The following is a 53,959-nucleotide window of genomic DNA, read 5'->3' as shown; positions in this document are numbered from 1 at the left end:
GGCCTTGCCGTGACGTTTCGGCTTGGCCTTGCGCCGCCGGCCCCGGGCGGCGGCCCGGCCACCGGGCTCGGGGGCCGCGGCGGCGAGGGGCGTGACGGACGCGAGGGGCTCGACCGGTGCGGGCTGGTCGTAGACCGGCTGCTCGTAGACCGGCTCCTGGTAGGCCGGTTCCTGGTAGGCCGGTTCCTGGTACGCCGTCTCCTGGTAGACCGACGGCTCGTGGAACACCGGCTCCTGGTGGGCGGGCGCCTGGTACCCGGGCTCCGGCTCGACGACGTACGGCTGGAAGGGCTGGAACGACTGCTCGTACGTCCCGGAGTACCCGTCAGCCGTCTGCCGGTACTCGCCGTAGTACTCCTGCGCGACAGGCTGCTGGTACGGCTCGTACGCGGCGTACGGCGCCTCGTGCGACTGCTGCGGCACCCCGTACACCGGCTCCTGCATCGGCTCGTACGGTGGGTACTCGGTGGCGCGATGAGAACCGGACATGCCGTCGATCCTGCCAAACGCCCTACCCGTTGGTAAACCCGGGTCGCGTGCGGGAGCCGTGAAGACGCCGCCGCCCGGAGCGCGGGTGCGGTCCGGGCGGCGGGAAAAGCGCAGGTCAGAGGCGCATTGCCTGCGGGGTCTCGCGACGCGTCAGGTCAGGGCCGTCGTACTCGCGGATGACCTCGTAGCGGGTGTTGCGCTCCACCGGGCGGAAGCCGGCGTCCCGGATCAGGCCGAGCAGGTCCTCACGGCCGAGCTTGTTCGGGGTGCCAAAGTTGTCCGCGTCGTGGGTGATCTTGTACTCGACCACCGAGCCGTCCATGTCGTCCGCGCCGTGGCTGAGCGCCAGCTGGGCGGTGGTGACGCCGTGCATCACCCAGAAGACCTTGACGTGCGGGACGTTGTCGAACAGCAGCCGGGAGACCGCGAAGGTCTTCAGCGCCTCGGCGCCGGTGGCCATCTCGGTACGGGCCATCAGCTTGTTGCGCACGACGCCGTCCTTGGAGTCGTGGAAGTCGTGCTGGTAGCGCAGCGGGATGAAGACCTGGAAGCCGCCGGTCTCGTCCTGCAGCTCACGCAGCCGCAGCACGTGGTCGACCCGGTGGCGGGGCTCCTCGATGTGGCCGTACAGCATGGTGGCCGGCGTCTTGAGGCCCTTGGCGTGCGCGAGGCGGTGGATCCGCGACCAGTCCTCCCAGTGGGTGTCGTGGTCGACGATGTGCTGGCGGACCTCCCAGTCGAAGATCTCCGCGCCGCCGCCGGTCAGCGACTCCAGGCCGGCGTCGATCAGCTCGTCCAGGATCTCGTCGGCGGGCAGGCCGCTGATCTTCTCGAACCAGTGGATCTCGGTGGCGGTGAAGGCCTTCAGCGAGACGTTCGGCAGCGCCGCCTTGAGCTCCCGCAGCGAGCGCGGGTAGTAGCGCCACGGCAGGGTCGGGTGCAGCCCGTTGACGATGTGCAGCTCGGTGAGGGAGTCGACCTCCATCGCCTTGGCGAGGCGGACGGCCTCCTCGATGCGCATCGTGTAGGCGTCCTTCTCGCCCGGCTTGCGCTGGAACGAGCAGTACGCGCAGGACGCGCTGCAGACGTTCGTCATGTTGAGGTGGCGGTTGACGTTGAAGTGGACGACGTCGCCGTTCTTGCGCGTCCGCACGTGGTGGGCCAGACCGCCCAGCCAGGCCAGGTCGTCGCTCCCGTAGAGCGCGATCCCGTCCTCGCGGGTCAGCCGCTCACCCGCGTAGACCTTCGCCTCCAGCTCGCGCTTCAGCCCTGCGTCCATGCGGTGCCCCGCCTCCTCAGACATTCGATTCCTTGCCGGAGACGAGGTTACGCCTATGCCGCGAGCAGCTCCGCGAGCAGACCCGGGTCGATGTTGCCGCCGCTGACCACGGCGGCGACCGACCGGCCCCCGGTCTCGGCGGCACGGTGGAAGTACGCGGCCGGGGCGACCGCGCCGGAGGGCTCGGCGACCAGCCGGCCGCGGCGGGCCAGCAGGGCGACGGTGGCGCGGATCTCGTCCTCCGTGACGGTGACGATGTCGTCCACGTAGGCGGTGATGTGCTCGTACGGCAGCACGCCGACCGAGGGGGTGCGCAGCCCGTCCGCGACGGTCCGGTAGGTGTCGGCGACCGGCCACTCCACCCGGCGGCCGGAGCGCAGGCTCGCCTGGGCGTCGGCGGCCAGCTCCGGCTCCACCCCGATCACCCGGATGCCCGGGCGGGTGAGCTTGAGCGCGGCCGCCGTCCCGCCGATCAGCCCGCCGCCGCTGACCGGCACCAGGACGGTGTCCAGTCCGTCCGGGGCGTCCTCGGCGATCTCCAGGCCGACCGTGCCCTGGCCCGCGATGATGAACGGGTCGTCGTACGGCGGCACCCAGACGTAGCCGTGCCGCTCGGCCAGCTCGGCGGGCAGGGTGTCCCGCTCCCCCGGTGGGACGAGGATCACCTCGGCGCCGTACGAGCGGGTGGCCTCCACCTTCACCGCGGGCGAGGTGTCCGGCATCACGATCACGGCCTTGAGCCCGAGCAGCTGCGCCGCGTAGGCCACCGCCTGGGCGTGGTTGCCGCTGGACTGGGCGACCACGCCGCGGGCGCGCTCGTCCGCGGTCAGCGCGGCCAGCCGGTTGTAGGCGCCGCGGGTCTTGAAGGCCCCGGTCGGCTGGAGGTTCTCGGGCTTGAGCCAGAGCCGCCGCTCGCCCTCGGACGCCCAGGGGGCGGGGACCAGCGGGGTGCGCACGGCGACTCCCGCGATCCGCTGCCGGGCGGCGTGCAGCTCCTCCAGACCGACCAGGACCATCTCGTCACTCTCCTACGGGGGGTAGCTCACTGACCCGGTTCTCCCACTTCGTGGAGAGTACGACGGTGGTGCGGGTACGGGCTACGCCCTTCGTGCCCGAGATCCGCTTGACCACCGACTCCAGGCCGGCCACGTCGGCCACCCGGACCTTGAGCATGTAGGAGTCGTCACCCGCGATGAACCAGCAGTCCTCGACCTCGTTGAGGTCCTTCAGCCGGAACGCGACGTCCTCGTGGTCGGCGGCGTCCGTGAGCTGGAGGCCGATCAGGGCCGTGACGCCGAAGCCGAGCGAGGCCGGGTTGACCGTCGCGCGGTAGCCGGTGATCACACCGGCCTGCTCCAGGCGGTTGATGCGGTCCGTGACGCTCGGGCCGGAGAGTCCGACCAACCGGCCCAGCTCGGCGTAGGACGCACGGCCGTTCTCCCGGAGCGCCTGGATGAGCTGTCTGTCCACCGTGTCCATATACCGTCCGCGTCCTTCCGAACCTCGCCAGACCCACAGATCATTATCCGGATTCAAAGGCGCCGTGCGCTGACCGACCCGGATATCGCAGAGAAGATACTCTCCCGCCCTCGGTCGCCTTACTCCCCCTCAGCCCGAGCGGCCTCCCCGTCGCCCGGTTTGCGGGCCGCCGCGCCCAACTCGCCCTCCCAGCGCAGGTACAGGGAATGCGGCACGCCGACCGCGTCCAGCACCCGGCCGGCCACGAAATCCACGAGTTCGCGCACGGTGGAGCCGCCGGCGTAGAAACCGGGCGAGGCGGGCAGCACCACCGCGCCCTGCGCGTCGAGTTCCACCAGGTGCTTCAACGTCACCCCGTTGAGTGGTGCCTCGCGCACGCAGACGACGAGCGGGCGGCGCTCCTTGAGGGTGACGCTGGCCACCCGCTGCAGCAGGTCCTTGCTCAGGCCGAGGGCGATCCCGGCCACCGCGCCGGTGGTCGCGGGGACCACCAGCATGCCCTTGGCCGGGTACGAGCCGCTGGACGGGCCGGCCGCGAAGTCCCCGGCGGGCCAGTACCGGACGTCGTCCAGGCCCTCCGCCGTCCCCAGCCACTCGGCGAGGTCGGTGCGCCAGTGGGCGTCCCGGAAGGAGATGCCGGTCTCGTCCAGGATGGTGAGCCGGGCGGCCCGGCTGACGATCAGGTCCACCGCCTCACCGGCGGCGAGCAGCGCCCGGAGCACCGAGGCCGCGTACGGCGTCCCCGACGCTCCCGAGACCCCGACCACCCACGGCTGACGCTTCGCAGTTCCCATGGAGGCAATTCTGTCTCGCCCTCACCTGCGGCTTCGCCCCGGGCACGACGGAGCGGGCCCGCGCGGGCGCGCCCCCTGGGAGGATGGGCGCATGGCAGCGACCCTCGTCGACCTCACCCATCAGGTGACCACCGCGATGCCGGTCTACCCCGGCGACCCGGCCGTCCTGCTGGAGCCCGCGCTCACCACCGCCACCGCCGGGGTGAACGTGCTGGCCCTGCACCTCGGCTCGCAGTCCGGGACGCACGTGGACGCGCCGTACCACGTGGACGTCACCTGGCCGACCCTGGACGGGCTGCCGCTGGAGCGGTTCACCGGCCCGGCCGTGGTCGCCGACCTGCGCGGACTGGAACCCCGGACGGCCGTCACCCCCGAACTGCTGGCGCCCGCACTGGCCCGCTGCGGCGAGGGCTCCGTCCTGCTGCTGGCCACCGGCTGGGCCCGGCACTGGGGCACCGACGCCTACCTGGCCCACCCCAGCCTGACCGCGGCCGCCGCCGAGGCGATCGTGGCCGCCGGGGTGCGGACGGTCGGCGTGGACGCGCTGAGCGTGGACCCCACCCCCGACCCGGGGCCGGAGGACCCGGCGGTGGCCGCGCTGCTCGCCGACCTCACCGACGAGCACGACGGGCCCGACCCGGTGGAGGAGCCGACGCTGGCCGCCCACCGGGTGCTGCTGGGGGCGAGCGGCGGCGGGGTGATCGCCGAGAACCTGACCGACCTGCGGGCGCTGCTGGCGGCCCAGGAGGCCGGTCGGCCGGTGGAGGTGTCGCTGTTCCCGCTGCGGCTGGTGGCCGCGGACGGGGCGCCGGTGCGGGCGGTGGCGCGGCTGGGCTGACCGGGCGCGGCGCGGCCGGGCCGCGCTGGCACCGACGGGGCACCGACGGGGGCGCCGACCCGGCACCGATTGGGCACCGACGGGGTCCGCACTTGGTCTAGACCAACTCTGGTGGCGCCACTAGGCTTTCCCGCCATGGCTGAGATCATCGGAGTGGTCGAGCGACTCTGGCGCTACCCCGTGAAGTCCACCGGCGGTGAGCGGCTCGACTCCGTCGACGTGGACGTGCGCGGCCTGGCCGGGGACCGCCTCTACGCCGTCCGCGACGCCTCCGGGAAGCTCGGCTCGGGCAAGAACACCCGCCGCTTCCGCCGGATGGACGGCCTGCTCCGGCTCTCCGCCCGCCTCGGCCGCCGGATCGACGGCCCCGAACTGTTCGACCCGCTCGGCCGCCCGGTCGACCACCCGACCGCCTTCCTGCGCGCCTACCTCCAGCGCGCGGACGTCGAACTCGCCCGCGAGGACGCCGTCTCGCACTTCGACCGGCTGCCCGTCAGCGTGCTCACCACCGCCACCCTGGACTGGGTCCGCGAGGCCGTCCCGTTCGCCGTGGTCGACGAACGCCGCTTCCGCCCCAACATCGTGCTGCGCACGCCACCGGGCACCCCGCCCTTCGTCGAGGACGCCTGGTTCGGCCGGCACGTCCACGGCGAGGCCCCGGACAGCGCCCGGCTCGCCCTCGTCACCTCCAGCGAGCGCTGCGCGATGACCGGCGCCCCGCAGCCCGGCCTGCCACACGCGCCGGAGATCCTCAAGGCGATCGTGCACGCCCACGACGGCCGGCTCGACGCCCTCGCCGAGGTCGCCGCGCCCGGGCGGCTGCGGCTGGGCGACCGGCTGGTGCTGGACTGAACCCCGGCCCGGGTCCGACGGTTCTCCCGGTCTCTCGGTCTCTCGGTGCTCGCGGTTCTCGCGGTTCTCGCGGTTCTCGCGGTTCTCGCGGTTCTCGAAAAAAGTTCGGCCGGGACCGCAACCCCGACGGCGTTCGAACGTCTCTCTAGGAGAACGGCGGGTTCGCCCCCGCCGTGGCGGACCGCGACTGACGCCGGGGGTACGGCCCCTGACCTCCGGTCCGCCCCACCCGAACTGATCGACCGGCGCCAGAACGCCGCCGGTGCAACACCCTGAGGGGTACCCAGAATGTCTGCTGCGCGGGAAACCCGTTCCCGCTCGACCATCGTCACGGCCGCCACCCTGGGCGTGCTGCTGGCCACCGGCGTGGTGATGGCCTCCCCGGCCGCCTACGCCGCCGACCTGACCGCCGCCAAGCCCCGGGCCGCCGCCTCCTCGACCGCCGCCCGCACCTCAAGCCCGGCCGCTGCCAAGACCTTTGCCCCGCCGGCCGCCGCCCCCGCCGCCGTCAAGCCGACGCTGTCGGTGCGGCCGCCGGCCTCGGTCGGCAGCGGGGGCCGCCCGGTCGAGTTCACCGAGACCGTCACCAACTCCGGTACCAGCGAAGCCTCGTACACGCTCAAGCTCGACGTGCGCAGCGGCCTCGCCCGGTCAAAGGAGCACATCACCCTCGAGTCCCGTGCTGCCGACGGCAGTTGGCAGCCGGTCGAGCTGGCCTTCGAGCAGGGTGCGGACGGCTTCCACTTCACCGGCGAGATTCCGGGCGTGACCGTCGCCGCCGGCGCCGGCCGGACGCTCCACCTGCGCCTGGCCGCCCGCGTCGACAACGACCGGGCCGGCCAGGACACCGGCATCACGCTGTCCTCCGCCATCCTGGACCCGGCGACCGGGACCGTCCTGGCCGAGAACACCGGGGAGATCGCGGTCGAGTCGCTGTCGGTGCGGGTCGAGGGCGCACCCACGAGCGCCGTGATCGGCGGCGCCCCGGCCGAGTTCGACGTCACCCTGGCCAACTCCAGCGCCTCGGGCTACGACAACGCGGCCTTCGTGCTGCAGGCCGACCGGCACAGCACCCTCCAGGTGCGGACGGCCGACGGCGGCTGGCAGGACGTCACCGGCACGCCGACCCAGGGCCCGGGCGGCAAGGTGCTGTACCGCCTCACCGAGGACCGGACCCTCGCGGCGGGCGCCTCCGTCACCCGGCACGTCCGGCTGGCCTTCACCGCCGGGGCCGTGGCGGGCAAGACCCACGTCACCCCCGGGGCCGTCCTCGACGAAGGCGAGCAGCACCCGACGTACGTGGGCCCGCGGGGCTTCCCGGTCGACCTCACCGCCGCCACCCCGGCGGCAGCGGCCGAGGGCACCACCAGCACTCGTACCGATACCGGCCGCACCGTCCGGGCCGGCTACACCGTCACCTCGGGCAGCGACTCCGGCAGCACGGCCCTGGCCGCCGGCGAGCTCGCCCGCACCGGCTCGCGCGGCATGCGGCAGGCCGCGCTGGGCGCCGCCGCGCTGCTCGCCGTCGGCATCGGCGCGGTGTTCCTCGCGCGCCGCCGCCGCGCCTGACCCCTCCCCGAACCACCCGAGCCCCGACCCCCGGAACCGTCCGGGGGCCGGGGCTCGGCGTTTGTGCGAGGCCGGGTGCGGGTGCGGTTCGGGTGCGGTTACGGGCCCTAGCCGCGCACCAGGCAGAAGGGGTGGCCCGCCGGGTCGGCGTAGATCCGCCACCCGCCGGCGTCGTGCAGCCGCACCGCGCCGAGGGCCAGGACGGCGGGCTCGACGGCGTCGAGGTCGGGCACGTCGATGTCCAGGTGTGCCTGCTGGGGGTGTTCGGGATCCCCCCACTCGGGCGGGCGGTGGTCGGCGACGCCTTGGAAGCAGAGCACCGTGCCGCCGTCCAGGTGCAGGGTGGACCAGCCGGGGCCGAGAGCCCAGCGCCGGTCCGGGCGGTCGACTTCGCCGCCGAGCAGCCCGGCGTAGAACCGGGCGAGCAGGGCCGGGTCCGGGCAGTCGAGCACGAGGCACTGCAGGGTGCCGATCACGGGCGGTCTCCTCCGGTGGGCTTCGCTTCCGGGGCCGATCCTCCTCCAGCACCGAGGAGTTCAGCCGGTCGGGGCTCCGTCCGGCTGGGCTCCGTCCGGCTGGGCTCCGTCCGGCCGGACAGGCCCGGCGGCCGCGGGCGCCCCCGGCGGCAGGACCACCGCCCGCAGGTAGGCCTCGACGAACAGGTCCAGCATCTCCTCCAGCGGGGGCAGGGCGGCGCCGAGGGCGGGCTCCAGCACCGGTCTCAGCAGCACGTGGTTGACCAGCGGGCTGATCATCAGCTGGGCCAGCACCGGGAGCGGCAGCGGGCGCAGCCGGCCCGCCTCGACGTGCGGCAGCAGCAGCCGGGCGAAGCCGTCGAACATCCGCGGGAGGTGGGCCGCCATCATCCGGGCGGCGGGGCCGTCCGGTCGGCCGAAGAGGTCGGCGAAGACCGCCGGGATGACCCGGGGCTCGCCGGTCCAGGCCGTGGCGAAGGCGCCGTGGATCGCCCGGACGGTGTCCTCCACGCTCTCCGGCGGGTCCGCGACCAGCGCCTCCAGGTCCGGCAGCGGGCCGTACTGGAGGAAGACGGCGGCGAACAGGCCGTCCCGCCCCTCGAAGACGGCGTGCAGGCTGGGCAGCGAGCACTCGGCCCGATCGGCCACGGCGTCCAGGGTCACCCCGGCCAGGCCGCGTTCGGCCACCAGCCGGGCCGCCGCCTCGATCGCCCGCTCCCGTACCGGCGGCCGTCCGCCCGGGTCGACGCCGGTCCGCCGGACGGCCTCGTCCAGCGGGGCCCGGGAGCCGCCGAGGCGCCGCAGCAGCGTGCTGCGCGACATGCCGGCCGCCGAGGCGATCGCCGTCAGCGGGACGTCCGCGACGTCCTGTCCCCGCGCCTTCGCCGCCGCCAGGGCGGCCGCCACCAGATCGTTCATGTGAGACATCGTACTACTTGACACCTGAGACGGTTCCAGAGACGCTCTATATGCACGTTCCATCCAGGAACGACAAGGGATCCAAGGGGAGAGAGCCATGAGCGTCGTCATCTCCGGGGGCGGACCGGCCGGAATGGTGTTAGGTCTGATGCTGGCCCGCGCGGGCGTCGAGGTGACCGTGCTGGAGAAGCACGGGGACTTCCTGCGCGACTTCCGCGGCGACACCGTCCACGCGTCCACCGTGCGCCTGATGGACGAACTCGGCCTCGGCCGCAAGTTCGCCACCCTGCCGCAGAGCCGGCTCGGCAACCTCGTGATGCCGGTGCCCGGCGGCGGCCAGTTCGAACTGAGCGCCTACGACCAACTGCCCGCGCCGTACAACTACATCGCCATGATGCCGCAGTGGGACCTGCTCAACTTCCTGGTCGAGGAGGCGCAGCGGGAACCCACCTTCACCGTGCGGATGGACACCGAGGCCACCGGACTGCTCCGGGAGGACGGCCGGGTGGTCGGGGTCCGCTACCGCACCCGGGACGGCGAGGAGGGCGAAATCCGCGCCGAGCTCACCGTCGCCGCCGACGGCCGGCACTCCACCCTGCGCCGGGAGGCCGGCCTGGTGCCCGAGGAGTACCCCGTGCCCTTCGACACCTGGTGGTTCCGGCTCCCCCGGCACGCCCACGAGCAGGCCGGGCAGCCCAGCCTCATCCCCGCCTTCGGCGACCGCGAGATGATCCTCAGCCTCCCCCGCGACGACTACTTCCAGATCGCCTACTTCAAGTCCAAGGGCTCCGACCCCCAGCTGCGCGCCGAGGGCGTCGACGGCTTCCGCGCCCGGATCGCCGGACTCCTGCCGCAGTACGCCGACCGGGTCGACCAGTTGACCGGCATGGACGAGGTCCACCTGCTCGACGTCAAGCTCAACCGGCTGGACCGCTGGTACGTGGACGGGCTGCTGCTGATCGGCGACGCCGCCCACGCGATGTCCCCGGCCGGCGGCGTCGGCATCAACCTCGCCATCCAGGACGCCGTCGCGGCCGCCGCCCTGCTCGCCGAACCGCTGCGCCGCGGCCGCCCGACCGTCGCCGCCCTGGCCCGGGTCCAGCAGCGCCGCTGGTGGCCGACCGTGGTCATGCAGCGCCTCCAGCGGGTCCTGCACCGCATCATGTTCGTCCCGGTGCTCACCGGGCGGCGCTCCGGGCCGCCGACCGCCTTCATCACGGTCGCTCGCCGGGTGCCCGCCCTCCGGATCGGCCTGTCCCGGCTCCTCGCCCTGGGGCCGCGCCCCGAACACGCCCCGGCCTTCGCCCGCCGGCCGTCGGCCTGACCGGGCGGGCGGCCCCTGGGCGAGCGGCCGACCCGACCGGGCGGCAGGCCCGCAGCGGACCGGCCGTTCGGACGGGCGGTTTCCGGGGAACGACCCCCGGCATGACGATCCCTCACCGCCTGACCGGCACCGGCGACCACCCCGTCCTCGTCCTGCACGACTGGTTCGGCACCAGCGCGGGCTGGGGCCCCTTCCTCGACTACCTCGACGGCAAGTCGTTCAGCTACGCCTTCCTCGACTACCGCGGCTACGGCGAGCGCAAGGACGTGACCGGCGCCTACACCCTCGCCGAGATCGCCGCCGACGCGCTCGCCCTCGCCGACCAGCTCGGCTGGGACCGCTTCTCCGTGGTCGGCCACTCGATGGGCGGCAAGGCGGCCCAGCAGGTGCTGGCCGAGGCGCCGCTGCGGGTGCGCAAGCTGGTCGGCCTGGCCCCGGTGCCCGCCGGGGCCTACCCGCTGGACGAAGCGGGCGCGGCGCTGTTCTACGGCGCCGCCGAGGACCGCGAGAAGCGGTACGCGATCCTCGACCTGGTCACCGGGCAGCGGGCCGGCCGGGTCTGGCTGGACCGGATGGTCGACCAGTCGCTGCGGCTGTCGACCCCCGAGGCCTTCGGCAGCTACGTCCAGGACTGGGCCTCGGCCGACCTGGAGCACCGGATCAGCGGGAACCCCGTCCCGGTCAAGGTCATCGTCGGCGAGCACGACCTCGCGCTGACCGCCGACGTGATGCGGGGCACCTGGCTGGAGCACTACCCCAACGCCGAGTTGGAGGAGCTCGGCGGCAGCGGGCACTACCCGATGTACGAGGCGCCGGTGGCGCTGGCGACCTCGCTGGAGTCCTTCCTGCACAACTGACGCCTGCACGACCGGCGCCTGCACGACCGACGGCTGCCCAACCGACGACTGCACGACCGGCCCGCGGAGTTCACCCGTTCGGGTGAGTTCCCGGCCGGGGGCGGGGATGTCCGGCAGGCTCCCGCCCGCCCCTGACCGGCCGTCGGCCCGCGGGAACGCCCGGGTCGGCCGGGGGCACCGGCCCGCGGCCGGCCCGGGCGTAGACGCCGACGCATGCACCGGAGACCCGTACGCATGGGGAGTCGGAGCCTCCGCACCTACCGTCGGAGTCATGACGGAGAAGACAACCGACGACGCGTCGACCGTGCTGCTGCTCGGCGCCCCCGGCGCGGTCGGGCGCCACCTCGGACTGCAACTCGCCGCCGCGGGGGTGCGGGTGCGGGCGCTGACCCGGCGGGTGGACCGGGCCCGGCAGAAAGGCTACGTCCTGGGCGACCTGCGCGACCCGGAGTCCCTGCGGGCGGCCGCGCACGGCGTCGACGCGGCGTTCCTGGGCTGGCCGTTCGCCACCGCCGAGGGCGCCGCGGAGGCGGTGGCGGCGCTGGCCGGCGAGGTCGGGCGGGTGGTCCTGCTCTCCTCCGCCGCCGTCCGGGACGTCCCGGGCGCCGGCCCGTACTCGCCCGGACGGCCGGACGGGGAGATCGAGGCGCTCCTCACGGCCGGCGGGCTGCGGCACACCGTGCTGCGACCGCACGGCTTCGCCGCCGACGCGCTGCGGTGGGCCGAGGAGATCCGGGCCGGGGGCGCCGTGCGCGGCTACGGCGGCGGGGCCGGGCTGAACGTGGTCGACGAGCGGGACATCGCGGCGGTCGCCGCCCGGGCGCTGACCGAGGACGGGCACGACGGCGCCCGCTACGTCCTCACCGGCCCCGAGTCCCCCACCCAGGCCGAGCAGGTGCGGATCATCGGCGAGGCGGCCGGGCGGGAGGTCCGCTGGGAGGAGATCCCCCGCGAGGCCGCCCGCCACCGGATGCTCACCACCGGCTGCCCCCCGGCCCTGGTGGACGGCGCCCTGGACTTCCTCCACGCCCGCACCACCACCCCCGAACCGGTCACCACCACGGTCCAGGACGTCACCGGCCAGCCCCCGCGCCCCTTCCGCGCCTGGGCCGCGGACCACGCCCACTTGTTCCGCTGAGACGCCCGGCCGACGACGAGTAGGCTCGGACGGGACGAGAGGAGAGCCCCGTGAGTCAGCCGGTGTCGGACGTAGCCGCACTCATCCCCAGGCCCGAGAAGTCGCCCGCCGCTCTCAAGGCCGCCCTCGCCGTGGTGGCTTCCGCCCGACTTCCGGAGATGGTGGAGGGGCAGACCAGGGCCATGGCCGCGGCCATCGAGGCGGGCAGCGTCAACCCGATCCGCGCGTTCGTCGCGCACTGGGCCACCGTCGTGGAGATCGAGCGGGTTCCGGCCACGGCACGGGCCTACCACCGGGCGAACTACCTCGCCAATCACGCGGCGACCGTCGAGGAGTGCCGCCGACACGCCGGCGAGGTCGCCACGATCTACCGCTCCGCGTTCGGGGCGGTGAACGAGTGAGCTGGAGCTGGGAGTACCTGCCCAGCCCTGAGCACGTCACCGGCGGGGCGCCCGCCGGGTTCCTGGCGGCCGTCGAGACGAAGGCCGCCGAACTCGTCCGGGCGGCCGAGGCGCTGTACCTGGACGGCACCGCGTACGAGGGCAGCGGCGAGCCGATGCAGTACCTCGACGTCGCCGGCGGCCTGGTCGCGTACTACGTCGTTCCCCGGCTCGAACTCGTCGTCGTCTGCCAGGTGACGCCGCCCGCCTGACCCCGGCCGGGCCCGGCGGGCGACTCCCGCCCCGTCAGATGCCGAGGCCGCGGATGACCAGGTCGGCCAGGGCGAAGAAGAACAGCGAGATGCCGACGAAGCTGTTCGTCTGGAAGAAGGCCCGGTTGAGCTTGGAGAGGTCGTTCGGCTTCACGATGGTGTGCTCGTAGACGAACGCGCCGGCGACGACGGCCAGGCCGATCCAGAAGGCGGCGCCGGCGTGGGTGAGCAGCGCGAACCAGCCGAGCAGCAGGGTGGTCAGGACGTGGCAGACCCGGGCGCCCCAGATGGCCGCGGGGACGCCGAAGCGGGCCGGCGGGGAGCCGACGCCGTGCTCCCGGTCGGACTCGACGTCCTGGCAGGCGTAGATCAGGTCGAAGCCGCCGATCCAGATGCCGACCGCGGCGCCGAGGACCACGGCCTCCCAGGACCAGCTGCCGGTCACCGCGAGCCAGGCGCCCACCGGGCCCATCGCCTGGGCCAGGCCCAGGATCGCCTGCGGGAAGTTGGTGAACCGCTTGCCGTACGGGTAGACGACCATCGGCACCACGGCCACCGGCGCGAGGGCCAGGCAGAGCGGGTTGAGCAGTGCCGCGGCGCCGAGGAAGACCACCAGGGCGACCGCCGAGCCGACGTACGCGGTCTTCAACGAGACGGCGCCGGTGACGAGTTCGCGCCCGGCCGTGCGCGGGTTCCGGGCGTCGATCTCGCGGTCGATGATCCGGTTGGCGGCCATCGCGAAGGTGCGCAGGCCGACCATGCAGACGGTGACGACGAACAGTTCGCCCCAGTGCACCCGCTTGTCCGCCAGGAACATGGCGGACAGCGCGGCGATGTAGGCGAAGGGCAGGGCGAAGACCGAGTGCTCGATCATCACCAGGCGCAGGAAGGCCTTGGTGCGCCCCGGGGTCTCGACCGCAGCGGTGCTCACAGTCCGTATTCCTTCCAGCGACGGGTGACCAGCGCGGCGGTCTCCGGGTCCGAGGACACCATCTCCGGCCAGCCGCCGTCCCGGGTGTAGCCCTCCTCGGGGAGCTTGCGGGTCGCGTCGATGCCCGCCTTGCCGCCCCAGAACTGCTGGTAGGAGGCGTGGTCGAGATGGTCGACCGGGCCCTCGACGACGGTGAGGTCGCGGCTGTAGTCGACGTTGCCGAAGGCCCGCCAGGCGACTTCCTGGTAGTCGTGGACGTCGCAGTCGGAGTCCACCACGATGATCAGCTTGGTGAGCGACATCATGTGGGCGCCCCAGATCGCGTGCATCGTCTTCTGGGCGTGCTTGGGGTACTTCTTGTCGATCGAGACGATCACGCAGTTGTGGAAGCCGCCGGCCTCGGGCAGGTCGTAGTCGACGATGTCCGGGATGATGATCTTCAGCAGCGGCAGGAAGAACCGCTCGGTGAACTTGCCCAGCGGGCCGTCCTCGGTCGGCGGGCGGCCGACCACGATGGACTGCAGGATCGGCCGGCGGCGCATGGTCACGCAGTCGATCGTCAGCGCCGGGAAGGGCTCCTGCGGGGTGTAGAAGCCGGTGTGGTCGCCGAACGGGCCCTCGGGGAGCATCTCGCCGGGCTCCAGCCAGCCCTCCAGGACCACCTCGGCGTCGGCCGGGACCTGCAGCGGGACGGTCTTGCAGTCGACCATCCGGACCCGCTCGCCCGCGACGAACCCCGCGAACAGGTACTCGTCGATGTCGCCGGGCAGCGGCGCGGTGGCGGCGTAGGTGACGGCCGGCGGGCAGCCGAAGGCGATCGCGACCGGGAGGCGCTCGCCGCGCTTGGCCGCGACGGCGTAGTGGTTGCGGCTGTCCTTGTGGATCTGCCAGTGCATCCCGATCGTGCGGCGGTCGTGCCGCTGGAGCCGGTAGAGGCCGAGGTTGCGGACCCCGCTGTCCGGGTCCTTGGTGTGGGTCAGGCCCAGGTTGAAGAAGGAGCCACCGTCCAGCGGCCAGGTGAACAGCGCGGGCAGCTCGTCCAGGTTGACGTCGTCACCGGTGAGCACGACCTCCTGGACCGGGGCGTCGCCGGCCTTCACGTGCCGGGGCGGGACGTGCGCCATCGAGGCGAGCTTGCCGAAGGCGTCCCGGAACCCGGTGAAGCCCTGCGGCAGTTCGGGCTTGAGCAGGCCGGCGATCTTCTCGGCGATGTCCTCCGGGCCCTTGAGGCCGAGCGACTTGGCGAGCCGCCGTTCGGTGCCGAAGACGTTCATCGCGAGCGGCATCGACGAGCCCTTGACGTTCTCGAACAACAGCGCCGGGCCCTTGGCCTTCTGCACGCGGTCGACGATCTCGCCGATCTCCAGGTGGGGGTCCACCTCCGCCTTGATGCGCCTGAGGTCGCCCTCGCGGTCGAGGGCCCGGAGAAACGAGCGGAGATCGTCGTATGCCATGCCTGTCAGTATCCGCCACCCGATAGCCTGGCTTGCGTCAAGGGCCCCGGGAGGCGCCCGCCGCCACCACCCTCGACGGGGGAGACCGCAGCCGTGCTGAGGATTCTTCTGACCATCGTCCTTCCGCTCGTGCTGTGGGTGTGGGCGTTCATCGACTGCCTGATCACGCCCGAGGCCGAGGTGAAGCACCTGCCGAAGCCGATCTGGGTGATCATCGTGCTGCTCTTCCCGCCGCTCGGCCCGATCGCCTGGCTGCTGGCCGGGAGGCAGCGCGGCTTCCTGCGGGCGGGTGCGCCGGACGGGCACCCGGGGCAGTCGGCCGCCGGAGGCCGACCCGGCCCCGGCGCCCCGCGCGGCGGTCGGCCGGTGGCCCCGGACGACGATCCGGAGTTCCTGGCGTCCCTCGGGAACGAGTCGTTGAAGAAGGACGACAAGGACCACGAGTCCATGCTGCGTCAGTGGGAGGCCGATCTGCGCCGCCGGGAGCAGGAACTGCGCGGTGGGGACGAGCCCGAGGACGGGCGAAAGAGCTGATCGGAGCGGTTCGGCCGGTCCCCCGGACAGCCCACCCGGACACCCACGGGTGGGCTGCGGCGTTTTTGGCGCTTCCCTACGACCGGAGCGCCTCCAGCGCGATTCGACCGCTTTCCGGCGCCGCGATCCAGCCGTCCTTGAGCGGTACCCCAGACGACCGCACTACAGTGCTGTGAGACGGCCCTGACCTGCGCTTTCGTTCACGCTCAGCTCATCGGACCATCATCTGCCCGACAACCCCCGGTATTCGAGCGATCACCGAGCGCACAGCCTTCGAACCGACCGCTTCTGTACAGGCCTCACAGCTAAACGAACTCGACCTTGTACGGAATCGACGCCGAAACCAGCGCACGGCCCCTCGTAGAGTCATAAGTGAAGAAGTTGATTCGCAGCTGGGGGCACAGCAGACGTTCGCTGTCGGACAGTTCCCTCACCCTTGGAGTGGTTCGAGATGACGGTTGTGCATGAGGCGCCGGTCGGCGGCGAGGTCCCCGAGGTCCCGGCTGACGCCAAGGGGCGGGTCGCCGAGCTCCTCGAGCTCCGCGAGCAGGTGCGCCGCGGCCCGAGCGACAAGGCCACGGAGGCCCAGCACGCGAAGGGCAAGCTGACCGCCCGCGAGCGGATCGACCTGCTGCTGGACGAGGGCTCCTTCCGCGAGGTCGAGCCGCTGCGCCGGCACCGCGCCCAGGGCTTCGGCCTGGAGGCCAAGAAGCCGCACACCGACGGCGTGGTCGTCGGCTGGGGCACCGTGCACGGGCGCACCGTGTTCACCTACGCGCACGACTTCCGGATCTTCGGCGGCGCCCTGGGCGAGGCCCACGCGCAGAAGATCCACAAGATCATGGACATGGCCATCGCGGCCGGCGCCCCGCTGGTCTCGCTGAACGACGGCGCCGGCGCCCGCATCCAGGAGGGCGTCACCGCCCTGGCCGGTTACGGCGGCATCTTCCAGCGCAACACCAAGGCCTCCGGCGTCATCCCGCAGATCTCGGTGATGCTCGGCCCGTGCGCCGGCGGCGCCGCGTACTCCCCCGCGCTGACCGACTTCGTCTTCATGGTCCGCGAGACCTCGCAGATGTTCATCACCGGCCCGGACGTGGTCCAGGCCGTCACCGGCGAGAAGATCAGCCAGAACGGCCTGGGCGGCGCCGACGTGCACGCGGGCGTCTCGGGCGTCTCGCACTTCGTCTACGACGACGAGCAGTCCTGCATCGAGGAGGTCCGCTACCTCCTGTCGCTGCTGCCGCAGAACAACCGCGAGATGCCGCCGTCCGTGGTCAGCGAGGACCCGGTCGAGCGCCGCAACGACAGCCTGCTGGACCTGGTGCCCGTCGACGGCAACCGCCCGTACGACATGCGCAAGGTGATCGAGGAGATCGTCGACCACGGCGAGTTCCTGGAGGTCCACGAGCGCTGGGCCACCAACGTGCTCTGCGTGCTGGCCCGGGTCGACGGCCACGTCACCGGCATCATCGCCAACCAGCCGCAGTCGCTGGCCGGCGTGCTCGACATCAACGCCAGCGAGAAGGCCGCGCGCTTCGTCCAGATGTGCGACGCCTTCAACATCCCGCTGGTCACCCTGCTGGACGTGCCCGGCTTCCTGCCCGGCGTCGACCAGGAGCACGGCGGCATCATCCGGCACGGCGCCAAGCTGCTGTACGCGTACTGCAACGCCACCGTGCCGCGCATCTCGCTGATCCTGCGCAAGGCCTACGGCGGCGCCTACATCGTCATGGACTCCCGCTCCATCGGCGCGGACCTGTCCTACGCCTGGCCGACCAACGAGATCGCCGTGATGGGCGCCGAGGGCGCCGCCAACGTCATCTTCCGCCGCGAGATCAACGGCGCCGAGGACCCCGACGCCATGCGCGCCGAGAAGATCAAGGAATACAAGAGCGAGCTGATGCACCCGTACTACGCGGCCGAGCGCGGCCTCGTGGACGACGTCATCGACCCGGCGGAGACCCGCCTGGTGATCGCCTCGGCGCTCTCGATGCTCCGCACCAAGCACGCCGACCTGCCCAGCCGCAAGCACGGCAACCCGCCGATGTAGCAGCGCGGTCCGCCGCGGCAGGCCGTACCGGGCACCACCACACACCACAGCAACCGGGGGAGAAACCAAGGACATGACCGCTTCCGCCGAACCCCTCGTCCGCATCGTCCGCGGCAGCCTCTCCGACGAGGAGCTCGCCGCCCTGACCGCCGTCCTGATGGCCCGCGCCGCCGTCGCGCAGCAGGCCGCGGCCGCCGCGCAGGTCGAGCCGATCGCCAACTGGCAGCGCCTGGAGCGCCGCCCGGCCTACTACTCGCCGGTCAGCTGGCAGCAGGCCGCCTGACGGTCCCGGACCGCCGGCACCGAGAGACGGGCCCCGACGGCCGGTCACCCCCTGGGTGACCGGCCGTCGGGCCGTCCGGGTGAGGCCGACGCGGCGCCCCGGCGGGCCCGCCGCGGACCGGCCGCGGGGGCGCCGGGGCCCCGTTCGTGCCCGTCCGACCGGGCGCGGAGCGGCTCGGTAGGATACCTACCGGACGGTTCACGCCCGTCGCCCCGTCGGCCCCCATAGGATCGGCCGCTGCCGAGGTACAGAACTTTCCAGGGAGGCTGCGATGGCCAGGCAGGCCCGTGCGCTGGCGACCCGCCAGGCGGTACTCCTCGCGGCGGCCGAGGTGTTCGACGAGCGGGGCTACGCCGCCGCCACGATGTCCGAGATCCTGGACCGGGCCGGTGTCACCAAGGGCGCGCTGTACTTCCACTTCCACTCCAAGGAGGAGCTGGCGCTCGCCGTGATCGAGGGGCAGGGCCTCTGGATCGGCTCCTGGGAGCCCTCCTCGGACAGCCCGGTGCAGACCCTGATCGACCTCGGGTACGCGTTCGCCCGCGCGCTCCAGGAGGACCCGCTGGTGCGCGGCAGCATCCGGCTGACCATCGAGCACGGCAGCTTCACCCAGCCGCAGATCGCCGCGTACCAGGGCTGGATGGACCTGGTCCGCGAGCTGCTGGAGCGCGCCCGGGAGGCCGGGGACCTCCACCCGGGGGTCGACCTGGTCGCGGCCGCCGGGGTGATCACCGGGGCGGTGACCGGGATCCAGCTGAGCTCCCAGGTGCTGGCCGACCGGCAGGACCTGATCCAGCGGATGGCCGACATGTGGACGCTGATCCTGCCCGGCCTGGTCCAGCCGCACGCGCTCGCCCGGCTGAGCGTCGCCGAACGCGGCTGAGCCCCGCCCGGGCCCGGGCTGCGGCCGCAGCGGCCACTGGGGCCCTGCGGCACGTCCGGGTCAGACCCGGTAGCCCGCGCAGTCGCCCGGCCCCACCAGGGCCGGCAGCGCGGCCGCCCAGAGCCGCCGGACGGCCTCCGGCTCCGGCCGGCCGACCTCCTCGGCGGCCAGCAGCACCTGGCCCGCCACCACCGCGGTGAGCAGCTCGGCGCAGGCCCGCCGGTCGGCCCCGGGGCGCAGCTCGCCGGCCCGTTCGGCCCGGTCCAGCAGCCGGAGGACGACGGCGGTGAGGCTGCGCCAGGCGGTGTCCGGTCCGGCGGGGGCCCCGGCCGGCCGCGGTCCCTGGCGGCCGAGCCGGACGCCGGCCCGCACCACCACGTCCTCCCGCAGCAGCCGGGCCAGCTCGTGCGAGAAGTCGATCAGCCCCTGGACGGCCCGGTCCTCGGTGCGCAGGGCGCGCAGCGCGGCCGAGCCGATCTGCCGCCCCGCGGCGGCCCGGACGCCGTCGGCCAGGGCCTGCTTGGAGACGAAGTGGAAGTAGAGGGCGCCCTTGCTCACCCCGGCCCGGCGACTGATGTCGACCAGGCTGGCGGCTTCGAACCCGACCCCCGCGAAGGTGTCCGCGGCGGCGAGCAGCACGGCCTGCCTGGTCCGCCCCGCGCGTTCCTGCTTGACCACTGACCCCTCCGGACTCCGCCGGACGCGCTCCCCGCCCCACCCGGCTGCTGTCGGCGCGCCCTCGGTCGGAGGCGGCACCTCGCATGCGGACGGAACTGGCCGAAACCGCATGGTTGGTATCTAATCTAGCGCCTGTGTCGACCCCGCCGTCCAGCGGGGACCACCCCCCGCCCAAGGTCTGCCCTCCCCGTTTCGGGCATTCCCGCAGACCAGGGGCCGGGTAGCGTGGTCACTCCGGGTCGCGCGGCGGGGTCACCCCCGGCCGTAGAAGACAAACCGGGTGGTATGTATGTTTTGCTGCGGGGCGTCCGTGGCGGACGCTCGACCGACACCCTGGAGCTGGGGCCAGTCATGCCATTGATCGTAGAGCCGGACGCCCACGGTCCGTACGCCCACCCCGGCCCCGGCTACGGCACCCGCCCCGACGCCGGCTACGACTTCCACGACCGCACCGTCTCCCGGCACCTGGTGCACCGCGCCTCGGTCTCCGAGGTCTTCCTCACCGGCTGGCAGGCCACCGGCCCGTACGACTTCCTGCTCGGCGCCCAGTGGCCCCGGCTGCACGGCTTCTACCGGCTGCCCGGCGACCGCTACCACGACCCGGTGCTGATGGCCGAGACCGTCCGGCAGGCCGGGCTGCTGATCGGCCACGCCGGCTTCGGGGTCCCGCGCGACCACCACTTCGTCATGGAGGAGCTCGGCTACGCGCTCGGCGAGGCCGGTCTGCCCGGCCTCGCCGTCACCGCCGACCCGGCCTCGCTGATGCTCACCGTCGGCTGCCAGGACGTCCGGATGCGGCACGGCCGGCTGTCCTCGCTGCGGGTGCACGCCGACGTCACCCGGGACGGCCGGCGGATCGGCCACGGCGCCGGCCAGCTGCGGGTGGTCACCCCCGCCTCGTACCAGCGGCTGCGCGGCCCCGGCCGGCGCGCCGTCGCCCCGCCCCGCCCGCCGGAGCCCGCCGCGCCCGAGCTGGTCGGCCGGGCGCAGTCCGGGGACGTGGTGCTCAGCCCGACCCTGCGGCCGGACACCTGGCTGCTGCGCGCCGACGCCGGGCACCCGGTGCTGTTCGACCACGAGCTCGACCACGTGCCCGGGATGCTGGTGCTGGAGGCCGCCCGGCAGGCCGCGCAGCGGCTGCACCACCCCGAGCCGGTGGTGCCGGTCGAGCTGGTGACCTCCTTCGACCGCTACATCGAGCTGGACCGGCCCTGCTTCGTGCAGGCCGTCCGCGAGCGGGCAGCGGACGGCCGCCGCACCCCCGTCCTGGTCCGACTGCTCCAGGACGGGCGGACGGCGGCCGAGTGCCGACTGCTCACCGAGCCGGTCGACGGTCCGCGGGTGCCGGTCCGGCGGGACGCCTTCGAGGGCCGCCCCGCCGCGACCGGCCTGCTGCCGCTGGCGAGTTGAGGGCCAGCCGGGCTGACGTCTGGCGGGTTGAGGGTCAGGCGGCCACCAGCGCGGCGGGCCGCCGCCCCGCGTGCATCACGCTGAGGTTGGCCGCGAGCCGGACCGGGTCCTGGGCCAGCCAGAGCCGCAGCGCCGCGCCCAGGGCCGCGCTGGCCGACTCGATCCGGAGGTCGGTGATCTGGGCGATCCGGGCCGCGCCGGGCACCAGCAGGTCGGCCAGCGCGGTCGGCAGCCAGACGGTCAGCGCGCACGGCGCCGGCGTCGCGAGGGCGCTCAGCAGCCGGTAGGCGTCCCCCGGTGCGCTGAGCGTGGGGATGATGTCCAGCAGAGCGTCGGCCGCCACTTCGGACACGTCGCTCCGGTGCCCCTGGGCGAGCCGTCGGAGCAGCATGCGCTCGGCGGCGGTGATTCGGACGGTCAGCATGACCTCGTCGCACTCCATCGCGCGATTCCTCCTCGTTCCTCCCCGTACCGGCACGGACGGCCGGCACGAACTACCCCTTGTTGCACCTCGGCCCGGCTACCTCCTGCGGAAAGCCGGGCCGGTGGGTGGGTGCCCCCGGTCAGATCCCCGCGTACGAGTGCTTGCCGGTGACGAAGATGTTCACGCCGTAGTAGTTGAAGAGCCAGCAGGCGAAGGCCCCCAGCGCCAGGTACGCGGCCTTGCGGCCCTTCCAGCCGGCCGTCGCACGGGCGTGCAGGTAGCAGGCGTAGGCGACCCAGGTGATGAACGACCAGGTCTCCTTCGGGTCCCACTCCCAGTACTTGCCCCAGGCGGCCTCGGCCCAGATCGCGCCCGCGATGATGGTGAACGTCCACAGCGGGAAGACCAGGGCGTTGATCCGGTACGACAGCTTGTCGAAGGTGGACGGGGCGGGCAGGCGGTTGCAGACCGACACCCGGACCCGGGCCAGCCTGATCCGGGTCTTGCTGTACTTCCCCTCGGCCGACCGCGCCGCGCCGGGCCGCAGGAACTCGTAGAAGCCGGCGTCGGCCTTCTTCCGGAACGAGTCCTGGAACAGGTACAGCAGCGTGGCGATGAACGCCGCGTAGAAGGCGCCGCCGCAGAAGATCGCGGTGGAGACGTGGATCGCCAGCCAGTACGAGTGCAGCGCCGGGACGAGCTGCTCCGAGTCGGTGTACAGCACCTGGGTGGCGATGCCGAGGGTCAGCAGCACCGCGACGACGACCGGCAGGCCGAGCCAGCGGACGTTCTTCCGCGCGGCCAGCAGCACCAGGTACGCCGCCGTCATCGCGAACGCGAAGGCGCAGGAGAACTCGTACATGTTGCCCCACGGCCAGCGGGAGACCGAGAGGCCGCGGGTGACGATGCCGCCGCCGTGCAGCAGCACCGCCAGGACGGTGAGCGAGACGGCGATCCGGCCCGCCAGGTCGGCCTTCTCGCTGGTGCCGGCCGCGCCCGGGCCGTCCTCCTCGTCCGCGCCGCGGCCGGTGGTGACCACCGTCGCGCCCTCGCCCGCCACGGCGGTGCGGGTGAGCGTGGTGGTGCCGCCGCCGGCGCCCGCCACGGTGACGGTGACCTTCTTCACCGCCTTGCTCGCGGCCGGCTGCCCGGCCGCGGCGACGGTCTCGGCCAGACTGCCCGCCTGCTCCTTCGAGCGGACGGCGACGGCACCCTTGCTGCCGAAGGTCCACTCGATCATGTGGGCGAACATGGCGAGCGTGTAGACCGCCATCGCCGAATAGATCAGCTTGTTGGAGAGGTCGGCCAGCTGTGGGTCGACTCCCGAGGCGAGGTGCACCGTCTACTCCTTGGAGTTCTGGTCGGCAGGGGCTGTGGGGTCTTCTGCTGCGGGGTCTTCTGCTGCGGGGTCTTCTGCTGCGCCGTCTACTGCTGCGCTGTCTTCTGCCGGGAGGTCCTCAGTCGGCGGATCCTCGGCCGCGGGCTCCTCGTCCTCCGACGCCGGGGCGTCGTCCTGGAGGTCCACCGCGAGTTCGGCCAGCTCCTCGGCGATCTTCGCCGACTCGCTGCGGGCCAGGCCGGCCAGCTCCACCTGGGTGCCGCCGCCCGGCAGGGCCACCGCCCGCACCCAGATCCGGCGGCGCTGGATGAACAGCGAGCCGATCAGGCCGAGGATCGCCAGGACCGCGCCGGTCAGCGCGATCTCGTTGCCGGGGCGGTGCGAGACGTTGAAGCTCGCCCACTGCTTGTAGCCCTCGAAGGTGACGGTGCCGTAGCCGTCCGGCAGGGTCCAGCCCTGGCCGGGCTTGAGCAGGGCCTTGGCCGGCTGGCCGTCCTGCTGCAGCTGGGTGAGCTTGGAGGTGTTCAGCTGGTAGATGTTCTGCGGCAGGCCGGAGTCGGTGCCGAGGTCGCCGGCGAAGGCGTTCAGCACCAGCTCGGGGGCGGCGTCGCCGGGGAACAGCGAGATCGGGCCGGTGCCGGCGAAGCTCAGCGGGGCGGTCGGCAGGAAGAAGCCGGAGAAGCCCAGCTGGGTCTTGTTGCCGTCCGGGCCGACGCCGTAGTCGGAGGCCTTCACCACGCCGGTCGAGGTCAGGTTGGCGTCCTGCGGCAGGAACGGCACGACGTCGTGGTAGACCACGTCGCCCTTGCCGTTCTTCACGGTGATCACCGGGGCGTAGCCGTGGCCGATCAGGTAGACCTTGCTGCCGCCGATCTCCAGCGGGTGGTTGACCTCGATCGTGCCCTTCTTCAGCTTCGACTCGTCGCTGCCCTCGTAGTACTCCACGTTCGCGGTGAACTGCCGGGCGGCGCCCATCTGGTCACCGGTGTTCTGGAACTTCGAGGTGAAGTCGTCGAGCTTCAGGTAGAAGGGGTCGAGGTCCTGGTTGCCGTAGAACCGGGTGCCGGTGAAGTCGTCGAGCTGGGTGATGGTGTTGGAGTAGCCCTGGCCCTCGACCATCAGCTTGCCGCCGGTGCCGGAGGCCAGGCTCGACCAGGCGAAGCCGCCGAGCAGCGCGAACAGCGACAGGTGGAACAGCAGGTTGCCGACCTCGCGCAGGTAGCCCTTCTCGGCGGCCACCGAGCCGCCGAACAGGTTGGCGCGGAAGCCGCGCTTGCGCAGCAGCCGGTGGGCGGCCGCGGTCACCTGCTCCGGGTCCGCCCCGGTGCGCCAGGCCGCGTGGACCGGCATCCGGGTCAGGTTGCTCGGGGCGGCCGGCGGCTGGGAGCGCAGCACGCCGACGAACTGCCAGGTCCGCGGGACGATGCAGCCGGCCAGCGAGACGAACAGCAGGATGTAGATCGCGGAGAACCAGACCGAGCTGTAGACGTCGAACAGCTGGAGCTTCTCGTAGATCGGCGCGACGGTGGTGTGCAGCGCCTTCCAGGTCTGCACCTTGAACTGGTTCTGGCCGTTCTGCGGGATCAGCGAACCCGGGATGGCAGCCAGCGACAGCAGGAAGAGCAGGATCAGGGCGACCCGCATCGAGGTCAGCTGGCGCCACATCCAGCGCGCCCAGCCGAGCACCCCTATGCCGGTCGGCCCGTCGGACTCGACCGGCGCGGTGCTGAGCCGCTCGGCGGCGGAGTCGTCCGGCGCCGGGGGCAGCTCGGTATCGGTCGTGGTCTTGCTCACGGTCAGATTCCGATCTGCGAGTCGGCGGTCCAGGACTGCAGTTCGCTCATCCAGGAATCCCAGATCCCGGTGACGAGCAGCAGACCGACCGCGACGAGCATGCCGCCACCGATCCGCATCACGAGCGGGTAGTGCCGCTTGACCCACCCGAAGGCGCCCAGCGCCCGGCGGAAGGCCAGGGCGGCCACGATGAACGGTACGCCGAGGCCCAGGCAGTAGAAGGTCATCAGCAGGGCTCCGCGCGCCGCGTCCGCCTGGTTCAGCGACAGGGTCTGCACGGCGGCCAGGGTCGGGCCGATGCAGGGCGTCCAGCCGACGCCGAACACCATGCCCAGCAGCGGCGCGCCGACCAGGCCGACGGCCGGGCGGCGGTGCGAGCGCACCTCGCGCATGCTCAGGCCGGGGACGAGGCCCATGAACGCCAGGCCCATCACCACGGTCAGCGAGCCGAGCACGATCGAGATGACCCGCTTGTGCTCCAGCAGGGTGTTGCCGAACTGGCCGAACAGCGCCCCGCCGGAGACGAAGACCACGGTGAAGCCGAGGATGAACAGCGTCGCCCCGAGCAGCATCCGGCCGCGCTTGGCGCCGCGGGCGTCCGCGAGGTCGGCGGCGGAGAAGCCCGTCACGTACGACAGGTAGCCGGGCACCAGGGGCAGCACGCAGGGCGAGAAGAAGGAGACCAGCCCGGCCGCGAGCGCGATCGGCGCGGCCGCCAGCAGCGCACCGCTCTGCACGGTGGTGAAGTTGTCGGCCAGCGGGAGTGCGGCCAGCGGGAGCGCGGCCGGGTCCAGTGGCCCACTCACTGCTGCTGCTCCGCGACCACCGGCTGGACGATCGACTCCAGCGCCTCCTGGGTCGTCCCGCCGACGGCGCGGGCGGCGAGCTTGCCGTCGCGGTCGACGATCAGGGTGGTCGGGATGGACTGCGGGTTGAGGCTGCCCTTGGGGAACTTGAGCAGCTGGGTGCCCGCCGGGTCGAAGATGCTCGGGAAGCTGACGCCCTGCTCCTGCTCGAAGCGGACGGCGTTGGTCTTGTCGGTGTCCCGGGTGTTGATGCCCAGGAACTGGACGCCCTTGTCCTTGTACTCGTCCGCGACGGCCTGGAGGTTCTTCGCCTCGGCCCGGCACGGCCCGCACCAGGAGCCCCAGACGTTCAGCACCACGACCTTGCCGCGGTAGTCGGAGAGCTTGACCTGGTTGCCCTCCAGGGTCTCCCCGGAGATGTCCGGCGCGTCGCCGCGCTTTCCGGTGTCCGCCTTCGACAGGTTGGTCCCCTTGACGGTCACGAAGCCGACCTGTCCCTCGCTGCTGCTCGACGAGCCCGAGGAGGAACAGCCGGTGAGGACGAGCGCAGCGGCGGCGACTGTGGCGGCGGCTGCGGCGACACGGGGACGGGGGCGCGTCATGGCAGACATGTGAAAAGTTTCGCATGGAGTTCCGAGCCGGTTCGCCGGGGTCCCGCCTTGCGCGTCACACCTACTCTGACCTGCGAAGACTTCGGGTCACCCGGCGCTCGCCGGGTGACCCGAAGTCATACTTACGCACCGCTTACGGGCGTCAGGCGCCGAAGCTCTTGCCCACCGGCTTGTCGCCCTTGCGGCCCTTGCCCACCAGGTGCGCGGGCAGCAGGTCGCGGGCCGGCTCGCGGTACCCGACCGAGACGATGCTGTCGCCCTCGAAGGTGAAGCTGGTCAGCGAGGCCAGCGAGCACTGCCGGTTGCGCGGGTCGTGCCAGAGCCGGCGGCGCTCCACGAAGGAGCGCAGGATCCAGATCGGCAGCTGGTGGCTGACGCAGACCGCCTCGTGCCCGCGGGCGGCGTCCCGGGCGGCGCCGAGCGCGCCCATCATCCGCACCACCTGGTCGAGGTACGGCTCGCCCCAGGAGGGCTTGAACGGGTTGGTCAGGTACTTCCAGTAGCCCGGGTTGCGCAGCGAGCCGTCGCCGACGCCGAAGGTCTTGCCCTCGAAGACGTTCTCCGCCTCGATCAGCCGCGGGTCGGCCGCGACCTCCAGGCCGTGCGCCTTGGCGATCGGCTCGGCGGTCTCCTGGGCCCGCTCCAGCGGGGAGGCCACCACGTGGGTGATGTCCCGTCCGGCCAGGTCCTCGGCGACCCGGTCGGCCATCTGACGGCCCAGCTCGGACAGGTGGTAGCCCGGCAGGCGGCCGTACAGCACGCCCTCCGGGTTGTGCACCTCACCGTGGCGCATCACGTGGACGACGGTGATCTCTTTGGCGCTCACTTCTCGACTGCTCCTGTGGTCTGGAAAGGGATCAGGCCGTGGCGGCGGCAGCGGCGCGGGCCGCGGCCGGCAGGGCGGCGGCGATCCGCTCGATCGCCCGGGCGTCGTGGGTCGCCGAGACGAACCAGGACTCGAAGGCGGACGGCGGCAGGTAGACGCCCTCGGCCAGCATCGCGTGGAAGAAGGCGGTGAAGCGGAACGCCTCCTGGGTCCTGGCCTCGTCGTAGTTCGTGACGGCCGCCTCGGTGAAGAACACCGAGAACATGTTCCCGGCGGTCTGCAGCCGGTGCGCCACGCCCTCCTTGGTGAGCGCCTCGGAGACCAGGCCGGAGATCTCGGCGGAGACCTTGTCCACCGTCGCGTAGACCTCGTCGGTGCAGCCGCGCAGCTGGGCCAGGCCGGCCGCGGTGGCGACCGGGTTCCCGGACAGGGTGCCGGCCTGGTAGACCGGGCCGGCCGGGGCCAGGTGGGCCATCACGTCGGCGCGGCCGCCGAAGGCCGCGGCCGGGAAGCCGCCGCCCATGACCTTGCCGAAGGTCAGCAGGTCCGGCGCCCAGCCCTCGTTCGCCGCCTCCAGGCCGTACCAGCCGGCCTTGGAGACGCGGAAGCCGGTCATCACCTCGTCGGAGATGAACAGCGCGCCGTTGTCCCGGCAGAGCCGGGCGAGGCCGGCGTTGAAGCCGGGCAGCGGCGGGACGACGCCCATGTTGCCGGGCGAGGCCTCGGTGATCACGCAGGCGATCTCGCCCGGGTGGGCGGCGAAGGCCTGCTCGACGGCGGCCAGGTCGTTGTACGGCAGCACGACGGTGTCGCCGGCCTGGGCGCCGGTGACGCCCGGGGTGTCCGGCAGACCGAAAGTGGCCACGCCGGAACCGGCGGCGGCCAGCAGCGCGTCCACGTGACCGTGGTAGCAGCCGGCGAACTTGACCACCTTCGCCCGGCCGGTGAAGCCTCGGGCGAGCCGGATCGCGGACATGGTGGCCTCGGTGCCGGAGGAGACCAGGCGGACCTGCTCGACCGGGGCGACCCGGGAGACGATCTCCTCGGCCAGCTCGACCTCGCCCTGGCCGGGCGTGCCGAAGGAGGTGCCGCGGGTGACCGCCTGCTGGACGGCGTCGATCACGGCGGGGTTCGCGTGGCCGAGGATCATCGGACCCCACGAGCACACCAGGTCGACGTACTCACGGCCGTCGGCGTCGGTGAGGTAGGGGCCGGTGCCGGACACCATGAAGCGCGGCGTGCCGCCGACCGCGCGGAAGGCGCGCACCGGGGAGTTGACGCCGCCGGGCGTGACCACGGAGGCGCGATCGAACAGCGACTGGGACTGGGGGGCTTCGTAGGGGTAGCTCACGGGAGACATGGTCTCAAATCGTGTCCTTGAGCTCTGCATGTCCGGCCCGATCATCTGGAACGATGATCCGGGCACCGTTGTCTGTACGGTTGTCCCTGACGGTCGGCCGTGGCGGTGGTCCACGGGCGGGGCCGCTGGCTGTTCCGGAGCACGGACCAGTCAGACTGTGTGCACAGGTGCGCGAGCGCTCCGGTTGTGTGCAGGGGTGTGGAGAGGACTGCCGCGTACCGAGAGTGGGTACGGCGGCGCATGACGGGTAAGGAGCACGTCCGGCGGGACGCCGGGCGTGCGGGGGTCTGTCGATTCCGGCGAATTCCGGTGAGGATGGTCCGAGTGTCCGAGGCGCAGGACGGCTTCGACGAGGCCGCGGGTGGCTCCCGTGGGCCCGCCGAGACCGCACGCGGGGGTACGGGAGCGGGTACGGGTCGTGGCCGCCGCGGCGGCGAGAGGCGGGGTGAGGGACGCGTGGGGGTGACGTACAAGTACTTCGGCGCACCGGACCGCGCCACCGCCGCCAGAGTCCCCACCGCCCTCGGCCCGGGCGGACTGGGCCTGGACGCCGGTGAACTCGGCGCGCTGGGGCGGCTCGGCGACCTGATGGAGACCAGCGGCTCCCCCACCGGCCACCTCTCCACCAAGATCAAACCGGAGACCATGAGCGCGATGGTCCTCACCGGCATCCAGGGCGTCCCGCTGCACCAGGTGCCGCCGCTGGAACTCGTCGTACTGCACCCCGACTACGCCGTCGTCCAACTCCCGCACAACGTGGTCGAGCCGCTGCGCAAGGCGGACGAGACCGAGCTCGGCGCGGCCGCCTTCATCTGGTCCACCGTCCCGGACCGGCGCGGGCCGCGCGACGCCTTCGTGATCTACAGCATGCTGCACGAGTGGCAGGACTTCGCCAACCGGCTGCACGACGCCGGGCACCAGCTGTACTGCCTGGTCTGGCCCTGAGCGCGCCGAACCCCGACCGCTGAACGACGGTCGGGGTTCGCCGGATTGACGGTCCGTCAATCCTTCGCGGCGGGCCGGAGCACCACCACCGCCAGCAGCAGTGCCACCGTCAACAGCCCGGCGGCCACCGCGAAGGCGAGCCGGAAGCCGCCCGCCAGCGCCTCGGCGGCGGGGTGCCCGGCGGCGGCCAGCGCCCCGCTGCGGCCGTCGGCGAGGGTGGTGAGCACGGCGACGCCGAGCGCGCCGCCGACCTGCTGGGTGGTGTTGAAGAGGCCGGAGGCGGTGCCCGCGTCCTCCGGGCCGGCGCCGGACATCCCGAGCACGGCGAGCGCGGACAGCACCAGCCCGCCGCCGCCGATCAGCAGCATGGTCGGCAGCAGGTGCACCGGATAGTCGGCATCGGTCGGCAGCCGGACCAGCAGGCCGAGCGCGACGACCAGCATCGCGAGGCCCACGAGCAGCACCGAGCGCTCGCCGAACCGGGCGCTCAGCCGGGCGGAGAGCAGCAGCGACACCGCGGCGATGGCGACCGCCGCCGGCAGCATCGCGAGGCCGGTGGCGGCGGAGCCGTAGCCGAGGACCTGCTGCAGGTAGAGGGCGACCATGATCTGGAAGCCGAACATCCCCGCGATGGTCAGCAGTTGCACGGCGTTGGCACCGGAGACGTTGCGGGAGCGGAACATCCGCAGCGGCAGCAGCGGCCGGGCGGCCCTGGCCTGGCGGAGCAGGAAGCCGGCCAGCAGGGCGAGCGAGAGCGCGCCGAGGCCGAGGGTGCGGGCGGAGGTCCAGCCGTTCCCGCCGGCGCCGACGATGGTGTGGATGCCGAGCATCAGGGCGGCGGTGATCAGTACGGCGCCCGGCACGTCGGCGCCGGCCCGCAGACCGGGGCCGTGGTCGGGTGCCAGGACCCGGACGGCGAGCAGGACGGCGGCGAGGCCGAGCGGCAGGTTGATCAGGAAGATCCAGTGCCAGTCGAGGGCCTGGGTGAGCACCCCGCCGAGGACCTGGCCGATCGAGGCGCCGGCCGCGCCGACGAAGCTGAACGCGCCGATCGCGCGGCCGCGTTCGCCGGGTTCGGGGAAGAGCGTGACGATCATGCCGAGGCTGACCGAGGAGGCCATCGCGCCGCCGACGCCCTGGAGGAACCGGGCGGCGATCAGCATGCCCTGCCCGGTGGCGAGGGCGCAGAGCAGCGAGGCGGCGGTGAAGAGGACGAGTCCGGCGACGAAGACCCGCTTGCGGCCGATCAGGTCGCCGAGCCGGCCGGCCAGCAGGAGCAGACCGCCGAAGGCGATCAGGTAGGCGTTGACCGTCCAGGTGAGGTCGGCGGGCGAGAAGTGCAGGTCGTCCTGGATGGCGGGCAGCGCCACGGTGACGATCGAGCCGTCCAGGACGATCATCAGCATGCCCGCGCAGAGCACCGCGAGGGCCAGTGCGCGGGAGCGGAGGGGGGCCGCGGGCGCCGTGTCGGGCGCGGTCGGGGCATGGGTGGTCATGGCGGGTCTCCCGGTTCGTCGAGTACCGGGAAGGACGCTATCAGATTGTTTTGTTCGGGACTATCTATCTCGGGAGCAGATTGCGGGCGTGCCTCACCCGCGGGAACGACGGGCCCGGCGGACCGTCCGTTCGCTCTCCACCGGTTCCGCCAGGTGCCCGTCCACCAGGCGGGTCAGGGCCGAGACGAAGGCGTTCTGCTCGGGCTGCGGCAGCGCCTCCAGCAGCTCGCGGTGGACCCGGTCGGCGATCGCGGTGCCCCGCTCGACGGCGCGCTCGCCCGCCTCGGTAACCGAGATGATCCGGGCCCGGCGGTCGGTGGCGGACGGGCGGCGCTCGGCCAGGCCCGCCTTCTCCAGCTCGTCGACGGTGACCACCATGGTGGTCTTGTCCAGGTCCGCCAGCTCGGCCAGCTGGATCTGGGTGCGCTCGGTCTCCTGCGCGTGGAACAGCACGCAGTACGCACGCGGAGTGATCCCGAGCTCGGTGAAGGCGGCCGCCATCCGGGTCGCCAGCACGTGGCTCGCGTGGTCCAGCAGGCCGGAGATGTCGCGGATCTGCCGCACGGGCGGGGTCGTCGTCATACGTCCGAGGTTAGCAACGGCCCGTCCGCTGTCGGATGATCCCGTAGCCAACCAACACCGGGGTTACGGGATACCCAACTCGAACAGCGCATAGCCCGCGTACCAGCCCGCCGCGATCGCCGGCATCGCGAACAGCCCGATCAACGAGGAGGTCCGCACCTTGCGCAGCGCCACCGCCAGGCCGATGAACAGCGGGAAGGCCGGCAGCAGGTAGCGCGAGATGTTGCCGAAGATCTGGTTGCTGCTCAACGCGGTGAACACGGTCATCGCGGTGTAGACCCAGAGCACCAGCGGCGGGCGGGCCCGCGCCAGCAGCACCACCAGGCCGGGCAGGGCGATCAGCAGGGCGATGGCGATCAGGTCCGGCACCGGATTGGACTGCCAGAAGTCCCAGTGTCCGGTGATCACGTCCATGACCGTGCGCACGGTCGAGGCGCCGAAGTCGAAGTAGCGGTTCCAGGCGCCGCGCTGGAGCTTGAAGTAGCCGCCCCAGTCGCCCATCCGCCAGCCCACCCAGGCGACGTAGCCGAACAGGCCCCACGGGGTGATCAGCATCGCGGTCAGCGGGCGGGCCACCCCGTCGGTGCGGCGCACCAGCGCGACCAGCGCGGCGATCGACACCGCCGCGATCAGCGCGGCGGCGGTCGGCCGGTTCAGGCCCGCGACCAGGGCCAGCAGCCCGGCCGCGAGCCAGCGGCGGGTCATCACGCAGTAGCAGGCCCAGGCGGACAGCGCGACGAACAGCGAGTCCGAGTAGACCGCCCACTCCACGCCCGACCCCGGGAACAGGCCCCAGACCACCGCGGCGATCACGCCCGCCCGGAAGCCGGCCAGCCGCTCGGCGATCGCGAAGATCCCGGCCGCGGCGACCAGCGAGGCGAGCACCGAGACCACGATCCCGGAGCCGTACGGGCCCAGCCCGGTCACCGCGCCGACCAGCCGCATCAGCCACGGGTAGAGCGGGAAGAAGGCGGCGGAGTTCTCGTAGTAGGTGGCCAGCGGGAAGCCGTGCAGCTCGATCAGCTGCGGGTCGTAGCCGTTCTCGGCGATCCGCTGGTACCAGACGCCGTCCCAGGTGCCCAGCACGTCCCAGGCGTGGGCGCCGCCGCCGCGGCCGGGCTGCTTCTTCAGGTAGTCGCCGGTGTGCTCCAGCAGCATCAGGAAGACGGTCAGGCCGATCGCCTTGACCACCGCGTACGCGCCCAGCGCGGGCGCGAAACGGTCCACCAGCGCCATGAACCGGCCGGGCGCGCGGCCCGCCCGCTCCTCGGCCGGCTCCCCGGACACGGCCACCGGCTCGGCGCTGGACGGTTCGGTGCTGGACGACTCGGTGCTCGATGCCGTGCTCATCTGCTCTGGGTACTCCCCGCCCCGCTCTTGGTGCGCGCGGCTCCGGCGCAACGACGTTCCCAGGAGCCTACGGCACGCCCCCACACCCCGACCCGCCCCCGCCCGCCCCGCAAAAACCCGTGGCGCCGGGCGAGTGCGACCACGACGATGCCCCCCATGCCGCTCCAGCCGCCGAAGCACCAGATCCGGGCGCTCCACACCGCCGACACCCTCACCGTCTACCAGGCCTTCCCACCGGAGATCGCCGAACCGGCGGCCGCCGAGGGGCGGTTCCCGGAGGCGTTCCGGCGGGACCGGATGACCTGGATCAAGCCCTCGTTCCTCTGGATGATGCACCGCAGCGACTGGGGCCGGAGCCCCGGTCAGGAGCGGGTGCTGGCCCTGGAGATCAGCCGCGAGGGCTTCGACTGGGCGCTGGAACGGGCTGTGCTGAGCGGCTACACCGGGCGGGTGCACGCCTCGCAGGCCGCGTGGAAGCGGGAGCTTCGGCAGAGCCCGGTGCGGGTGCAGTGGGATCCGGAGCGCGGGCCGGACCTCGGCGCGCTGGAGTGGCGGGCGATCCAGGTCGGGCTGCGCGGCGAGGCGGTGCGGCGCTACGCGGACGAGTGGATCCGGGGGATCACCGACGTCACCGCGCTGGCCGGGCGGGTGCGGCTGGAGCGGGACCCCGCGCTGTTGCCGGTGGAGACGCCGTACCCGACGGGTGCGGCCGTCGCCGCCCGGTTGGGGGTGGCGACGGCCTAGAGCGTGTCCCTCGGGTCAGCTGTGGAGGTAGACGATGCCGAGTTTGGTGAGCTGCCAGAGCTGGGCGGGGGCGCCGGTGTCGGTGGCGAGTTCGATGGCGGGGTTGCCGTTGGCGTCGAGGGTGGCGCCGGCCGCCAGGACCTTGGTCGGGTCCGCCGAGTCGGCGATCTTGTAGTTGCCGTTGCCGGCCGGCTTGAACACCCAGTGCTGGTTGGCGCCGCCGTTGCAGCCCCACTGCTGGATCCGGGTGCCGGCGGCGGTGGAGGCCGCGTTGGCGTCCAGGCACATGTTGCGGTTGCCGCTGAAGTCCAGCTCGTAGCTGCCGCCGGCCTTGGCCTCCAGGACGAAGGACTGGTTCAGCCCGCCGGTCGCCGGGTAGCTGATGGCGGCCCGGCCGTTGGTGGAGTCGCCGTACGTGCCGCCGCCGGTGAGGTCGAGGGCGTTGCCGGTGGCCGCGTTGGTGAGCTGGTACCAGGAGCCGTCCTCGGGGACGTCGCCGAAGGGTTTCCCGGGGGTGAGCGGCTGGATCGAGGTGGTGTTCTGCTGGTTGAGCGTGCAGTACGCCTCCGTCTGGTCCGGCTTGGCGAAGAACTGGCCGAGGCAGACGCCCTCACCGCGGTAGCCGGCCACCCGCAGGTGGTACGACTGGCGGACCATGTTCATGCACAGCCCGGGGATGCCGATCTGCGAGTCGCAGCCGTTGCGGGCCCGTTCGGAGAGGTTGATGACGTCCCCGTTGCTGTACTCGTACGGCGAACTCGTCCACTCCGCGCACACCTCGTGCCCGAAGGCGACCCTGCGCTGGTCCAAGTACCGTACGCCGGGCACCTGTTCGGCCGCGCCGCGGAGCGCGTCGCTGAACGTCGGCACCACCCAGTCGTGGCCCCAGGCGAGGTCCTCGGGGAAGGCCGGGCAGCCGTCGGCGATCTTGCCGAGGTAGTCGTTGCGCCGGATGTCCGGGGTGATCGGGTTGAAGTACGACTGGTAGACCAGCTGGTACGAGGAGTCCGCGTAGCCGGCCTTGCGCATGGTCTGCCGGATGTTCTGCAGCGCCGCGACGACCTTGGGCTGGACCGCCTTGGCCCGGCGGCGGATCTCGTCGCTGCCGATGGTGTCCCGGCAGCCCTGGTCCTTGGGGATCGGGAAGTACTGCGCGAGGCAGTGCATCATGATGCCGCTGAAGTCGAAGTCGTCGTTGGCACCGATGGTGACCACGACCATCTTCACGTCGTACTTGGCCGCCGTGTCGGCGAGTTTGACGTCCTGTTTGGGCTCGCCGTAGTCGCCGCTGCCGCCGCCGGTGGTCTTGGCCAGTTCCGGGTCGCTGACCAGGTCGCCGGTCTGGGCGCCGGAGCAGGCGAGGTCGATCGGGGTGACCCCGGGGATGTCGGTGGCGAAGATCTCCGACTTGGGGTGCCGGTGGCAGTAGTTGGTGGCGGTGTCGGTCTCCGGGAAGTAGCCGTCGTTGGTGTCGGTGCCCGCGCCCTCGCCGGAGATGGCACTGTCGCCGAGGGCGACGATCGCGGCCGGGCGGGTGGGCGCCGGGGAGGGGGCCGGGGCGGAGTCGGCGAGGGCGGCGGGGGCGCCGGCCAGGCCGAGGGTGGCGACGAGGACGCCGGTGGCGAGCAGCGCGGCGGACCGGGACGAGCCCGTTCGCGTTCGCCGCGCCGCGGACGTGCGGAACCTGATCACACGCGACTCCTTGCGGGGGTGGGGGCCGCCCGGCCGGGGGTGCCGAGCGGTGCGGAGCAAGAGAGGTGCCGAAAAGGTGAGCAGGTCTCACATTCTAAGTACTGACAAGTAGTCCAACAAGGCTTGTGACAGCACCGGGAACCGACCCCGGAACAGCACGACGGCACGGAAAAGAGCCGCCGTTCCGCGCCCCAGGAGGGAAGCGCGGAACGGCGGCTCTCACCGGCCGAACCGGGGGTGGGTTCAGCCCAGGTTGGCGCAGTGGTTGCCGAACGCCGGGTTCAGCAGACCCACGACGTCGACGCTGTTGCCGCACAGGTTGACCGGAACGTGCACCGGAATCTGGATCTGGTTGCCCGAGATGACACCGGGGGAACCCGCGGCGACACCCTCGGCGCCGGAGCTGGCCATGGCGGTGCCGGCGCCGGCGGCCACGATGCCCACCACGGCCGCGCCGACGGCGGCGGTCTTCTTGATGCTCATGCGAGCCTCCTGACTGTTCATACAGAGATGCACGGGGAGTGCGACATCTAGAACGACACCCGTCCGGACCGGTTGCGACGGTGCCCGCACTGTCACCCGTCTGGCCCAATGGGGCTCCTGACCGGCATTCGGGTGATCACGGGACCGGACCGTTTCCCCGCGCGCACTGCCTCGTTCTCCCTCACGAAGACGATCCACCGGCCCTGCTCAACGAAACGAGTACCGCCCATGCGCAGCTCGCCCACGGCCTCGACGGCACCGAGGCCCACGGCAAGTCGGTCGACGTGGCGGGCCCCCCAGAACCCGGCGTTCGGCGACACCGCCTGAACGCCTGACCGGGAATTCCTGGTCGCGCCTCCGCCCGAACCGTTCCCGGCCGTGCGGGAAGTGTTCGCGAGGCGCTGGAAGAACGCGGCGGCTGCGTCGACGCCCGAGCCATGGGCGAGAACGCCGGTGTGCGCCGCCGGAGTGACATTCACGGCAATCCCTGAACCCTTCGGGTGAGTATTCACGCCCGCCCGAGTCCCGACATTTCCTTCCGTCGGGCAGAAATCGGAGGAAGAAACAATGCGTAACCTCAAGAAGGCCGCCGTCCTGACCCTGGCCACCACCGGCCTGGTGCTCGGTGCCGCCGGCGGCGCGTTCGCCAGCTCGGGCGCCCAGGGCGTGGCCGCCGGCTCCCCCGGCGTGCTCTCCGGCAACCAGATCCAGGTGCCGATCCACATCCCGCTGAACGTCTGCGGCAACACCATCAACGTGATCGGCCTGCTGAACCCGGCGTTCGGCAACTCCTGCGCCAACGTCGGCTGAACCCGCGGTCGCCGACCCGGCGACAGCTGATTCACCGAGCCCGTGCCGCGCCCCGCAGCGCCGGGGCGCGGCACGCTCCACCCGTGTGTGATCGAGGAGATCAACCCCCATGCAGAACGTTAAGAAGGTCGCCGTCCTCTCCGCCGCCGCTGCCGGCCTGGTGATGGGCGCGGCGGGCTCCGCCGCCGCCAGCTCGGGCGCCGAGGGCGTGGCCGCCGGCTCCCCCGGTGTCGTCTCCGGCAACCAGATCCAGGTCCCGGTGCACATCCCGATCAACCTGTGCGGCAACTCCATCAACGTGATCGGCCTGCTGAACCCGGCCTTCGGCAACAGCTGCGCCAACGTGGAGATGCCCCCGAAGCCCGCGGACGACTGCTGATCCCCGATCGGCACGTGTTCCGGCCGTACTGCCCCCCGACCAGCCGGCCGGGGGGCAGTTCGGCATCCCCGGACGGGACGTCCGGAAGCTCAGGGCCCCTCCCTCGGGTTACGTCGGGCCGGGCCCCACTCCACCGAAGGGTGATCCGCATGGTTTCGAAGAAGGGCGGGGCCGGGCTGGCCGCCGCCGTGGGCGCCGTGGTGCTGCTCGGCGCCGGTTCGGCGCAGGCCGCCACCGCCCCGGGGCAGGAGCCCGCCGCGGGCCCGGCCACGCTGGCGAAGACCGACGTCGGGCAGGCGCTGAACGGGACGACGGCCGGCCTCGGCTACGGCGTCGCGCCGATCAAGAGCCTGCGTCTGGACCCGTGGGCCAACTCCTCGGCCGACGTGCTCAACAACGGCGCGACCGTCAAGCCGGACCAGGGCCTGGCCCCGGTGGGCACCGGCACCCTGACCGGACCGCTGAGCGCGGGCGGCGGCGTCAAGGACCTGCCGCTGGTCGGCGGCCTCTCCGGCGTCCTGCCGGGCTGACGCACGGGACGCGCCGGAGCCCGGCACCCCGCCTGGTGGCCAGGGTGCCGGGCTCCGGCGCGTCCGGCGCGGGCTCAGAGCCGGGTCAGGTCGGCCAGGCCGCTCTGCTGGACGAGACCGGTGGCGGTCGTGGTCACCGTGTCGGTCGCGTCGGTCTGCTGCAGGACGCCGGTGGCGGTGGCGGTGGTGGTGTTGGCCAGGTCGTTCGCCTCATCGGTGACGGAGAGCCGCCTGTCGTCCGTGCCGAGGCTCGCGGTGGCCCCGGGAACGGTCTGCACGGCGCCGGGCACCAGGCGCGGGTCCACCTCGTCCACCCGGAGCCGGCCGTCGGCCAGCTGGCCGGTGCCGTCGTGCACCAGGGACAGCGGCTTGCCCACGTCCAGGCCGGGGGTCTTGGCCTGCAACGGCGCGGCCGGGGCCTCCAGCAGCACCTGGCCGAGGTCGGCGCCCTGGTCGACCAGCGGGAGCGGCAGCTGGGCCTTGGCACTCGGGCCGACCTTGCCGGTGGCCAGCTGGGGCACCAGGTGGTCCGGGAGCAGCCCGTTGTCGGTGGTCCGGCCGGCCACCGGCGGCATGAGCAGCGAGGTGGGGATGCCGGCCGTGACGTGGCTGCCCAGCGGGGTGAGCGGCACGTCCGCCGGGACCTGCTGGGTGGCCAGCTTGTCCTCCAGGGCTCCGACCTGGTCGGGGCTGACCTGGGCGGCGGAGGCCGCCCCCTGGGAGGCGAGCACGCCCGCACCGACCGCCAGCAGCATCGCGCCGGCCCGCTTGGAGAACTTCATGCTTTTCACCGTTCTGCCTGTCCGTACTGGGGACGTCCTGGTGGTCCAGTACCGGAGTTCCTTCGGGGAGGGCTGCGGGGCCGCAGCCGGAAAGCAATCTGCGCAACGAGTGACCGTGAGTTCGGATTGCGGGCGTTAACCGATTCGGCGTAATAATCCGACCGGAAACCACTCTCGGACGCGCCTCCCGGACTCTTTTCAAAAATCCCCGTAACCTTCCGTGCCGTCATTCTTTGATCTGGACGTCAGTGACTGCAGACCGGGTCTGAGCGTTCGACGCGTTGCTACGCACGGAAACCGAAAGCATTTCAGAGAGGGATCTCCCCATGATCCAGAAGTCCTTCGCCGCCGCCGGCCTGGCCGTCGCCGCTCTGGCCGGTGCCGCCGCACCCGCTTCCGCCATCGGTGACGCGGACGGCGCGGCCGCCTCCATCGAGGGCAACGGCGGCACCAACTTCACCGGGACGGTCGGGAACAACAGCCCGAACTTCCACTTCCTGGACAACGCGAACGTCTGCCTCCCCGAGATCCACAACATCGCGGTCGGCGTTCTCGGTGTGGCCGTCCCGGTCGAGGTCCCGATCGCCAACAGCGGTGGCAAGCAGTACTGCACCCAGGGCCAGGGCACCCAGAGCCACGGCGACGCGGGCGTGTCCCACCTGGTCGGCTGACGCTCCCCCAGCCCACCACCGCACCACCCCCCTGAACCACCCCCGAATCGCTCCCCGATTCACCCTTGAGAGGAAAACCGGAAATGATCAAGAAGTCCCTCGCCGCCGCCGGCCTGGCCGCCGCCGCCATCGCGATGTCCGCCGGCTCGGCTTCCGCCATCGTCGACTCGGACGGCGCCGCCACCTCCGTCCAGGGCAACGGCGGCACCAACCAGACCGGCACCCACGGCAACGGCAGCCCGAACTTCCACACCCTGGACAACGCGAACATCTGCCTGCCGGAGGTCCACAACATCGCCGTCGCCGTCGTCGGCGTCGCGGTTCCGGTCGAGGTGCCCGTCCTGAACAGCACCCCGAAGCAGATCTGCAACGTCGGCCAGAACACCCAGTCCTCGGGCGACGCGGGTGTCTCGCACCTGATCGGCTGATCAAGGGGCACGGCACGGACGGAGGGCCCGGGGAGGAAGGTCTCCCCGGGCCCTCCGGGCTTGATCGACAAGCGTCACAGCACCAGTCAGCGGACGGGCGCCCGCGGGGGCGCCCCCCACAGAGAGGCAGATCCATGAAGAGCAAGCTGGCCAAGGCCGCCCTGACCGTCACCGCCGCGCTCGCGCTCGCGGGTGCCGCCACCCCGGCGTTCGCCCACGTCGGCCTGGAGGGCGGCGGCGGCATCGTCGCCACCGGCGACGAGCCCTTCGTGGCCGGTAAGGCCTTCGGCGTCGCCCACACCTCCGACGTCGCCGCCGGCGGCTTCATCGCCGGTGCCGCCACCGCCAAGGACCTGATCGGCGGCGGCGGGGGCTTCGCGCACATCAAGGGCTGGAAGTAACACAGCCGGAAGGCAGCGCAGCCGGAAACGACTCGGCCGGAGGGCCGGGCCGCTCACTGTGGGGAGCGGCCCGGCCCTCCGGCCGTAGCGCTGCTACTGCTGCTACTGCTGCTTGAGCATCGCGGCGGCCTCGACCGCCCAGTAGGTGAGGATCTGCTCGGCGCCGGCCCGGCGGATCGAGGTGAGCGTCTCCAGGATGGTGCGCTCCCGCTCGATCCACCCGTTGGCGGCAGCGGCCTCCACCATCGAGTACTCGCCGGAGATCTGGTACGCGGCCACCGGCACCGGCGAGGCGTCGGCGACCTGCCGCAGGACGTCCAGGTACAGCATCGCGGGCTTGACCATCACCAGGTCCGCGCCCTCGGCGAGGTCCAACTCCAGCTCGCGCAGCGCTTCGCGGGCGTTCGCCGGGTCCTGCTGGTAGCTCTTGCGGTCGCCCTTGAGCGAGGAGTTGACGGCCTCGCGGAACGGCCCGTACAGCGCGGAGGCGTACTTGGCGGTGTAGGCGAGGACGCTGACGTCGTGGTACCCGGCCGCGTCCAACGCCCGCCGGACGACGCCGATCTGACCGTCCATCATCCCCGACGGGCCGACCATGTGGACGCCGGCCTCGGCCTGGACCACGGCCATCTCGGCGTAGCGCGCCAGGGTCGCGTCGTTGTCCACGCTGCCGTCCTCGGCCAGCACGCCGCAGTGGCCGTGGTCGGTGAACTCGTCCAGGCAGAGGTCGGACATGACCACCAGCCGGTCGCCGACCTCCGAGACCACGTCGCGGATGGCCTGCTGGAGGATCCCGTCCGGGTTGGTGCCCTCGGAGCCGACGGCGTCCTTCACCTCGGGCAGGCCGAACAGCATGATGCCGCCCACCCCCGCCTCGGCGGCCTCCACCGCGGCCTTCCGCAGGCTGTCCCGGGTGTGCTGGACCACGCCGGGCATCGCGGCGATCGGCTTGGGCGCGCTGATGCCCTCGCTGACGAAGGCGGGCAGGATCAGCTCGGCCGGGTGCAGCCTGGTCTCGGCGACCAGCCGGCGCATCGCCGGGCTCTGCCGCAGCCGGCGCGGGCGAACGTACGGGAATTCAGCGGACACGGCTTCTCTCTCCGAACGGTTGTGCAGCACTGGGGGCGACGAAGTGCCGCCCCCAGCACCATAGTTGGGCTTAGGGAGTCAGCCCGGTGGGGGCTGCCCCGCTCAGCGGGCCTTGCGGCGGGATCCCGGACGGCGCTCGCTGGGCCGGTAGACCGGCTCGCCCGCGGCCGTCGCGGTGTCCCGGCGCTTGGCCCCGAAGTCTGCCAGCGCCTGGGCCAGCGCGGCCGCCGACGGCGCCGGGGCCATCACGTCGACCCGCAGGCCGTGCTCCTCGGCGGTCTTGGCGGTGGCCGGGCCGATGCAGGCGATGACCGTGACGTTGTGCGGCTTGCCGGCGATGCCGACCAGGTTCCGGACGGTCGAGGACGAGGTGAACAGCACCGCGTCGAAGCCGCCGCCCTTGATCGCCTCACGGGTCTCGGCCGGCGGCGGCGAGGCGCGCACCGTCCGGTACGCCGTCACGTCGTCGACCTCCCAGCCGAGCTCGACCAGGCCGGCCACCAGGGTCTCGGTGGCGATGTCGGCGCGCGGCAGCAGCACCCGGTCGATCGGGTCGAAGACCGGGTCGTACGGCGGCCAGTCCTCCAGCAGCCCGGCCGCGGACTGCTCCCCGGAGGGCACCAGGTCCGGCTTCACGCCGAAGTCCACCAGGGCCTGGGCGGTGGTCTCGCCGACCGCCGCGACCTTGATCCCGGCGAACGCGCGGGCGTCCAGGCCGTACTCCTCGAACTTCTCCCGGACGGCGCGGACGGCGTTCACCGAGGTGAACGCGATCCACTCGTAGCGACCGGTGACCAGGCCCTTGATGGCCCGCTCCATCTGCTGCGGGGTGCGCGGCGGCTCGACCGCGATGGTCGGCACCTCCTGCGGCACCGCGCCGTACGAGCGCAGCTGCTCGGACAGGCCGTGGGCCTGCTCCTTGGTGCGCGGCACGAGGACGTTCCAGCCGAACAGCGGCTTGGTCTCGAACCAGGAGTGCGAGGCCCGGTGGGCGACCTGCTCGCCCACCACGGCTATCACCGAGGTCGCCGGGTCCACCGGGGCGGAGACCGGCGAGGGCAGCACCCGGGCGGCCTTCAGGTCGGCCGCGATGGTGGCCAGCGTGGAGGTGAAGGTCCGCTGGCGGGTGGTGGTGCCGGACAGGGTGGCGCTCAGCGCCGAGTCCGGCTTGCGGCCGTTGGAGACCAGCGCACCCGCGGTGGCCGGCAGCTGGCCCAGGGTGGTGCGGACCACCAGGGTGGTCTCCGGGGCGCCCAGGTCGACCGGGGCGCCGGACAGCAGCTGGCCGCCGTCCACGAAGCGGACGTCGGTGCCGGCCGCGCCGCGCAGCGGGACGCCCGCGTACGCCGGGACGCCGACCGACTGGGCGACGCCCGGGATCACCTCGAAGGGGATCCCGTCGCCCGCGCAGCTGAGCATCTCCTCGGCGGCGCAGCCGTCCAGGCCCGGGTCGCCGTCGACCGTGCGGACCACGTGCTTGCCGGACCGGACGGCCTCGGCGACCAGCTTGGCCAGGTCGAAGTCGGTGCCGTCGGCGGCCGGGGCGTGCACCTGCACGCCGGCCGGACAGTGGGTGCGCACGGCGGCCGCGGTCAGCGGGTCGGCGACCAGGACATCGGCCGAGGACAGCACCTCGACCGCGCGCAGGGTCAGCAGCCCCGGGTCCCCGGGGCCGGCTCCCAGGAAGGTGCACCGTCCGGTGGGCTGGCCGGCCGAAAAGAGGGCGTCGGTGGGGCTCATCGGGCTCGCTCCCCCATCAGGGTGGCCGCGCCCGCGTCGAGCAGCCGGGCGGCCAGGGCGTGGCCGAGGGCCCGCGCCTGCTGCTCGGCGGTCTCGTCGAGGACGATCGGACCGTTGGCGGACATCTTCAGCAGGGCGGTGCCGTCGGGATCGCCGACCACCCCGTCCAGCTGCAGTTCGTACTCCCGGCCCCAGGTGGCCAGTGCGGCGACCGGGGCCGAGCAACCGGCCTCCAGGGTGACCAGCAGGGCGCGCTCGGCGGCCACGGCGACCCTGGTGGGGGCGTGGTCCAGCGCGGCGAGCGCGGTGGTCAGGTCCGTGTCGGCGGCGGCGCACTCGATCGCGAGCGCGCCCTGGCCGGGGGCCGGGATCATCAGCTCGGGGTCGAGGTGCTGGGAGATCTCGGCGCTGCGGCCGAGCCGGTTCAGGCCGGCCGTGGCCAGCACCACGGCGTCCAGCTCGCCGGCGGTCACGTAGCCGATCCGGGTGTCCACGTTGCCGCGGATCGCGACGGTCTCCAGCTGGGCCCCGCGGGCCCGGGCCCAGGCGTTCAGCTGGGCCATCCGGCGCGGCGAGCCGGTGCCGATCCGGGCCGGGCGGCCGGCGCCGGCCAGCTTCTCCACCAGCTCGTCCAGGGCCAGGCCCTCGGCCGCGACCAGCGCGTCCCGGACGTCCTCGCGCTCGGGGACGGCGGCCAGCGCCAGGCCCTCGGGCGCCGCGGTGGGCAGGTCCTTGAGCGAGTGCACGGCGAAGTCGATCCGGCCCTCCAGCAGGGCGTCCCGCAGTGCGGAGACGAACACGCCGGTGCCGCCGATCTGGGCGAGCGCCTCTCGCGAGGTGTCGCCGTAGGTGGTGATCTCGACCAGCTCGACGGGGCGGCCGGTGAGCCTGGTCACCTCGCGGGCGACCATGCCCGACTGGGCCATGGCGAGCGCGCTGCGCCGGGTGCCGAGCCGCAGGGCGGTGGCCGGAGCCTGCTCGGTGAGCGGTTGACCATTCATGAGGTGATCGTCCCGGTGGTACTCGTGGGATGGCTGACGGTTCATCTGGTGCCCCCGCCGGAAGGCTGGGGCCGGCCGCCGACGGGCGTGCCCGACACGGCGTGCACAGCCGCCGGGTCGAGGTCGAACAGCTCGCGCAGGGCGTCCGCGTAGGACGCACCGCCGGGCTCGGCGGCCAACTGCTTCACCCGGACGGTCGGGGCGTGCAGCAGCTTGTCGACGACTCGGCGGACGGTCTGGGTGATCTCGGCGCGGGAGCGCTCGTCCAGGTCGGGCAGCCGGGAGTCCAGCCGGCCCAGTTCGGCGGCGACCACGTCGGAGGCCATCGCCCGCAGCGCGACCACGGTCGGCGCGATCCGGGCGGCCCGCTGGGCGGCGCCGAAGGCGGTCACCTCGTCGGAGACGATCCGGGTGACCTCGTCGACGTCGCCGGCGCCGGGGCTGGCGGCGTGCGCGTGGGAGAGGCTCTCCAGGTCGACCAGCAGGGCGCCGTCCAGCTCGTGCACGGCGTGGTCGACGTCCCGCGGCATGGCGAGGTCGAGCAGGGCCAGCGGCTGGGGGGAGGTGCGCAGGGCGACCGCGGCGGCGACGTCCTCGGCCCGGACCACCACGCCGGCCGCGCCGGTGCAGGAGATCACCAGGTCGACGTCGGCCAGCGCCTGCGGCACCTTGGCGAGGTCCAGGGTGCGGGCCACGTCCGGGCCGAGGATCTCCACCAGGCGCTCGGCGCGGGCCGGCGTGCGGTTGGCGATCAGCAGGTCGGTGACCCCGGAACGGACCAGGGTGGCGGCGGCCAGCGAGCTCATCGAGCCGGCCCCGACCACCAGCGCGCGCTTGCCGGCGATCTCGCCCGCGCCCGCGGCGACCTGCTCCAGGCCGAAGGTGACCAGCGACTGGCCGGCCTTGTCGATGCCGGTCTCGCTGTGCGCCCGCTTGCCGACCCGCAGGGCCTGCTGGAACAGCTCGTTCAGGCCGCGCCCGGCGGTGTGCTCGTCCTGGGCCTTGGCCAGCGCGTCGCGCAGCTGGCCGAGGATCTGGCCCTCGCCGACCACCATCGAGTCCAGGCCGCAGGCCACCGAGAACAGGTGGTGGACGGCGCGGTCCTCGTAGTGGACGTACAGGTGGGAGGTCAGCTCCTCCAGGTCCACCCCGCTGTGGTGGGCCAGCAGCAGCGACAGCTCGGCGACGCCGGCGTGGAACTTGTCCACGTCCGCGTACAGCTCGATCCGGTTGCAGGTGTTCAGCAGGGCGGCCTCGGCGACGGTCGAGGTCGCGGCCGCGTCGTGCAGCAGCCGGGTCGGGACCTCGCCGGTCAGCGCGGCGCGCTCCAGCACGCCGACCGGTGCCGTCCGGTGGCTCAGTCCGACGACGAGAAGACTCATGCCCGCCCCCCACAGCTTTCGGTGTTCACGCGGGCATCACCGCGGACAGCTCGCCCTCGCCGCCCTTGGCGGACTTCCCCTTGGCCGACGGCTCGGCCTGGTCCTTGGCCGCCGGCTCGGCGCCGGTGCGGCCCTTGGTGCTGCCGCCGGCCGCCCGGCGCAGCTTGGCCGCGGCCGCGCGGACCGGGCCGGGGGCGCGGTCCAGCACCGACTCGGTGCGGTCGGGCTCCTCGCCGGCCTTGCGCTGCTCGTGGAAGGCGAGGATCTGCAGCTCGATGGAGAGGTCCACCTTGCGCACGTCCACGCCGTCCGGGACGGCCAGCACGGTCGGGGCGAAGTTCAGGATGCTGGTGACGCCCGCCTCGACCAGCCGGTCGCAGACCTGCTGGGCGGCGCCGGGCGGGGTGGTGATCACGCCGATCGAGACGTGCTGGCTCTCGACGATCGACTCCAGCTCGTCCATGTGGCGCACCGGCAGCCCGGCCGCGGTGGAACCGACCACGTTCGGGTCGGCGTCCAACAGGGCGGCGACCCGGAAGCCGCGGGAGGCGAACCCGCCGTAGTTGGCGAGGGCGTGGCCGAGGTTCCCGATGCCGACGATGACGACCGGCCAGTCCTGGGTCAGACCGAGCTCGCGGGAGATCTGGTAGACGAGGTACTCGACGTCGTAGCCGACGCCGCGGGTGCCGTAGGAGCCGAGGTAGGAGAAGTCCTTGCGCAGCTTGGCGGAGTTCACTCCGGCCGCGGCGGCCAGCTCTTCCGAGGAGACGGTCGGCACCGAGCGCTCGGAGAGCGCGGTGAGGGCCCGCAGGTAGAGGGGCAGGCGGGCGACGGTCGCCTCCGGGATGCCCCGGGCACGCGAGGGTCGGCGCGCGGCGCCCTGGTCGGGCGTCTGCGAACTGCTCTGTGGTGATCGGCCGATTGCCACGGTGCTCCTGTGGGTGAAGCTGGGCTTTGGCAGCCAGGCTAAGCGTTTGTGAACGTGTGCACAAAGATGGTGTCCGATTTGTCCCGGCACAGTGACACGCATCACGCCGATGAGCTCATAGCACCGGCCTGTGTCAGGACCACTTCCGGGGCCTGGGCGCCCGGCAGCCAGGGGCCGTACGACGCCTCCCGGCGCAGCAGCGGGACGGCGTCGCCGGACGGGCGGGAGCGGGCCCGGCCCAGCCGCGGCCAGGGCACCCGGGCGGCCTCGCGCAGCGGCCCGGTCCAGTCGTCCGGCGGGCAGGACGGGACGCCCGCGCAGTACCGCAGCAGCTCCGCCGTCACCCGGGCGTCGCCCAGCGCGGTGTGCGCCGGGAACCAGCCGAGACCGGCCGCCTCCGCGCAGGCCGCCAGGCCGTGGCCGCGGGCCTCCGGCAGATGGGCCCGGGCCAGCCCCATCGTGCACAGCAGCGGGACGGGCGGCAGCGGCACCCCGATCCGGGCGAACTCGCGGTCCAGGAAGGCGTGGTCGCAGCTGACGTGGTGACCGACCAGCACCCGGCCGGCCAGCAGCTCCAGCAGCCGGGGGGCGATCTCCCGGAAGCGCGGGGCGCCCTCGACGTCCGCCTGGCGTATCCGGTGCACATGGGTCGGGCCGACCGGGCCCAGCGGATCCAGCAGGGTGGCGAACTCGCCCTCGGGGCGGAGCCGGGCGTCCAGCAGCACCACCGCGACCTCGACCACCCGGTGCCGCCACGGACTGCGGCCGGTCGCCTCCACGTCCACCACGGCGAAGCCCGGGGCTTCGGGCAGCGCGGGGATCGGGCGGGGAAGCATGGCGGCACTCCTCGTGTGCTCAGCCCCCCACGGGCGCAAACGCGTTCGATCGTAAGCCGACCGGGGCGCCCCGCCCCAAGCCGGAACGGAGTGTCTTTGACAACGATTCGGCGAACCGCCCCCGCCGGTCGGCGGGGGCGGTGGTGCACGTACGAACCTGGCCTGTCCGGCGAGTCTTTGCCGGGTCCGCGACGCCGGACAGGCCGGTTCAGCCCGCCAGGGCCTTGCGCAGGCGGTTCTCGTCGACCCGCCAGAAGTCGTGCTGGCGGCCGTCGATCAGGGTGACCGGGATCTGCTCCCAGTAGCGGCGGTACAGCTCCTCGTCCCGGGTGATGTCCTTCTCCTCGAAGGTCGCACCCAGCTCCGCCGTCACCCGGACGATCACCTCCCGGGCCTCGTCGCACAGGTGGCAGCCGGGCTTGCCGACCAGGGTCACGGTACGGTCCGCCGGCTCGGGGCTCTTGCGTCGCAGCAGTGGGCTCACCTGGCCATTATTCGCCCGCACGCCCCCGGGACCGCCCGGCCCCCTCGGCGGGAAGCTGTTCACCGCACGGGCACGGCTCCGTCACGGCCGCTCCCCGCCCGGCTGGCTATGCTCGATGACATGGCCGTGCTCCGAAGGCTCACCCAGGCGAGACGCTCCACCACCGAGCGGAGCGCCCTGGCGGGCGAGGCCGCGGCAGCGGCGGCCGAGGCCGCGCTGCGCGCCGAACCGCTGCTCGCCCCCACCACCGGCGCCCCGGCGGCGGACGCCCCGGCGGAGGGCCCCGTGGAGGCCCCCGGGACGGGCGGCCCCGAGGCCGGTGCCGCCCCGGCGGGGAGCCCGACGGCCGGCCGGGCCGGAAGGGCCCCCAAGGCCCCGCCCGGGAACCACACCCCGGACCAGGACGACCCGCGCGCCGCCGCCTTCTTCGACTGCGACAACACCATCCTGCGCGGCGCCGCGATCTTCTACCTCGGCGTCGGCCTCTACCGGCACGGCTTCCTCACCCGCCGCGACATCGCCCGGTTCGCCTGGCAGCAGGCCCTCTTCCGGCTGCACGGCACCGAGGACCCGGACCACATCTCGGACGCCCGGACCACCGCCCTGGGCATCGTGGCCGGCAAGCGCACCGCCGACCTGGAGGCGATCTGCGAGGAGGTCTTCGAGCAGGTCGTCGCCGACAAGATCTGGCCCGGCACCCGTGCCCTGGTCCAGATGCACCTGGACGCCGGCCAGCGGGTCTGGCTGGTGACCGCCGCCCCGCTGGAGGTGGCCCGGATCATCGCCCGGCGGCTCGGCATGACCGGCGCGCTGGGCACCGTCGCCGAGGCCCGGGACGGCCACTACACCGGCCGGCTGGTCGGCGACCTGCTGCACGGCCCGGCCAAGGCCGCCGCGGTGAACGCGCTGGCCCGGCACGAGCGGCTGGACCTCGACCGCTGCGCCGCCTACAGCGACTCGGCCAACGACATCCCGATGCTCTCGCTGGTCGGCCACCCGTACGTGGTGAACCCGGACGGCGCGCTGCGGCGGCACGCCCGGGCGCAGGGCTGGCGGGTGCGCGACTTCCGGACCGGGCGCAAGGCGGCCCGGGTGGGGCTGCCGGCGGCGGCCGCGGTCGGGGTGCTGGCGGGTGCGGCGGCGGCCGGGGTGGCGTTGCAACGCCGCCGGCGGCGGGGCTGAACTCCGGCCACGGAACCGTTTCTTCCCCTCCCCGCCCCTCCCCCGCGCGGGTGAGAAGGCGTCAATCGGCGGCCTGATCGGGCCCCTCGTACGGGCGAACTCCCTGGTCCGACAAGGTCGTCCGGGCCCGATGCACGAACCTGTCACGCGGTGACCGGTTCTGATCGTTCGCCAGACCGGGAAAGTCAGGGGTTACGGAGCTCCAAGGCTGGGAAACCGCCGCCAGTACCGCCGAATTGGTCACCCTGGGCGCCCGAACGGTCACGTTGAGCCGGATGAACGCCGACATCTCCGGTCAGTGTCAGCCGAATATGCACAACAAATGGATCCCAAACGACCACTTCGACCACACGGTGTAGCTGTCATTGCACAAAGCGTTATTCTCTCCTGGATGCACGTCACCCAAGCGTCCCGCTCGAACGGGTGCCATGGGGAGTGCTCTCCGCGCAGGCGGAGGTGATCCGTCCACAGTTCTGCCTCTGGGAGTCCCGTGTACCCACCCGTCCGGAACGACGCGCCTGCACCCTCCCGCCCGTCGTCCGCGCCCCTGCGTCCCCGCACCGGCCTCCGCGGTCGCCCGGCCGAGCGGCAGATCTCCACCGGCCTGGACCTGCTGCGCACCCTGCTCCGCAGCCAGCTCGTCGTCTCGCCCCAACTCGTGCCCGCCGGTGGGCCGTTGGTCGGCCACCAGCACGGCCCCGGCACCGCGCTGCGCACCACCGCCGCCGGCTCGACCGGCACCGGCTCGCGCGGCCGCACCGGCAGCGTCGGCCGCAGCCGCTCCCGCACCGCGCCGAGCCCCGGCTACGAGACCGAGCACAACCCGATCATGGAGCTGGTCGAGCGGGCCCAGGCCGGCGAGAGCGAGGCCTTCGGCCGGCTCTACGACCACTACGCGGACACCGTGTACCGGTACATCTACTACCGGGTCGGCAGCCGGGCCACCGCCGAGGACCTCACCAGCGAGACCTTCCTGCGCGCGCTGCGCCGGATCGGCACCTTCACCTGGCAGGGCCGGGACTTCGGCGCCTGGCTGGTCACCATCGCGCGCAACCTGGTCGCCGACCACTTCAAGTCCAGCCGGTTCCGGCTGGAGGTCACCACCGGCGAGATGCTCGACTCCAACGAGTGCGAGCGCAGCCCGGAGGAGTCGGTGCTGGAGTCGCTCTCCAACGCCGCCCTGCTGGACGCGGTGCGCCGGCTCAACCCCCAGCAGCAGGAGTGCGTGACGCTGCGCTTCCTCCAGGGGCTGTCGGTGGCCGAGACCGCGCGGATCATGGGCAAGAACGAGGGCGCGATCAAGACCCTCCAGTACCGCGCCGTACGCACCCTGGCCCGGCTCCTGCCGCCCGACGCACGGTGAGGCGACGGTGACCGAGGGCGCGATAGGGCGGTCCCTGCCCCGACGGGCCCTACCCCGTCGGGCCCTGCCCAGGAGGACCCTGCCCGGGCGGCGATCCGACGGCCCGTCATCACCGCCGCCCGACCGACACGTCCGGGTGAACGGTCGATCCGATGATCAGCCGTGCGTAACCGACCGCCCGTACCGCTCGTTGGCCAGCATGCAAGCCCCCACCAGGCATACGGTCAAGCCGATTTGTGACCTATCACCCGATGGAGTGGCTTTGGCCCGCCGGGGCAACCGTCCGGCAGGCCGGGGTGTCGACAACGACGAAGGGAGGTGTGGCCCGTGACGGCAAACGTGCTGGAGCACCGACGGGCGAAGGCCTTCGCCGAGGCGCTGGAGGCCCACCAGGCGGAGCAACGCCGTGCGGCCGACGCCGAATCGGCCAACACCGCTGTCGCCGAGGCCGGTTCGGTCGCGATGGCCGAACTGGTCGGGGTGGCCGACGCACTGGGGGCACTACCCGGACCAGCCCTGGACCAAGAGGTCCGGACGGTCCAACGCGCCCAGCTGATGGCCGCGTTCGAGCAGGCCTTCGCGGGCGGGCCGGGCGCCGCGGTGCCCCGCCAGCGCCGCCACCGGGCGATCCGGACGGCGCCGCGCGGCCGGTGGAGCCGCCGCTTCGCGATCGGCGGACTGGTCGCCGGGCTCGCCGTCGGCAGCCTGGCCGGCGCGGCCGCGGCAAGCTCCAACGCCCTGCCCGGGGACACGCTGTACGGCATGAAGCGCGGCCTCGAAGGGCTCCGGCTGGACCTCGCGGACTCCGACTCGGAGCGCGGCGAACTGCTGCTCGGCAACGCCGCCACCCGGCTCGGCGAGGCCAACGCCCTGGTCGGGCAGACCGGTTCGACCACCGGGCTCAGCCCCGGCACGGTCGACCGGGTCCGCCGGGCGCTGGACGACATGCACGCCGACGCCCTCAAGGGCCGCGACCTGCTGCGTTCGGTCTACCGCAGCAACGGCTCGCTGGACCCGATGCGCGCGCTGGCCGGCTTCGCCCACGACGAGGACGGCCGCTGGAGCGAGCTGCAGGGCCGGCTGCCGGTCCAACTCACCGAGCAGGCCCACCTGGTGAACCAGCTCTTCGACGACATAAGCGAGGACGTCGCGCCCCTGCGCCTGACCCAGCCCGCCGCCAAGAGCGGTGGACCGGGCGGCACCGGAGCGGGCGACGACTCGTCCTCCTCGACCGGCGGCTCCCCGGCCGACTCCGGGGCGAACGGCTCCGGCGCCGCACCCGGCTCCGCGCAGTCCCAGGGCGGCACGGGCAACAGCAGCCGCCCCGGCGGCACCGACCGCGCCCCGGACGCCGCCGGCAACGGCGGCACGGCCGGTGGCGGGGCCAAGGGCGGCGGGCTGCCCAGCACCCTGCCCACCAGCGCCCCGGACGCCGTCAACGGCCTGGTCGGCAACCTCACCAACGGGCTCACCGGCGGCGGGCGGCCCTCGCCGAGCGCCGACGCGGCCCCGCCGCAGGTGCCGCAGCCGCCGTCCGGTGCGCCCAGCACGCCGGGCGCCCAGCAGGGCGTGGACGTGCCCCCGCTGATCCCCGGCCTGCTGCCCGGGCTGCGGATCCTCGGCGGCAGCTGAGCGACGTGCTGAGGGCCCGGTGGAACGCGTTCCACCGGGCCCTCAGCGCGTCAGGATCATCGGCAGCGTTCTTCTGAGGCGCTCAGAAGAACACCGAACGCCGCTGTACCAGCAGCTGGTACAGGGTGTGCTGGATGGTCTCACGCACCTCGTCGGCCAGGTCGAAGACCAGCATCGGGTCGTCCGCGGCCTCCGGCGGGTAGCCGTCGGTGGCGATCGGCTCGCCGAAGCGGATCGTCCACTTGGTCGGCAGCGGCAGCATCCCCAGCGGCCCCAGCCACGGGAAGGTCGGGGTGATCGGCGCGTACGGCAGGCCGAGCAGCCGGGCCAGCGTCTTGACGTTGCCGATCATCGGGTAGGTCTCCTCCGCCCCGACGATCGAGCACGGCACGATCGGCACCCCGGCGCGCAGCGCCGAGGAGACGAAGCCGCCGCGGCCGAAGCGCTGGAGCTTGTAGCGCTCGGAGAACGGCTTGCCGATGCCCTTGAAGCCCTCCGGCCAGACGCCGACCACCTCGCCGCGCTCCAGCAGCGCCTGGGCGTCCTCGTTGCAGGCCAGGGTGTGGCCGGCCTTGCGGGCCAGCTCGTTGATGCCCGGCAGCACGAAGACCAGGTCGGCGGCGAGCATCCGCAGGTGCCGGTGGTGCGGGTGGTGGTCGTGGATGGCCACCTGGGTCATCAGGGCGTCCAGCGGGATGGTGCCGGAGTGGTTGGCGACGATCAGGGCGCCGCCCTCGGCCGGGATGTGCTCGACGCCCTGGACCTCGATCCGGAAGTACTTCTCGGCCAGCGGGCGCAGCAGCGAGAGCAGCACCTCCTCGGTGAGCTCCCGGTCGAAGCCGAACTCGTCGACCTCGTAGTCGCCGGTGATCCGGCGGCGCAGGAAGGCCAGTCCCTCGGTGGCCCGGCCCTCCCAGCCCTTGCCGAACAGCCGGGTGGCCGCCGGGCCGAGCTGCCCGGACAGCGCCCCGCCGACGGCCCTGGCGAGCCGGTCGGCCGGCCCGGGGCCCTCGGGGGAGCTCCAGCTGGGGGCGGACTCGATCGGGATGACCTTGGCCTCGCCCGGCGCGTTCTCGGCGGCGGCACTCATGGCGGGTTCAGCTCCTCGGGCGGCGGGTCGGTACGGCGTCGGTGGCCCCTTCCGGGCCGAGCAGGGCGGTCAGCCGGTCGGTGACGGCGGCCAGCCGCCCGGGCGGCAGCAGGCCGGGGCCCCGGGCGGCGGCGAAGTCGGCGAAGGCCTCCGGAGTGCTGAACGCCGGACGGTAGCCGAAGGTCTCCCGCAGCCGCGTGGTGTCCACCACCCGGCCGTGGGTGAGCAGCCGCAGCTGTTCCGGCGAGACGTCGACCAGCCGGGTCTGCCGGGCCAGCACGGCCATCCAGCTGACCGCGGGCAGCAGCAGCGGGAGGGTGGGGCGGCCGAGCCGGCGGGCGCACTGGGACAGCAGCAGCACGCCCTCCCCCGCCACGTTGAAGGTGCCGGTGTTCACGGTGCCGGGCACCGGCTCGTCGGCGGCCCGGCAGAGCACCGCGACGGCGTCGTCCTCGTGCACGAACTGCAGCCGGGGGTCGTAGCCGAGCACGGTCGGCAGCACCGGCAGCGCGAAGTATTCGCTGAGCGGGGTGTCCGAGCCCGGGCCGACGATGTTGGCGAAGCGCAGCACCGTCACCGCGACGTCCGGGCGGCGCCGGGCGAAGCCGCGGACGTAGCCCTCGACCTCGGCCGCGTCCTTGGCGAAGCCGCCGCCGGGCGGGTCCTTCGGCTGGATCCGCTCGCTGAACACCGCCGGGTCGCGGGGCGCGGAGCCGTAGACGCCCGTGGTGGACTTCACCACCAGCCGGCGCACCCCGGGCGCCTTCTGGCAGGCGCCGAGCAGCTGCATGGTGCCGATGACGTTGGACTCCTTCACCGCGGCGCGGTTGGTGGAGCCCAGCCCGGTGGCGCTGACGCTCAGGTGCACCACGGTGTCCACCCGGTGCTCGGCGATCACCCGGGCGACCGCGGGGCGGCGCAGGTCGAGCTGGTGGAAGGTGTACGGGGCGGCCGGTCCGTCCGGCTCCTCGAGCGGCAGCCGGGGCGGCTGCACGTCCACGCCGACGACCCGGTCCACCCCCGGACGGCGCCGGACCTCGGCGGCGAAGCGGGCACCGAGATGGCGTGCCACGCCGGTGACGAGCACGACCACGCCCACGGTGCTGCACCCCATTCCCTCGACCGAGCGGCCTGCGTGCACCGTACCGCGCCGCCCCACCGGGCCGTGAAACGACACCGGGCTGTGAAATGACACCGCCCGCCCAGGCCGCAGGGGCCTGGACGGGCGGTGGAAGCGCTGGGCGCGCTGGGCGCGGCCGGGGGCGCTTACTTCTTGTTGCGACGCTGAACGCGGGTCCGCTTCAGAAGCTTGCGGTGCTTCTTCTTGGCCATACGCTTGCGACGCTTCTTGATGACAGAGCCCACGGAACAACCCTCGCTCACTGAGACTCGCGTCCGTGAGAGACGGAGTCCATACGACTGACGTGAGGGCCTAGCCTACCGTCCACGTGGCCGGGGCCGTAATCGTGCTCCCCTGAAGCGGGAAACTCGCGGGAAATCCGGGGCGAACGGGGACGGATCCACGGGCTGTGGACCCGCCCCCGCCGGCCCCGGTGCTACGCGCTCTCGAGCCGCACGTACGACTCCTTGAGGTACTCGTGCACCGCCTGCTGGGGCACCCGGAAGGACCGTCCGACCCGGATGGCCGGCAGCTCTCCGCTGTGCACCAACCGGTACACGGTCATCTTGGACACCCGCATGACCGCGGCAACCTCGGCCACGGTCAGGAAGACGACTTCCTGCAGGGGACGCTCGACGGAACTCATGACCATCACCCGACCCTTACCCGTGTGCAAGGCACCGGCTTCCCCTCCGGTGACTCCACCGGCACACGTGTATCCCCAGAGTAGTTATGGGTGGTACCAGTGGGAAGAGGGGAGGTGCAGTC

The 53,959-nt window shown here is 72.8% G+C and carries 59 protein-coding genes (1 of these 59 only partly in view); 24 read left to right on the top strand and 35 right to left on the bottom strand.

Annotated features, from left to right (window positions below; translation table 11 throughout):
• From ACFVXG_RS12570 to ACFVXG_RS12550, 5 genes are all read right to left on the bottom strand, one after another.
• On the bottom strand, window positions 1-489 hold the 5' end (the start) of the coding sequence (locus ACFVXG_RS12570; protein ID WP_387926853.1) for a L,D-transpeptidase family protein. 816 nt of this gene lie to the left of the window's left edge; the window shows 489 of its 1,305 coding nt (coding positions 1-489); the start codon lies at window positions 487-489; its stop codon lies beyond the left edge, outside the window.
• 115 nt (window positions 490-604) lie between these two features.
• Window positions 605-1,768: an aminofutalosine synthase MqnE gene (gene mqnE / locus ACFVXG_RS12565; protein ID WP_387926851.1), complete on the bottom strand. Its 1,164-nt coding sequence runs from the start codon at window positions 1,766-1,768 to the stop codon at window positions 605-607.
• A gap of 53 nt (window positions 1,769-1,821) precedes the next feature.
• Window positions 1,822-2,784, bottom strand: coding sequence for a threonine/serine dehydratase (locus tag ACFVXG_RS12560; protein ID WP_387926849.1), 963 nt, complete (start codon window positions 2,782-2,784; stop codon window positions 1,822-1,824).
• 4 nt (window positions 2,785-2,788) lie between these two features.
• On the bottom strand, window positions 2,789-3,247 hold the full coding sequence (locus ACFVXG_RS12555; protein ID WP_030055719.1) for an Lrp/AsnC family transcriptional regulator: 459 nt from the start codon (window positions 3,245-3,247) through the stop codon (window positions 2,789-2,791).
• Window positions 3,248-3,366: 119 nt separating this feature from the next.
• On the bottom strand, window positions 3,367-4,041 hold the full coding sequence (locus tag ACFVXG_RS12550; RefSeq protein ID WP_387926847.1) for a UbiX family flavin prenyltransferase: 675 nt from the start codon (window positions 4,039-4,041) through the stop codon (window positions 3,367-3,369).
• Window positions 4,042-4,132: 91 nt separating this feature from the next.
• On the opposite strand from ACFVXG_RS12550, the gene ACFVXG_RS12545 reads away from it, so the two are divergent.
• The 3 genes from ACFVXG_RS12545 to ACFVXG_RS12535 all read left to right on the top strand — a co-directional run bounded on the left by ACFVXG_RS12545 (window position 4,133) and on the right by ACFVXG_RS12535 (window position 7,300).
• Window positions 4,133-4,879 (top strand): cyclase family protein, encoded by a 747-nt coding sequence (locus ACFVXG_RS12545; RefSeq protein WP_387926845.1) that lies wholly within the window; start codon window positions 4,133-4,135, stop codon window positions 4,877-4,879.
• A gap of 135 nt (window positions 4,880-5,014) precedes the next feature.
• Complete coding sequence (locus tag ACFVXG_RS12540; protein WP_387926844.1) at window positions 5,015-5,731, top strand: MOSC domain-containing protein; 717 nt, start codon at window positions 5,015-5,017, stop codon at window positions 5,729-5,731.
• Between the two features lie 288 nt (window positions 5,732-6,019).
• On the top strand, window positions 6,020-7,300 hold the full coding sequence (locus ACFVXG_RS12535; RefSeq protein WP_387926843.1) for a hypothetical protein: 1,281 nt from the start codon (window positions 6,020-6,022) through the stop codon (window positions 7,298-7,300).
• Window positions 7,301-7,407: 107 nt separating this feature from the next.
• Here the strand turns inward: ACFVXG_RS12535 and ACFVXG_RS12530 are convergent, their stop codons facing one another.
• Together ACFVXG_RS12530 and ACFVXG_RS12525 are read right to left on the bottom strand one after the other, a co-directional pair.
• Window positions 7,408-7,776 (bottom strand): VOC family protein, encoded by a 369-nt coding sequence (locus ACFVXG_RS12530; RefSeq protein WP_387926841.1) that lies wholly within the window; start codon window positions 7,774-7,776, stop codon window positions 7,408-7,410.
• A 60-nt stretch (window positions 7,777-7,836) separates the two neighbouring features.
• Window positions 7,837-8,694 carry a TetR/AcrR family transcriptional regulator gene (locus tag ACFVXG_RS12525; RefSeq protein ID WP_387926839.1) on the bottom strand — a complete coding sequence of 286 codons (858 nt, stop codon included), beginning with the start codon at window positions 8,692-8,694 and terminating at the stop codon, window positions 7,837-7,839.
• Window positions 8,695-8,791: 97 nt separating this feature from the next.
• Between ACFVXG_RS12525 and ACFVXG_RS12520 the strand changes: the two genes are divergently transcribed.
• The 5 genes from ACFVXG_RS12520 (at window position 8,792) to ACFVXG_RS12500 (ending at window position 12,665) form a co-directional block, all read left to right on the top strand.
• A complete protein-coding gene (locus ACFVXG_RS12520; protein WP_387926837.1) occupies window positions 8,792-10,018 on the top strand; it encodes an FAD-dependent oxidoreductase in 1,227 nt (408 codons plus the stop codon).
• A 101-nt stretch (window positions 10,019-10,119) separates the two neighbouring features.
• Window positions 10,120-10,875, top strand: coding sequence for an alpha/beta fold hydrolase (locus ACFVXG_RS12515; protein WP_387926835.1), 756 nt, complete (start codon window positions 10,120-10,122; stop codon window positions 10,873-10,875).
• A gap of 271 nt (window positions 10,876-11,146) precedes the next feature.
• Window positions 11,147-12,013: an NAD(P)H-binding protein gene (locus ACFVXG_RS12510; protein ID WP_387926834.1), complete on the top strand. Its 867-nt coding sequence runs from the start codon at window positions 11,147-11,149 to the stop codon at window positions 12,011-12,013.
• A 50-nt stretch (window positions 12,014-12,063) separates the two neighbouring features.
• Window positions 12,064-12,414: a hypothetical protein gene (locus ACFVXG_RS12505; protein ID WP_387926832.1), complete on the top strand. Its 351-nt coding sequence runs from the start codon at window positions 12,064-12,066 to the stop codon at window positions 12,412-12,414.
• Entirely contained in the window at window positions 12,411-12,665 is a 255-nt protein-coding gene (locus ACFVXG_RS12500) for a hypothetical protein (protein ID WP_387926830.1), read from the top strand. Before ACFVXG_RS12505 ends, ACFVXG_RS12500 begins: the two co-directional genes overlap by 4 nt.
• A 34-nt stretch (window positions 12,666-12,699) precedes the next feature.
• Here ACFVXG_RS12500 and mqnP read toward each other — a convergent pair whose 3' ends face one another.
• Together mqnP and ACFVXG_RS12490 are read right to left on the bottom strand one after the other, a co-directional pair.
• Window positions 12,700-13,605, bottom strand: a complete 906-nt coding sequence (mqnP, locus tag ACFVXG_RS12495; protein WP_387927148.1) for a menaquinone biosynthesis prenyltransferase MqnP — start codon at window positions 13,603-13,605, stop codon at window positions 12,700-12,702.
• Window positions 13,593-15,050 (bottom strand): menaquinone biosynthesis decarboxylase, encoded by a 1,458-nt coding sequence (locus ACFVXG_RS12490; RefSeq protein ID WP_387926828.1) that lies wholly within the window; start codon window positions 15,048-15,050, stop codon window positions 13,593-13,595. The genes mqnP and ACFVXG_RS12490 overlap by 13 nt, the downstream gene beginning before the upstream one ends.
• Before the next feature lie 93 nt (window positions 15,051-15,143).
• Between ACFVXG_RS12490 and ACFVXG_RS12485 the strand changes: the two genes are divergently transcribed.
• From ACFVXG_RS12485 to ACFVXG_RS12470, 4 genes are all read left to right on the top strand, one after another.
• Window positions 15,144-15,584: a PLD nuclease N-terminal domain-containing protein gene (locus ACFVXG_RS12485; protein WP_387926826.1), complete on the top strand. Its 441-nt coding sequence runs from the start codon at window positions 15,144-15,146 to the stop codon at window positions 15,582-15,584.
• 451 nt (window positions 15,585-16,035) lie between these two features.
• Window positions 16,036-17,637 carry an acyl-CoA carboxylase subunit beta gene (locus tag ACFVXG_RS12480; protein ID WP_387926824.1) on the top strand — a complete coding sequence of 534 codons (1,602 nt, stop codon included), beginning with the start codon at window positions 16,036-16,038 and terminating at the stop codon, window positions 17,635-17,637.
• Window positions 17,638-17,710: 73 nt separating this feature from the next.
• The gene (locus tag ACFVXG_RS12475) at window positions 17,711-17,920 is read left to right on the top strand and encodes an acyl-CoA carboxylase subunit epsilon (protein WP_375881827.1); all 210 of its coding nucleotides are present in this window, start codon (window positions 17,711-17,713) and stop codon (window positions 17,918-17,920) included.
• A 271-nt stretch (window positions 17,921-18,191) separates the two neighbouring features.
• Window positions 18,192-18,803 (top strand): ScbR family autoregulator-binding transcription factor, encoded by a 612-nt coding sequence (locus tag ACFVXG_RS12470; protein ID WP_387926822.1) that lies wholly within the window; start codon window positions 18,192-18,194, stop codon window positions 18,801-18,803.
• Window positions 18,804-18,863: 60 nt separating this feature from the next.
• Here ACFVXG_RS12470 and ACFVXG_RS12465 read toward each other — a convergent pair whose 3' ends face one another.
• Window positions 18,864-19,481, bottom strand: coding sequence for a ScbR family autoregulator-binding transcription factor (locus tag ACFVXG_RS12465; RefSeq protein WP_387926820.1), 618 nt, complete (start codon window positions 19,479-19,481; stop codon window positions 18,864-18,866).
• Window positions 19,482-19,832: 351 nt separating this feature from the next.
• Between ACFVXG_RS12465 and ACFVXG_RS12460 the strand changes: the two genes are divergently transcribed.
• Window positions 19,833-20,891, top strand: a complete 1,059-nt coding sequence (locus ACFVXG_RS12460) for a ScbA/BarX family gamma-butyrolactone biosynthesis protein (RefSeq protein WP_387926819.1) — start codon at window positions 19,833-19,835, stop codon at window positions 20,889-20,891.
• 34 nt (window positions 20,892-20,925) lie between these two features.
• On the opposite strand, the gene ACFVXG_RS12455 is transcribed toward ACFVXG_RS12460, so the two are convergent.
• The 7 genes from ACFVXG_RS12455 to hemL form a co-directional block, all read right to left on the bottom strand.
• The gene (locus ACFVXG_RS12455) at window positions 20,926-21,333 is read right to left on the bottom strand and encodes a hypothetical protein (protein ID WP_350507651.1); all 408 of its coding nucleotides are present in this window, start codon (window positions 21,331-21,333) and stop codon (window positions 20,926-20,928) included.
• 121 nt (window positions 21,334-21,454) lie between these two features.
• Entirely contained in the window at window positions 21,455-22,654 is a 1,200-nt protein-coding gene (gene ccsB, locus ACFVXG_RS12450; protein ID WP_387926817.1) for a c-type cytochrome biogenesis protein CcsB, read from the bottom strand.
• Between the two features lie 3 nt (window positions 22,655-22,657).
• Window positions 22,658-24,448, bottom strand: coding sequence for a cytochrome c biogenesis protein ResB (locus ACFVXG_RS12445; RefSeq protein WP_387926815.1), 1,791 nt, complete (start codon window positions 24,446-24,448; stop codon window positions 22,658-22,660).
• A 2-nt stretch (window positions 24,449-24,450) separates the two neighbouring features.
• Window positions 24,451-25,254 carry a cytochrome c biogenesis CcdA family protein gene (locus ACFVXG_RS12440; protein WP_387926814.1) on the bottom strand — a complete coding sequence of 268 codons (804 nt, stop codon included), beginning with the start codon at window positions 25,252-25,254 and terminating at the stop codon, window positions 24,451-24,453.
• Entirely contained in the window at window positions 25,251-25,865 is a 615-nt protein-coding gene (locus ACFVXG_RS12435) for a TlpA family protein disulfide reductase (RefSeq protein WP_387926812.1), read from the bottom strand. The genes ACFVXG_RS12440 and ACFVXG_RS12435 overlap by 4 nt, the downstream gene beginning before the upstream one ends.
• A gap of 142 nt (window positions 25,866-26,007) precedes the next feature.
• A complete protein-coding gene (locus ACFVXG_RS12430; RefSeq protein WP_387927146.1) occupies window positions 26,008-26,658 on the bottom strand; it encodes a histidine phosphatase family protein in 651 nt (216 codons plus the stop codon).
• A gap of 64 nt (window positions 26,659-26,722) precedes the next feature.
• Window positions 26,723-28,051, bottom strand: a complete 1,329-nt coding sequence (hemL, locus tag ACFVXG_RS12425) for a glutamate-1-semialdehyde 2,1-aminomutase (RefSeq protein WP_387926811.1) — start codon at window positions 28,049-28,051, stop codon at window positions 26,723-26,725.
• A 462-nt stretch (window positions 28,052-28,513) separates the two neighbouring features.
• Here hemL and ACFVXG_RS12420 point away from each other — a divergent pair, with 462 nt between their 5' ends.
• Window positions 28,514-28,996 carry a hypothetical protein gene (locus tag ACFVXG_RS12420; protein WP_350507657.1) on the top strand — a complete coding sequence of 161 codons (483 nt, stop codon included), beginning with the start codon at window positions 28,514-28,516 and terminating at the stop codon, window positions 28,994-28,996.
• 56 nt (window positions 28,997-29,052) lie between these two features.
• Here the strand turns inward: ACFVXG_RS12420 and ACFVXG_RS12415 are convergent, their stop codons facing one another.
• The 3 genes from ACFVXG_RS12415 to ACFVXG_RS12405 all read right to left on the bottom strand — a co-directional run bounded on the left by ACFVXG_RS12415 (window position 29,053) and on the right by ACFVXG_RS12405 (window position 32,424).
• Window positions 29,053-30,492, bottom strand: coding sequence for an MFS transporter (locus tag ACFVXG_RS12415; protein WP_387926809.1), 1,440 nt, complete (start codon window positions 30,490-30,492; stop codon window positions 29,053-29,055).
• A 93-nt stretch (window positions 30,493-30,585) separates the two neighbouring features.
• Complete coding sequence (locus ACFVXG_RS12410; RefSeq protein WP_387926807.1) at window positions 30,586-31,074, bottom strand: MarR family winged helix-turn-helix transcriptional regulator; 489 nt, start codon at window positions 31,072-31,074, stop codon at window positions 30,586-30,588.
• 63 nt (window positions 31,075-31,137) lie between these two features.
• Window positions 31,138-32,424, bottom strand: coding sequence for a glycosyltransferase family 39 protein (locus tag ACFVXG_RS12405; RefSeq protein ID WP_387926805.1), 1,287 nt, complete (start codon window positions 32,422-32,424; stop codon window positions 31,138-31,140).
• Between the two features lie 156 nt (window positions 32,425-32,580).
• Here ACFVXG_RS12405 and ACFVXG_RS12400 point away from each other — a divergent pair, with 156 nt between their 5' ends.
• On the top strand, window positions 32,581-33,168 hold the full coding sequence (locus ACFVXG_RS12400; RefSeq protein ID WP_387926804.1) for a DUF4291 domain-containing protein: 588 nt from the start codon (window positions 32,581-32,583) through the stop codon (window positions 33,166-33,168).
• 15 nt (window positions 33,169-33,183) lie between these two features.
• Here ACFVXG_RS12400 and ACFVXG_RS12395 read toward each other — a convergent pair whose 3' ends face one another.
• From ACFVXG_RS12395 to ACFVXG_RS12385, 3 genes are all read right to left on the bottom strand, one after another.
• Entirely contained in the window at window positions 33,184-34,860 is a 1,677-nt protein-coding gene (locus ACFVXG_RS12395) for an RICIN domain-containing protein (RefSeq protein ID WP_387926802.1), read from the bottom strand.
• Between the two features lie 243 nt (window positions 34,861-35,103).
• A complete protein-coding gene (locus tag ACFVXG_RS12390) occupies window positions 35,104-35,343 on the bottom strand; it encodes a chaplin (RefSeq protein ID WP_350507663.1) in 240 nt (79 codons plus the stop codon).
• Window positions 35,344-35,435: 92 nt separating this feature from the next.
• A complete protein-coding gene (locus ACFVXG_RS12385; RefSeq protein WP_387926800.1) occupies window positions 35,436-35,822 on the bottom strand; it encodes a hypothetical protein in 387 nt (128 codons plus the stop codon).
• Window positions 35,823-35,910: 88 nt separating this feature from the next.
• Here ACFVXG_RS12385 and ACFVXG_RS12380 point away from each other — a divergent pair, with 88 nt between their 5' ends.
• The 3 genes from ACFVXG_RS12380 (at window position 35,911) to ACFVXG_RS12370 (ending at window position 37,062) form a co-directional block, all read left to right on the top strand.
• On the top strand, window positions 35,911-36,153 hold the full coding sequence (locus ACFVXG_RS12380) for a chaplin (protein ID WP_387926798.1): 243 nt from the start codon (window positions 35,911-35,913) through the stop codon (window positions 36,151-36,153).
• Window positions 36,154-36,262: 109 nt separating this feature from the next.
• Window positions 36,263-36,532, top strand: coding sequence for a chaplin (locus ACFVXG_RS12375; protein ID WP_387926796.1), 270 nt, complete (start codon window positions 36,263-36,265; stop codon window positions 36,530-36,532).
• A 149-nt stretch (window positions 36,533-36,681) separates the two neighbouring features.
• On the top strand, window positions 36,682-37,062 hold the full coding sequence (locus ACFVXG_RS12370) for a hypothetical protein (RefSeq protein ID WP_387926794.1): 381 nt from the start codon (window positions 36,682-36,684) through the stop codon (window positions 37,060-37,062).
• A gap of 74 nt (window positions 37,063-37,136) precedes the next feature.
• Here ACFVXG_RS12370 and ACFVXG_RS12365 read toward each other — a convergent pair whose 3' ends face one another.
• Window positions 37,137-37,844, bottom strand: coding sequence for a hypothetical protein (locus ACFVXG_RS12365; protein WP_387926792.1), 708 nt, complete (start codon window positions 37,842-37,844; stop codon window positions 37,137-37,139).
• A gap of 326 nt (window positions 37,845-38,170) precedes the next feature.
• On the opposite strand from ACFVXG_RS12365, the gene ACFVXG_RS12360 reads away from it, so the two are divergent.
• The 3 genes from ACFVXG_RS12360 (at window position 38,171) to ACFVXG_RS12350 (ending at window position 39,344) form a co-directional block, all read left to right on the top strand.
• A complete protein-coding gene (locus tag ACFVXG_RS12360) occupies window positions 38,171-38,515 on the top strand; it encodes a rodlet layer protein (protein ID WP_350507669.1) in 345 nt (114 codons plus the stop codon).
• An 83-nt stretch (window positions 38,516-38,598) separates the two neighbouring features.
• Window positions 38,599-38,943, top strand: a complete 345-nt coding sequence (locus ACFVXG_RS12355) for a rodlet layer protein (protein ID WP_188309838.1) — start codon at window positions 38,599-38,601, stop codon at window positions 38,941-38,943.
• 134 nt (window positions 38,944-39,077) lie between these two features.
• A complete protein-coding gene (locus ACFVXG_RS12350) occupies window positions 39,078-39,344 on the top strand; it encodes a hypothetical protein (RefSeq protein WP_387926790.1) in 267 nt (88 codons plus the stop codon).
• 102 nt (window positions 39,345-39,446) lie between these two features.
• On the opposite strand, the gene hemB is transcribed toward ACFVXG_RS12350, so the two are convergent.
• From hemB to ACFVXG_RS12315, 7 genes are all read right to left on the bottom strand, one after another.
• Window positions 39,447-40,433 (bottom strand): porphobilinogen synthase, encoded by a 987-nt coding sequence (hemB, locus tag ACFVXG_RS12345; RefSeq protein WP_387926788.1) that lies wholly within the window; start codon window positions 40,431-40,433, stop codon window positions 39,447-39,449.
• A gap of 102 nt (window positions 40,434-40,535) precedes the next feature.
• Window positions 40,536-42,173 (bottom strand): uroporphyrinogen-III synthase, encoded by a 1,638-nt coding sequence (locus ACFVXG_RS12340; RefSeq protein WP_387926786.1) that lies wholly within the window; start codon window positions 42,171-42,173, stop codon window positions 40,536-40,538.
• Window positions 42,170-43,174, bottom strand: a complete 1,005-nt coding sequence (gene hemC / locus ACFVXG_RS12335) for a hydroxymethylbilane synthase (RefSeq protein ID WP_387926784.1) — start codon at window positions 43,172-43,174, stop codon at window positions 42,170-42,172. Before hemC ends, ACFVXG_RS12340 begins: the two co-directional genes overlap by 4 nt.
• A 41-nt stretch (window positions 43,175-43,215) precedes the next feature.
• Entirely contained in the window at window positions 43,216-44,556 is a 1,341-nt protein-coding gene (locus ACFVXG_RS12330) for a glutamyl-tRNA reductase (protein WP_387926780.1), read from the bottom strand.
• Window positions 44,557-44,581: 25 nt separating this feature from the next.
• On the bottom strand, window positions 44,582-45,478 hold the full coding sequence (locus tag ACFVXG_RS12325; protein WP_387927144.1) for a redox-sensing transcriptional repressor Rex: 897 nt from the start codon (window positions 45,476-45,478) through the stop codon (window positions 44,582-44,584).
• 107 nt (window positions 45,479-45,585) lie between these two features.
• The gene (locus ACFVXG_RS12320) at window positions 45,586-46,320 is read right to left on the bottom strand and encodes an exonuclease domain-containing protein (RefSeq protein WP_387926779.1); all 735 of its coding nucleotides are present in this window, start codon (window positions 46,318-46,320) and stop codon (window positions 45,586-45,588) included.
• 208 nt (window positions 46,321-46,528) lie between these two features.
• Entirely contained in the window at window positions 46,529-46,804 is a 276-nt protein-coding gene (locus ACFVXG_RS12315; protein ID WP_387926777.1) for a glutaredoxin family protein, read from the bottom strand.
• A 120-nt stretch (window positions 46,805-46,924) separates the two neighbouring features.
• On the opposite strand from ACFVXG_RS12315, the gene ACFVXG_RS12310 reads away from it, so the two are divergent.
• The 3 genes from ACFVXG_RS12310 to ACFVXG_RS12300 all read left to right on the top strand — a co-directional run bounded on the left by ACFVXG_RS12310 (window position 46,925) and on the right by ACFVXG_RS12300 (window position 50,981).
• Window positions 46,925-47,986, top strand: a complete 1,062-nt coding sequence (locus tag ACFVXG_RS12310) for an HAD-IB family hydrolase (RefSeq protein ID WP_387926775.1) — start codon at window positions 46,925-46,927, stop codon at window positions 47,984-47,986.
• Window positions 47,987-48,533: 547 nt separating this feature from the next.
• On the top strand, window positions 48,534-49,349 hold the full coding sequence (locus ACFVXG_RS12305) for an ECF subfamily RNA polymerase sigma factor, BldN family (protein WP_387927142.1): 816 nt from the start codon (window positions 48,534-48,536) through the stop codon (window positions 49,347-49,349).
• Window positions 49,350-49,676: 327 nt separating this feature from the next.
• A complete protein-coding gene (locus ACFVXG_RS12300; protein ID WP_387926773.1) occupies window positions 49,677-50,981 on the top strand; it encodes a DUF5667 domain-containing protein in 1,305 nt (434 codons plus the stop codon).
• An 82-nt stretch (window positions 50,982-51,063) separates the two neighbouring features.
• Here ACFVXG_RS12300 and ACFVXG_RS12295 read toward each other — a convergent pair whose 3' ends face one another.
• From ACFVXG_RS12295 to ACFVXG_RS12280, 4 genes are all read right to left on the bottom strand, one after another.
• A complete protein-coding gene (locus tag ACFVXG_RS12295; RefSeq protein WP_387926772.1) occupies window positions 51,064-52,071 on the bottom strand; it encodes a lysophospholipid acyltransferase family protein in 1,008 nt (335 codons plus the stop codon).
• Window positions 52,072-52,078: 7 nt separating this feature from the next.
• The gene (locus ACFVXG_RS12290) at window positions 52,079-53,170 is read right to left on the bottom strand and encodes an NAD-dependent epimerase/dehydratase family protein (RefSeq protein WP_387927140.1); all 1,092 of its coding nucleotides are present in this window, start codon (window positions 53,168-53,170) and stop codon (window positions 52,079-52,081) included.
• Between the two features lie 167 nt (window positions 53,171-53,337).
• Window positions 53,338-53,436 carry a 30S ribosomal protein bS22 gene (locus tag ACFVXG_RS12285; RefSeq protein ID WP_003948845.1) on the bottom strand — a complete coding sequence of 33 codons (99 nt, stop codon included), beginning with the start codon at window positions 53,434-53,436 and terminating at the stop codon, window positions 53,338-53,340.
• 191 nt (window positions 53,437-53,627) lie between these two features.
• Window positions 53,628-53,837 (bottom strand): helix-turn-helix domain-containing protein, encoded by a 210-nt coding sequence (locus ACFVXG_RS12280; protein WP_045699258.1) that lies wholly within the window; start codon window positions 53,835-53,837, stop codon window positions 53,628-53,630.
• Window positions 53,838-53,959 lie beyond the last annotated feature (122 nt).

Source organism: Kitasatospora sp. NPDC058162, assembly GCF_042884005.1.
Lineage (GTDB): Bacteria > Actinomycetota > Actinomycetes > Streptomycetales > Streptomycetaceae > Kitasatospora.
The sequence above is the reverse complement of the archived record's forward strand: the minus strand, read 5'-3'. Positions and strand labels throughout refer to the sequence as shown.

What these genes read in the sequence shown, in the direction of transcription:
- mqnE (WP_387926851.1), bottom strand. Translation starts at nt 1,768, where the DNA reads ATGGACGCAGGGCTGAAGCGCGAGCTGGAGGCGAAGGTCTACGCGGGT.
- ACFVXG_RS12560 (WP_387926849.1), bottom strand. Translation starts at nt 2,784, where the DNA reads ATGGTCCTGGTCGGTCTGGAGGAGCTGCACGCCGCCCGGCAGCGGATC.
- ACFVXG_RS12555 (WP_030055719.1), bottom strand. Translation starts at nt 3,247, where the DNA reads ATGGACACGGTGGACAGACAGCTCATCCAGGCGCTCCGGGAGAACGGC.
- ACFVXG_RS12550 (WP_387926847.1), bottom strand. Translation starts at nt 4,041, where the DNA reads ATGGGAACTGCGAAGCGTCAGCCGTGGGTGGTCGGGGTCTCGGGAGCG.
- ACFVXG_RS12545 (WP_387926845.1), top strand. Translation starts at nt 4,133, where the DNA reads ATGGCAGCGACCCTCGTCGACCTCACCCATCAGGTGACCACCGCGATG.
- ACFVXG_RS12540 (WP_387926844.1), top strand. Translation starts at nt 5,015, where the DNA reads ATGGCTGAGATCATCGGAGTGGTCGAGCGACTCTGGCGCTACCCCGTG.
- ACFVXG_RS12535 (WP_387926843.1), top strand. Translation starts at nt 6,020, where the DNA reads ATGTCTGCTGCGCGGGAAACCCGTTCCCGCTCGACCATCGTCACGGCC.
- ACFVXG_RS12525 (WP_387926839.1), bottom strand. Translation starts at nt 8,694, where the DNA reads ATGAACGATCTGGTGGCGGCCGCCCTGGCGGCGGCGAAGGCGCGGGGA.
- ACFVXG_RS12520 (WP_387926837.1), top strand. Translation starts at nt 8,792, where the DNA reads ATGAGCGTCGTCATCTCCGGGGGCGGACCGGCCGGAATGGTGTTAGGT.
- ACFVXG_RS12515 (WP_387926835.1), top strand. Translation starts at nt 10,120, where the DNA reads ATGACGATCCCTCACCGCCTGACCGGCACCGGCGACCACCCCGTCCTC.
- ACFVXG_RS12510 (WP_387926834.1), top strand. Translation starts at nt 11,147, where the DNA reads ATGACGGAGAAGACAACCGACGACGCGTCGACCGTGCTGCTGCTCGGC.
- ACFVXG_RS12490 (WP_387926828.1), bottom strand. Translation starts at nt 15,050, where the DNA reads ATGGCATACGACGATCTCCGCTCGTTTCTCCGGGCCCTCGACCGCGAG.
- ACFVXG_RS12480 (WP_387926824.1), top strand. Translation starts at nt 16,036, where the DNA reads ATGACGGTTGTGCATGAGGCGCCGGTCGGCGGCGAGGTCCCCGAGGTC.
- ACFVXG_RS12475 (WP_375881827.1), top strand. Translation starts at nt 17,711, where the DNA reads ATGACCGCTTCCGCCGAACCCCTCGTCCGCATCGTCCGCGGCAGCCTC.
- ACFVXG_RS12470 (WP_387926822.1), top strand. Translation starts at nt 18,192, where the DNA reads ATGGCCAGGCAGGCCCGTGCGCTGGCGACCCGCCAGGCGGTACTCCTC.
- ACFVXG_RS12460 (WP_387926819.1), top strand. Translation starts at nt 19,833, where the DNA reads ATGCCATTGATCGTAGAGCCGGACGCCCACGGTCCGTACGCCCACCCC.
- ACFVXG_RS12455 (WP_350507651.1), bottom strand. Translation starts at nt 21,333, where the DNA reads ATGGAGTGCGACGAGGTCATGCTGACCGTCCGAATCACCGCCGCCGAG.
- ACFVXG_RS12435 (WP_387926812.1), bottom strand. Translation starts at nt 25,865, where the DNA reads ATGTCTGCCATGACGCGCCCCCGTCCCCGTGTCGCCGCAGCCGCCGCC.
- ACFVXG_RS12430 (WP_387927146.1), bottom strand. Translation starts at nt 26,658, where the DNA reads ATGCGCCACGGTGAGGTGCACAACCCGGAGGGCGTGCTGTACGGCCGC.
- hemL (WP_387926811.1), bottom strand. Translation starts at nt 28,051, where the DNA reads ATGTCTCCCGTGAGCTACCCCTACGAAGCCCCCCAGTCCCAGTCGCTG.
- ACFVXG_RS12415 (WP_387926809.1), bottom strand. Translation starts at nt 30,492, where the DNA reads ATGACCACCCATGCCCCGACCGCGCCCGACACGGCGCCCGCGGCCCCC.
- ACFVXG_RS12410 (WP_387926807.1), bottom strand. Translation starts at nt 31,074, where the DNA reads ATGACGACGACCCCGCCCGTGCGGCAGATCCGCGACATCTCCGGCCTG.
- ACFVXG_RS12405 (WP_387926805.1), bottom strand. Translation starts at nt 32,424, where the DNA reads ATGAGCACGGCATCGAGCACCGAGTCGTCCAGCACCGAACCGTCCAGC.
- ACFVXG_RS12400 (WP_387926804.1), top strand. Translation starts at nt 32,581, where the DNA reads ATGCCGCTCCAGCCGCCGAAGCACCAGATCCGGGCGCTCCACACCGCC.
- ACFVXG_RS12390 (WP_350507663.1), bottom strand. Translation starts at nt 35,343, where the DNA reads ATGAGCATCAAGAAGACCGCCGCCGTCGGCGCGGCCGTGGTGGGCATC.
- ACFVXG_RS12380 (WP_387926798.1), top strand. Translation starts at nt 35,911, where the DNA reads ATGCGTAACCTCAAGAAGGCCGCCGTCCTGACCCTGGCCACCACCGGC.
- ACFVXG_RS12375 (WP_387926796.1), top strand. Translation starts at nt 36,263, where the DNA reads ATGCAGAACGTTAAGAAGGTCGCCGTCCTCTCCGCCGCCGCTGCCGGC.
- ACFVXG_RS12370 (WP_387926794.1), top strand. Translation starts at nt 36,682, where the DNA reads ATGGTTTCGAAGAAGGGCGGGGCCGGGCTGGCCGCCGCCGTGGGCGCC.
- ACFVXG_RS12365 (WP_387926792.1), bottom strand. Translation starts at nt 37,844, where the DNA reads ATGAAGTTCTCCAAGCGGGCCGGCGCGATGCTGCTGGCGGTCGGTGCG.
- ACFVXG_RS12360 (WP_350507669.1), top strand. Translation starts at nt 38,171, where the DNA reads ATGATCCAGAAGTCCTTCGCCGCCGCCGGCCTGGCCGTCGCCGCTCTG.
- ACFVXG_RS12355 (WP_188309838.1), top strand. Translation starts at nt 38,599, where the DNA reads ATGATCAAGAAGTCCCTCGCCGCCGCCGGCCTGGCCGCCGCCGCCATC.
- ACFVXG_RS12350 (WP_387926790.1), top strand. Translation starts at nt 39,078, where the DNA reads ATGAAGAGCAAGCTGGCCAAGGCCGCCCTGACCGTCACCGCCGCGCTC.
- ACFVXG_RS12340 (WP_387926786.1), bottom strand. Translation starts at nt 42,173, where the DNA reads ATGAGCCCCACCGACGCCCTCTTTTCGGCCGGCCAGCCCACCGGACGG.
- hemC (WP_387926784.1), bottom strand. Translation starts at nt 43,174, where the DNA reads ATGAATGGTCAACCGCTCACCGAGCAGGCTCCGGCCACCGCCCTGCGG.
- ACFVXG_RS12330 (WP_387926780.1), bottom strand. Translation starts at nt 44,556, where the DNA reads ATGAGTCTTCTCGTCGTCGGACTGAGCCACCGGACGGCACCGGTCGGC.
- ACFVXG_RS12320 (WP_387926779.1), bottom strand. Translation starts at nt 46,320, where the DNA reads ATGCTTCCCCGCCCGATCCCCGCGCTGCCCGAAGCCCCGGGCTTCGCC.
- ACFVXG_RS12310 (WP_387926775.1), top strand. Translation starts at nt 46,925, where the DNA reads ATGGCCGTGCTCCGAAGGCTCACCCAGGCGAGACGCTCCACCACCGAG.
- ACFVXG_RS12295 (WP_387926772.1), bottom strand. Translation starts at nt 52,071, where the DNA reads ATGAGTGCCGCCGCCGAGAACGCGCCGGGCGAGGCCAAGGTCATCCCG.
- ACFVXG_RS12280 (WP_045699258.1), bottom strand. Translation starts at nt 53,837, where the DNA reads ATGAGTTCCGTCGAGCGTCCCCTGCAGGAAGTCGTCTTCCTGACCGTG.